Source organism: Micrococcus sp. 093350064-1, assembly GCF_053627955.1.
In genome coordinates this window covers 1-55,011 of the sequence record NZ_JBSEYU010000011.1, presented here as the reverse complement: position 1 = coordinate 55,011, position 55,011 = coordinate 1, and the positions used below count along the sequence as shown (strand labels likewise).

General features: G+C 68.9%; 62 protein-coding genes and 2 pseudogenes (1 of these 64 only partly in view). 30 read left to right on the top strand and 34 right to left on the bottom strand.

What is annotated here, in order from left to right:
- The 14 genes from ACUW6W_RS10685 to ACUW6W_RS10620 all read left to right on the top strand — a co-directional run.
- A protein-coding gene (locus ACUW6W_RS10685) for a hypothetical protein (protein WP_158184976.1) crosses the window boundary here: on the top strand, positions 1-762 show its 3' portion. The gene continues 24 nt to the left of window position 1, outside the view; only the last 762 of its 786 coding nucleotides appear in the window; its start codon lies off the left edge, out of view; it ends in the stop codon at positions 760-762.
- Positions 763-912: 150 nt separating this feature from the next.
- Positions 913-1,170, top strand: a complete 258-nt coding sequence (locus tag ACUW6W_RS10680; protein WP_158184977.1) for a hypothetical protein — start codon at positions 913-915, stop codon at positions 1,168-1,170.
- Positions 1,171-1,272: 102 nt separating this feature from the next.
- The gene (locus ACUW6W_RS10675) at positions 1,273-1,602 is read left to right on the top strand and encodes a hypothetical protein (RefSeq protein WP_354403661.1); all 330 of its coding nucleotides are present in this window, start codon (positions 1,273-1,275) and stop codon (positions 1,600-1,602) included.
- 140 nt (positions 1,603-1,742) lie between these two features.
- Complete coding sequence (locus ACUW6W_RS10670) at positions 1,743-2,072, top strand: DUF3846 domain-containing protein (RefSeq protein WP_158184979.1); 330 nt, start codon at positions 1,743-1,745, stop codon at positions 2,070-2,072.
- A 201-nt stretch (positions 2,073-2,273) separates the two neighbouring features.
- Positions 2,274-3,437, top strand: coding sequence for a hypothetical protein (locus ACUW6W_RS10665; RefSeq protein WP_158184980.1), 1,164 nt, complete (start codon positions 2,274-2,276; stop codon positions 3,435-3,437).
- A gap of 142 nt (positions 3,438-3,579) precedes the next feature.
- The gene (locus ACUW6W_RS10660) at positions 3,580-3,897 is read left to right on the top strand and encodes a hypothetical protein (RefSeq protein ID WP_158184981.1); all 318 of its coding nucleotides are present in this window, start codon (positions 3,580-3,582) and stop codon (positions 3,895-3,897) included.
- 432 nt (positions 3,898-4,329) lie between these two features.
- Positions 4,330-4,986 (top strand): hypothetical protein, encoded by a 657-nt coding sequence (locus ACUW6W_RS10655; protein WP_158184982.1) that lies wholly within the window; start codon positions 4,330-4,332, stop codon positions 4,984-4,986.
- A 129-nt stretch (positions 4,987-5,115) separates the two neighbouring features.
- Positions 5,116-5,370, top strand: a complete 255-nt coding sequence (locus ACUW6W_RS10650; RefSeq protein WP_152743921.1) for a hypothetical protein — start codon at positions 5,116-5,118, stop codon at positions 5,368-5,370.
- Between the two features lie 266 nt (positions 5,371-5,636).
- Complete coding sequence (locus ACUW6W_RS10645) at positions 5,637-6,008, top strand: hypothetical protein (protein WP_158184983.1); 372 nt, start codon at positions 5,637-5,639, stop codon at positions 6,006-6,008.
- Between the two features lie 119 nt (positions 6,009-6,127).
- A complete protein-coding gene (locus ACUW6W_RS10640) occupies positions 6,128-6,418 on the top strand; it encodes a hypothetical protein (RefSeq protein ID WP_158184984.1) in 291 nt (96 codons plus the stop codon).
- Between the two features lie 256 nt (positions 6,419-6,674).
- On the top strand, positions 6,675-6,929 hold the full coding sequence (locus tag ACUW6W_RS10635; protein WP_158184985.1) for a hypothetical protein: 255 nt from the start codon (positions 6,675-6,677) through the stop codon (positions 6,927-6,929).
- An 87-nt stretch (positions 6,930-7,016) separates the two neighbouring features.
- Positions 7,017-8,363 carry a hypothetical protein gene (locus ACUW6W_RS10630; protein ID WP_158184986.1) on the top strand — a complete coding sequence of 449 codons (1,347 nt, stop codon included), beginning with the start codon at positions 7,017-7,019 and terminating at the stop codon, positions 8,361-8,363.
- Between the two features lie 27 nt (positions 8,364-8,390).
- The gene (locus ACUW6W_RS10625) at positions 8,391-8,912 is read left to right on the top strand and encodes a hypothetical protein (protein WP_136941096.1); all 522 of its coding nucleotides are present in this window, start codon (positions 8,391-8,393) and stop codon (positions 8,910-8,912) included.
- Between the two features lie 31 nt (positions 8,913-8,943).
- Positions 8,944-9,963: a hypothetical protein gene (locus ACUW6W_RS10620; RefSeq protein ID WP_136941097.1), complete on the top strand. Its 1,020-nt coding sequence runs from the start codon at positions 8,944-8,946 to the stop codon at positions 9,961-9,963.
- A gap of 258 nt (positions 9,964-10,221) precedes the next feature.
- Here ACUW6W_RS10620 and ACUW6W_RS10615 read toward each other — a convergent pair whose 3' ends face one another.
- The 7 genes and pseudogenes from ACUW6W_RS10615 to ACUW6W_RS10585 all read right to left on the bottom strand — a co-directional run bounded on the left by ACUW6W_RS10615 (position 10,222) and on the right by ACUW6W_RS10585 (position 13,963).
- Positions 10,222-10,920, bottom strand: coding sequence for a hypothetical protein (locus tag ACUW6W_RS10615; protein WP_158184988.1), 699 nt, complete (start codon positions 10,918-10,920; stop codon positions 10,222-10,224).
- Between the two features lie 57 nt (positions 10,921-10,977).
- Positions 10,978-11,117 (bottom strand): annotated as a pseudogene (locus tag ACUW6W_RS10610) (IS5/IS1182 family transposase); the annotation flags it as partial.
- A 95-nt stretch (positions 11,118-11,212) separates the two neighbouring features.
- A complete protein-coding gene (locus ACUW6W_RS10605; protein ID WP_136941099.1) occupies positions 11,213-11,578 on the bottom strand; it encodes a hypothetical protein in 366 nt (121 codons plus the stop codon).
- Between the two features lie 67 nt (positions 11,579-11,645).
- Positions 11,646-12,404: an HNH endonuclease family protein gene (locus ACUW6W_RS10600; protein ID WP_136941100.1), complete on the bottom strand. Its 759-nt coding sequence runs from the start codon at positions 12,402-12,404 to the stop codon at positions 11,646-11,648.
- A gap of 86 nt (positions 12,405-12,490) precedes the next feature.
- Complete coding sequence (locus ACUW6W_RS10595) at positions 12,491-12,922, bottom strand: helix-turn-helix domain-containing protein (protein ID WP_136941101.1); 432 nt, start codon at positions 12,920-12,922, stop codon at positions 12,491-12,493.
- Between the two features lie 3 nt (positions 12,923-12,925).
- Complete coding sequence (locus ACUW6W_RS10590) at positions 12,926-13,195, bottom strand: hypothetical protein (protein ID WP_080572007.1); 270 nt, start codon at positions 13,193-13,195, stop codon at positions 12,926-12,928.
- Between the two features lie 378 nt (positions 13,196-13,573).
- Positions 13,574-13,963 carry a heavy metal-responsive transcriptional regulator gene (locus tag ACUW6W_RS10585; RefSeq protein WP_003859021.1) on the bottom strand — a complete coding sequence of 130 codons (390 nt, stop codon included), beginning with the start codon at positions 13,961-13,963 and terminating at the stop codon, positions 13,574-13,576.
- Positions 13,964-14,061: 98 nt separating this feature from the next.
- On the opposite strand from ACUW6W_RS10585, the gene merA reads away from it, so the two are divergent.
- The 3 genes from merA (at position 14,062) to ACUW6W_RS10570 (ending at position 16,212) form a co-directional block, all read left to right on the top strand.
- Positions 14,062-15,483 carry a mercury(II) reductase gene (gene merA / locus ACUW6W_RS10580; RefSeq protein ID WP_136941102.1) on the top strand — a complete coding sequence of 474 codons (1,422 nt, stop codon included), beginning with the start codon at positions 14,062-14,064 and terminating at the stop codon, positions 15,481-15,483.
- A 49-nt stretch (positions 15,484-15,532) separates the two neighbouring features.
- Positions 15,533-15,853 carry a hypothetical protein gene (locus tag ACUW6W_RS10575; RefSeq protein WP_240755444.1) on the top strand — a complete coding sequence of 107 codons (321 nt, stop codon included), beginning with the start codon at positions 15,533-15,535 and terminating at the stop codon, positions 15,851-15,853.
- Positions 15,854-15,984: 131 nt separating this feature from the next.
- On the top strand, positions 15,985-16,212 hold the full coding sequence (locus ACUW6W_RS10570; protein ID WP_354403652.1) for a hypothetical protein: 228 nt from the start codon (positions 15,985-15,987) through the stop codon (positions 16,210-16,212).
- Here ACUW6W_RS10570 and ACUW6W_RS10565 read toward each other — a convergent pair.
- From ACUW6W_RS10565 to ACUW6W_RS10460, 22 genes are all read right to left on the bottom strand, one after another.
- The gene (locus tag ACUW6W_RS10565; RefSeq protein ID WP_136941104.1) at positions 16,209-16,400 is read right to left on the bottom strand and encodes a hypothetical protein; all 192 of its coding nucleotides are present in this window, start codon (positions 16,398-16,400) and stop codon (positions 16,209-16,211) included. The genes ACUW6W_RS10570 and ACUW6W_RS10565 overlap by 4 nt on opposite strands.
- Positions 16,401-16,495: 95 nt before the next feature.
- Positions 16,496-17,263 carry a hypothetical protein gene (locus tag ACUW6W_RS10560; protein WP_158184991.1) on the bottom strand — a complete coding sequence of 256 codons (768 nt, stop codon included), beginning with the start codon at positions 17,261-17,263 and terminating at the stop codon, positions 16,496-16,498.
- Positions 17,260-17,712 carry a hypothetical protein gene (locus tag ACUW6W_RS10555; protein ID WP_158184992.1) on the bottom strand — a complete coding sequence of 151 codons (453 nt, stop codon included), beginning with the start codon at positions 17,710-17,712 and terminating at the stop codon, positions 17,260-17,262. Before ACUW6W_RS10555 ends, ACUW6W_RS10560 begins: the two co-directional genes overlap by 4 nt.
- Positions 17,703-18,494: a hypothetical protein gene (locus tag ACUW6W_RS10550; RefSeq protein ID WP_136941107.1), complete on the bottom strand. Its 792-nt coding sequence runs from the start codon at positions 18,492-18,494 to the stop codon at positions 17,703-17,705. The genes ACUW6W_RS10555 and ACUW6W_RS10550 overlap by 10 nt, the downstream gene beginning before the upstream one ends.
- Entirely contained in the window at positions 18,487-20,241 is a 1,755-nt protein-coding gene (locus tag ACUW6W_RS10545; RefSeq protein ID WP_158184993.1) for a hypothetical protein, read from the bottom strand. Before ACUW6W_RS10545 ends, ACUW6W_RS10550 begins: the two co-directional genes overlap by 8 nt.
- Before the next feature lie 144 nt (positions 20,242-20,385).
- Positions 20,386-21,249, bottom strand: coding sequence for a glutaredoxin domain-containing protein (locus ACUW6W_RS10540; protein ID WP_354403648.1), 864 nt, complete (start codon positions 21,247-21,249; stop codon positions 20,386-20,388).
- A gap of 81 nt (positions 21,250-21,330) precedes the next feature.
- Positions 21,331-21,978, bottom strand: a complete 648-nt coding sequence (locus tag ACUW6W_RS10535; protein WP_136941110.1) for a hypothetical protein — start codon at positions 21,976-21,978, stop codon at positions 21,331-21,333.
- 14 nt (positions 21,979-21,992) lie between these two features.
- Positions 21,993-22,601 (bottom strand): A24 family peptidase, encoded by a 609-nt coding sequence (locus ACUW6W_RS10530; protein WP_136941111.1) that lies wholly within the window; start codon positions 22,599-22,601, stop codon positions 21,993-21,995.
- On the bottom strand, positions 22,588-25,983 hold the full coding sequence (locus ACUW6W_RS10525; RefSeq protein ID WP_454180174.1) for a BTAD domain-containing putative transcriptional regulator: 3,396 nt from the start codon (positions 25,981-25,983) through the stop codon (positions 22,588-22,590). Before ACUW6W_RS10525 ends, ACUW6W_RS10530 begins: the two co-directional genes overlap by 14 nt.
- A 94-nt stretch (positions 25,984-26,077) precedes the next feature.
- Positions 26,078-27,109, bottom strand: a complete 1,032-nt coding sequence (locus ACUW6W_RS10520; protein ID WP_143739914.1) for a hypothetical protein — start codon at positions 27,107-27,109, stop codon at positions 26,078-26,080.
- Positions 27,110-27,550: 441 nt separating this feature from the next.
- Positions 27,551-27,682: a hypothetical protein gene (locus ACUW6W_RS10515; protein ID WP_256999328.1), complete on the bottom strand. Its 132-nt coding sequence runs from the start codon at positions 27,680-27,682 to the stop codon at positions 27,551-27,553.
- A 194-nt stretch (positions 27,683-27,876) separates the two neighbouring features.
- Positions 27,877-28,590, bottom strand: coding sequence for a hypothetical protein (locus ACUW6W_RS10510; protein WP_158184996.1), 714 nt, complete (start codon positions 28,588-28,590; stop codon positions 27,877-27,879).
- Between the two features lie 212 nt (positions 28,591-28,802).
- On the bottom strand, positions 28,803-29,552 hold the full coding sequence (locus ACUW6W_RS10505; protein ID WP_152743943.1) for a hypothetical protein: 750 nt from the start codon (positions 29,550-29,552) through the stop codon (positions 28,803-28,805).
- 2 nt (positions 29,553-29,554) lie between these two features.
- Positions 29,555-29,983, bottom strand: a complete 429-nt coding sequence (locus ACUW6W_RS10500; protein WP_051995245.1) for a hypothetical protein — start codon at positions 29,981-29,983, stop codon at positions 29,555-29,557.
- A complete protein-coding gene (locus tag ACUW6W_RS10495; protein ID WP_136941116.1) occupies positions 29,983-30,441 on the bottom strand; it encodes a TadE/TadG family type IV pilus assembly protein in 459 nt (152 codons plus the stop codon). The genes ACUW6W_RS10500 and ACUW6W_RS10495 overlap by 1 nt, the downstream gene beginning before the upstream one ends.
- Positions 30,438-30,839 (bottom strand): hypothetical protein, encoded by a 402-nt coding sequence (locus ACUW6W_RS10490; protein WP_152743944.1) that lies wholly within the window; start codon positions 30,837-30,839, stop codon positions 30,438-30,440. Before ACUW6W_RS10490 ends, ACUW6W_RS10495 begins: the two co-directional genes overlap by 4 nt.
- A gap of 35 nt (positions 30,840-30,874) precedes the next feature.
- Positions 30,875-31,057 carry a hypothetical protein gene (locus ACUW6W_RS10485; protein ID WP_136941118.1) on the bottom strand — a complete coding sequence of 61 codons (183 nt, stop codon included), beginning with the start codon at positions 31,055-31,057 and terminating at the stop codon, positions 30,875-30,877.
- Between the two features lie 88 nt (positions 31,058-31,145).
- Positions 31,146-32,015 carry a hypothetical protein gene (locus tag ACUW6W_RS10480; RefSeq protein ID WP_152743945.1) on the bottom strand — a complete coding sequence of 290 codons (870 nt, stop codon included), beginning with the start codon at positions 32,013-32,015 and terminating at the stop codon, positions 31,146-31,148.
- Positions 32,012-32,878, bottom strand: coding sequence for a type II secretion system F family protein (locus ACUW6W_RS10475; protein WP_095347662.1), 867 nt, complete (start codon positions 32,876-32,878; stop codon positions 32,012-32,014). Before ACUW6W_RS10475 ends, ACUW6W_RS10480 begins: the two co-directional genes overlap by 4 nt.
- Positions 32,878-34,461 carry a CpaF family protein gene (locus ACUW6W_RS10470; RefSeq protein WP_152743947.1) on the bottom strand — a complete coding sequence of 528 codons (1,584 nt, stop codon included), beginning with the start codon at positions 34,459-34,461 and terminating at the stop codon, positions 32,878-32,880. Before ACUW6W_RS10470 ends, ACUW6W_RS10475 begins: the two co-directional genes overlap by 1 nt.
- Positions 34,458-35,225, bottom strand: a complete 768-nt coding sequence (locus ACUW6W_RS10465) for a hypothetical protein (protein WP_152743948.1) — start codon at positions 35,223-35,225, stop codon at positions 34,458-34,460. The genes ACUW6W_RS10470 and ACUW6W_RS10465 overlap by 4 nt, the downstream gene beginning before the upstream one ends.
- A 38-nt stretch (positions 35,226-35,263) precedes the next feature.
- On the bottom strand, positions 35,264-35,959 hold the full coding sequence (locus tag ACUW6W_RS10460; protein ID WP_152743949.1) for an SAF domain-containing protein: 696 nt from the start codon (positions 35,957-35,959) through the stop codon (positions 35,264-35,266).
- A 140-nt stretch (positions 35,960-36,099) separates the two neighbouring features.
- Between ACUW6W_RS10460 and ACUW6W_RS10455 the strand changes: the two genes are divergently transcribed.
- The 3 genes from ACUW6W_RS10455 (at position 36,100) to ACUW6W_RS10445 (ending at position 38,080) form a co-directional block, all read left to right on the top strand.
- On the top strand, positions 36,100-36,402 hold the full coding sequence (locus ACUW6W_RS10455; RefSeq protein WP_152743950.1) for a winged helix-turn-helix domain-containing protein: 303 nt from the start codon (positions 36,100-36,102) through the stop codon (positions 36,400-36,402).
- 179 nt (positions 36,403-36,581) lie between these two features.
- Positions 36,582-37,499: a ParA family protein gene (locus ACUW6W_RS10450; RefSeq protein ID WP_152743951.1), complete on the top strand. Its 918-nt coding sequence runs from the start codon at positions 36,582-36,584 to the stop codon at positions 37,497-37,499.
- Positions 37,500-37,705: 206 nt separating this feature from the next.
- Entirely contained in the window at positions 37,706-38,080 is a 375-nt protein-coding gene (locus tag ACUW6W_RS10445; protein WP_158184999.1) for a hypothetical protein, read from the top strand.
- Between the two features lie 55 nt (positions 38,081-38,135).
- Here the strand turns inward: ACUW6W_RS10445 and ACUW6W_RS10440 are convergent, their stop codons facing one another.
- Positions 38,136-39,059, bottom strand: a complete 924-nt coding sequence (locus ACUW6W_RS10440) for a replication protein RepA (protein WP_158185000.1) — start codon at positions 39,057-39,059, stop codon at positions 38,136-38,138.
- A 372-nt stretch (positions 39,060-39,431) separates the two neighbouring features.
- Entirely contained in the window at positions 39,432-40,232 is an 801-nt protein-coding gene (locus ACUW6W_RS10435; RefSeq protein WP_158185001.1) for a hypothetical protein, read from the bottom strand.
- 258 nt (positions 40,233-40,490) lie between these two features.
- On the opposite strand from ACUW6W_RS10435, the gene ACUW6W_RS10430 reads away from it, so the two are divergent.
- From ACUW6W_RS10430 to ACUW6W_RS10395, 8 genes are read left to right on the top strand one after another with little or no spacing between them, the layout of a single operon-like run.
- Complete coding sequence (locus tag ACUW6W_RS10430; RefSeq protein ID WP_042752954.1) at positions 40,491-40,742, top strand: hypothetical protein; 252 nt, start codon at positions 40,491-40,493, stop codon at positions 40,740-40,742.
- Positions 40,739-41,785, top strand: a complete 1,047-nt coding sequence (locus ACUW6W_RS10425) for a conjugal transfer protein (protein ID WP_158185002.1) — start codon at positions 40,739-40,741, stop codon at positions 41,783-41,785. Before ACUW6W_RS10430 ends, ACUW6W_RS10425 begins: the two co-directional genes overlap by 4 nt.
- Before the next feature lie 25 nt (positions 41,786-41,810).
- The gene (locus ACUW6W_RS10420) at positions 41,811-42,104 is read left to right on the top strand and encodes a hypothetical protein (RefSeq protein ID WP_042752928.1); all 294 of its coding nucleotides are present in this window, start codon (positions 41,811-41,813) and stop codon (positions 42,102-42,104) included.
- Between the two features lie 19 nt (positions 42,105-42,123).
- Positions 42,124-42,651, top strand: a complete 528-nt coding sequence (locus ACUW6W_RS10415) for a hypothetical protein (RefSeq protein ID WP_136941126.1) — start codon at positions 42,124-42,126, stop codon at positions 42,649-42,651.
- A complete protein-coding gene (locus ACUW6W_RS10410) occupies positions 42,648-45,212 on the top strand; it encodes an ATP-binding protein (RefSeq protein ID WP_158185003.1) in 2,565 nt (854 codons plus the stop codon). The genes ACUW6W_RS10415 and ACUW6W_RS10410 overlap by 4 nt, the downstream gene beginning before the upstream one ends.
- Positions 45,209-47,080 carry a hypothetical protein gene (locus tag ACUW6W_RS10405; RefSeq protein ID WP_158185004.1) on the top strand — a complete coding sequence of 624 codons (1,872 nt, stop codon included), beginning with the start codon at positions 45,209-45,211 and terminating at the stop codon, positions 47,078-47,080. Before ACUW6W_RS10410 ends, ACUW6W_RS10405 begins: the two co-directional genes overlap by 4 nt.
- On the top strand, positions 47,077-48,843 hold the full coding sequence (locus ACUW6W_RS10400; protein WP_152743955.1) for a peptidoglycan DD-metalloendopeptidase family protein: 1,767 nt from the start codon (positions 47,077-47,079) through the stop codon (positions 48,841-48,843). The genes ACUW6W_RS10405 and ACUW6W_RS10400 overlap by 4 nt, the downstream gene beginning before the upstream one ends.
- Positions 48,840-49,646, top strand: a complete 807-nt coding sequence (locus ACUW6W_RS10395) for a hypothetical protein (protein ID WP_158185005.1) — start codon at positions 48,840-48,842, stop codon at positions 49,644-49,646. Before ACUW6W_RS10400 ends, ACUW6W_RS10395 begins: the two co-directional genes overlap by 4 nt.
- A 411-nt stretch (positions 49,647-50,057) precedes the next feature.
- On the opposite strand, the gene ACUW6W_RS10390 is transcribed toward ACUW6W_RS10395, so the two are convergent.
- Positions 50,058-50,402 carry an HIT family protein gene (locus ACUW6W_RS10390; RefSeq protein ID WP_454180173.1) on the bottom strand — a complete coding sequence of 115 codons (345 nt, stop codon included), beginning with the start codon at positions 50,400-50,402 and terminating at the stop codon, positions 50,058-50,060.
- A 201-nt stretch (positions 50,403-50,603) separates the two neighbouring features.
- On the opposite strand from ACUW6W_RS10390, the gene ACUW6W_RS10385 reads away from it, so the two are divergent.
- Entirely contained in the window at positions 50,604-51,356 is a 753-nt protein-coding gene (locus ACUW6W_RS10385) for a hypothetical protein (protein ID WP_208857728.1), read from the top strand.
- Positions 51,353-53,488: a hypothetical protein gene (locus ACUW6W_RS10380; RefSeq protein ID WP_454180172.1), complete on the top strand. Its 2,136-nt coding sequence runs from the start codon at positions 51,353-51,355 to the stop codon at positions 53,486-53,488. Before ACUW6W_RS10385 ends, ACUW6W_RS10380 begins: the two co-directional genes overlap by 4 nt.
- Positions 53,489-53,561: 73 nt before the next feature.
- Here ACUW6W_RS10380 and ACUW6W_RS10375 read toward each other — a convergent pair whose 3' ends face one another.
- Entirely contained in the window at positions 53,562-54,410 is an 849-nt protein-coding gene (locus ACUW6W_RS10375; RefSeq protein WP_134417098.1) for an adenine nucleotide alpha hydrolase family protein, read from the bottom strand.
- A 325-nt stretch (positions 54,411-54,735) separates the two neighbouring features.
- A pseudogene (locus ACUW6W_RS10370) lies at positions 54,736-54,915 on the bottom strand (IS5/IS1182 family transposase); the annotation flags it as partial.
- Positions 54,916-55,011 lie beyond the last annotated feature (96 nt).

The following is a 55,011-nucleotide window of genomic DNA, read 5'->3' as shown; positions in this document are numbered from 1 at the left end:
CTGTACCGCGCGCTCGACGTGGCCGGCATGCCGGCTCTGAAGGCCACTCACGACGCGCGGCCGGCCTTGCACCACGTGCAGGGGGTGTTCACTGATCAGGGCCTGATCTTCACCGCCACGGACCGGTACCACGCGGTGCGTACCGTGGCCGCGTACGAGGGTGAGGCTCCCACGCACGGCCAGGGGGCCCCGGAGGTGCTGATCCATCGTGAGGGCCTCAAGCGCCTGCTGCCGATGCTCAAGGCGGCCAAGTCCGCCCCGGCGACGGTGGAGGCCGACGCGGACGCGGTGGTCTTCACCGTGGGGGGCCAGAGCATGCGCTTGGAGAACGCCGCCGGGGACGGCATGGACTTTCCCCGCGTGGAGGCGCTGTTCCGCCTGCACCAGAACGCGACCCATCCCCCGCAGGCCGAGCCGTTCGTGTCCCTGAGCCCGGAGAAGCTGCAGCAGATCACCACGGTGGTCAAGCGGCACACCGGGCGCGCGATGCCCCTGCATCTGTCCCTGGACCGGTTCACTGCGGGCAAGCCGATGAGCTGGATGCTCGGGGACTGGGCCGTGGGCATGCTGATGCCGGTGCGCAACGACGGGCCCTGCACGCACGAGAGCGAGGCCCGCCGGGACGATGGCGGCCTGAGCCGCCTGTTCTCGGCCGTGCCGCTGATGGAGGCCCCGGATGCCGCCCCCACCCGGGAGGACTCCGCGGAGGTGGCCGCCGCCCGGGCCACCACGCGCGGGACTCAGGCGTCGGTCCTCGCCTGATCCTCACGGTCCGCGCGGGGCGGGACTGGCCACGGGGCCGGTCCCGCCCCGCGCGGCGTCGCCGGGTTGCACCCTCCCCCCGATATGTGTATGGTTAGACACGTCAGCAGGGGGCGCGAGGCCCCCGGCACCCCCATCAAGGAGAGCCCCGTGGACACCGAGACCATCTGCACCTCCGCCACCGTCACCATTGGCCAGCCGGTCACCTACGTCGATCACCGCCTGGAGGGCGGGTCCATCCGCTTCCACGACGGCGTCGTGACCGCCATCGACCCGGTGGCACAGACCTTCGACATCGCCATCACCACGTTCATGCGCGGCCGCCACACCATCACCGTCTGGGATCAGTGGCACGGGGACGGCCTGCCCTACGCCATGCCGGCCGACGAGGCCCCCGCGGCCGCCTGAGACGCCCGTCGGGGCGGGGGTTGCACCCCCGCCCCGGTAGATGTATAGTTAGACATATCGCAGGGGGCACGAGGCCCCCCGCATCCCCCACTGGAGGTTCACATGTCCCACGCCGCCCGCTCCACCCGCTCCCCCCGCGCCGCCCACCTGGCCCGCACCCTCACCGTCGGCCTGCAACGCGCGGCCCGCACGAGCTCGCAGGTGCTGCTCTACGGCTCCACCCTCCTGTTCGCCGGGATCTTCACCGGCCTGATCCACGTGAACATCTCCCTGCTGCCCCCCTCCGCCCTGTGGGCCCTGGCCGCGTGGTGCCTCATGGTGATCGCCTTCCTGGGGCTGAGCGTTGGCAGCGTCTGCGCCCGCATCATGCTCACCCTGGCCCGCGGCGGCCGAGGCCTCGCCCGCCGCGCCTGGGACGCCTCGCGCGTCTGACCCCCCGCCCTCGCGGCCCGCGCGGGCGGGGTTGCATCCCCCTCCCATACGTATGTAGTTAGACATGTCCAGGGGGATTGCCTCGGACACCACGCAGGGCCCACCAGGGGCCCGGCACCCCGAGAGAAGGGACGCCCATCATGGCGAACGCGATCAAGATCACCACCGACGGCACCACCACCACCGAGACCGTCAACGGCCTGCAGGACTTCCAGAAGCACGTCGAGGGCTGGGTCGAGGCCCTCGGCGCCGACGACGGCCGCCACATCTTCTGGTTCAACGAGGAGGGCAAGGTCAACGGCATGGCCGCCAACGACAAGGCCCACCGCCTGGTCCACGAGCTCGTGACCGGCCTGTCCCCGTGGGACGTGATCGTCGGCCCCGTGCTGATCACCGGCCCGCTGGCCGCCGACGGCGAGCACTACGAGGCCCCGGCCGCGGAGATGCTCGCCCGGTTCGACCTGGCCTGACCGGCCCAGCCTCGGCGGGCGGTCCCGAGAGGGGCCGCCCGCCCCGGCGGCGGCCGCCCGCGCGCTGGCCCGCGAGCGCAGGCCAGCCGGCGCGCCCGGCGGTCCCGGGCGGGGTTGCCCCGCCACCCTGATACGTGTATGGTTAGACACATCGCGGGGATCAAGAGGATCCCAGCACCCCGAGTGAAGGGACGGCCCGTCATGGCCACCATCGAGATCACCCCGGCCGCCGTCGAGGCGGACCTGCTCCTGACCCCGTTCGTCGTCGTCGGACAGCTGCGCGCCCCGGGCCACTGCCAGGCCTGGATGGACTCCACGGACCGGGTCTGCTCCACGGCCACGGACGGCCACCTGTGCCCCCGCCACCGCACCGTGGCCCGCAAGCGCCGCGCCCGGCGCCTGGCCGAGATCGAGGCCGAGCAGACCAAGGACCGGGCCGCCAAGGCCGCCGCGGCCGAGCGCGCTCGCGGACGCCTGGGGGGCAACCGCCGCGAGCTGGCCGCCGTCGAGGCCGAGCTGGCCCACCTGTCGGCCGTGCCCGTGGACGACCGGGCCGCCGCCGGCGGGGCCGTCCATCCCTCCATCGCCCGCCGCATGGACGCCTCCCTCTCCGAGACACGTGTCGCCAAGGGCCAGCGCCTGACCCGCCGCGCCGAGCACCTGCGCCAGCAGATCACCCTCGCCGAGTCCTGCCCCCCACCCCCGGCCCCCGCGCCCGGGGAGCCGGGGGCCGCCCCTACTCCCCCGCGCCGCACCCTCTACCAGCGCCTGCGCACCCTCGCCGAGCGGCTGAACGATCACGCCGGCGCCGAGATGATCACCCCGCGCGCCCTCGCACAGCTCGAGCACCTCCCCGCCCGTGACGCGGCCCTCGGCGGACTTGTCCTGGCTGTGGCCGACCGCAGCGGCGAGCACGACCCCGCACACGTCTACGTCACCACCGATCGCGCGCTCGCGGGCCACTTCGCCGGCCACCACGCCGCCGGGCCCGCCGGCGGGGCCCTCTACGCCGTCCAGCCGGCCGGGCCCCTCACCCCGGACCCCGACTTCCCCACCGTGGGGATGCGCTGCCCGTCCGCGACGATCCTCTCCAGCACGCCTGCCACCCCGTGGCAGAACCCCCATGCGGATAAGCCGTACACCACCTGGCAGGACCGCCGCAGCCCCATCTACGCCCCCGACGGCCACGCACTGCCCTCCCCCTCGGCCGCGCGTCTGGGCGTCACCGCCGAGGACCTGCACCACCTCGGCCCCTGGCCCGAGCTCAACCAGATCAACCGCGCCAGCCACGCCGTCATCCTCACCCTTCGCCCCGGCATGACCCACGAGGACATCGCGCGGATGAACCGCCGTTTCCAGGCCTGACCAGCCGCGAGCGCCGGCCGTCCGAGCATGGGGCGGCAGCGCTCGCGGCCGGCGGTTGCACCCCCTCTCCGATATGTGTATGGTTAGACATATCGCAGGGATCGAAAGGATCCCCGCACCCCCGACCGAAGGGACGGCTCCCATGGCCCAGAACACCACCCCCGCACCGACCTCCGCGAGCGCGCGCGCCGTCGAGGCCCTCCTGGCCGACCCGGAGCACCTGCGCTCCACCCTCACGGCCCTGGTCCAGCGCGCGGCCTACCTCACCGCCGCCATGCACTGGGACGCCCAGGACAACGTCGGCAGCTCCGAGTGGATGGCCGAGTCCCTCGCCCACGTCCTGCCCAGCGCCGAGATCCCCACGATCCTCGCCGAGGGCGGCTTCGACCTCCCCGCGTCTTCCATGGAGCCCTACCTGACCCGCTACATCCCCGCCGCACCCCCCGCCCACGTCTACTGACCCCCACCCGTCCGCGAGCGCCGGCCCCCTCCCGTGCTCGCGGACGGGCACGGAGGCGCAGCCGGTAGCGTGCGGGTGTGCGCCGGCTCTTCTCATGGGGCCACGGGGGCGCGGGCACCCCGTGAGGGGCCACGCCCGCGCCGCCACACCACCCCCACCCCAGACAACGGACCCCCTGGAGGAGACCACCCATGAGCACCCCACCGCGCGCTCGCGGTGAGGCTCCGCCCGCGGCCGGATCTCTCCGCCGAGGGCGTCGGCGGCACCAGCTGATGGCCGCCGGCGCCCGCAGGGTCAAGGGGACGTGTCGCCAAGAGGCCGGGGCTGCCGGCGAGGTCGTCCCGCGTGTTTGACTCAACCCCCTTGTGGTGTATAGTTAGACACGTCGCAGGGGGCATGAGGCCCCCAGCATCCCGAGCCATGGAGGCCCCCATGAACGAGAACGTTCTGACCCGCACCGAGCTGGAGCTCACCCTGACCCTCGGCAGCCTGACCGCCCGCCACGGACGCCCTGGCGCCTTCGTCGAGCTGCAGTCCCTCTCCGATGCCACCGGCGGGATGATCCTGCGCGTCAGCTCCACGGACGGCCTGGAGTGGTCCAGCTCCCACACCAGCCTGGTGAGCATGGGCTCGCCCCTGCCTCGGGTCGCCCTGGACTACCCCGGCCTGACGCGCCTGAGGAACGGCGTGCGCGCCGCGGCCGACCTGTGCGGATGGGTCCGTCTGCGCGCCGACGAGCACACGCTGCAGCTGCTCGCCGACGGAGACCACATCCCGGAGTCCGAGCGCATCCTGGCCACGGCCCCCAACCACGCCAGCGCGCACCCTGCCCCGGCGCAGCCCCGGCCGGTCGCCCCCGTGAACTGCCCTCCCCTGCCGGCGCGCACGTCCCTTCCGGCCGGCCCCCTGGCCGACCTCACCTGCCACGTCTCCGAGCACGCGCTGCTGAACCTGCACGGCACCGGAGACCCCCGCCTGGTCGGCTGGAGCCTCGGCGTCACCAGTCACGGGCAGATGCTCGCCCAGGACCTCACCAGCACCCGCTACCCGGGCGAGGCCGCCCACCTGCGCCGCCTCGAGGCCCTCTGACCCAGCCCCCCTGCCCCCGCGCCGGACGCGCGCGGGGGCGGGGGTTGACCCCTCCCCCATAGGCGTGTATGGTTAGACACATCGCAGGGGGCATGAGGCCCCCGGCACCCCGAGCAAGGGAGAGCCGCCATGGCCACCATCAAGTCCCCCGGCACCTGGGTCGATCTCAACGGGCAGGTCACCTGCCTCACTCACGCCCCCATGTCCTTGACCGCCCGCCTCGAGGAGCGCCCCCGCCTGCGCACGGTCACCACGACCACCACCGTCTGGAGGAAAATCACCGCGACCATGATCACCGCCTGGGCCAACGAAGTCGGGAGCCTGACCCAGGCCTTCGGCCTGGCCACCTGCGAAGTGTGCCGCCGCAAGACCCCGGCACGCTGACCACCCTCGAACCCGCGAGCGCCCCCGAGAGGCGCTCGCGGGCTCGGCCTCCAGCGAAACAGGGGACCCCGACTAGGCCCCTCATCAAGGCTTATCCCAGGGCCACGCCGATCAACGCGGCCCGCTTCGTCCCCTATGGAAGGAGTGCCATGTCCAACCCTCGCCCCAACTCGGAGATGCAGCCGGAGGCGCCTGCGCCGAGAGCGCAGGCCGACTGGGGGCAGTGGGGCCGGCGGGCCACGGCGACGGCCCAGGGGATAGTCGTGGTGGCCACCCTCGTCCTGGGCACCATCGCTGCCTTGCAGACCCATGAGGGAGACACGCAGCTCGCCGACCTGGGGCGGGCAGCCTTCATCACCTTCTACTGTGGCGGGATCAGGGCATTCCTGAGTCTCTATCCCGCAGGTCGTGATCGGCTCCCCTGGTCCCTCCCCGCGCTCCTAGGCGCACCCGCTGGCGGCTGGCTCTTCATGCACCCAGATCTGTACCGCCAGATCCTCCCGGACCCGTTCGTCGGCATCCCCCCGGGGCCCGCCACATGGGCCGCCTTCGGGTTCTCGACCGTACTGTTCATCGGTGTGACCCTCCAGGACCTCCTCACGAGGAGAGGTCAGCCAAAGCCGGAAGCCGGGCGCTGATCTCCACCGGCGGAGACGGTACCTGCGAGCCTGGTTTGACTCCCCACCCTCATACGTGTATAGTTAGACATATCAGCGGGGGGCACCAGGCCCCCGGCACCCCCACCAAGGAGACCCCCATGGACGACTACTGGGAGCAGATCGAGATCACCGAGGCAATGCTGCGCCTCCACGCCCCGACCACCGCCCAGGGCGTGATCGAGATCCTGCGCGCACACGACCCCCAGCAGACCGGCATCGCCGGGGACGCGTTCTACTCCGGCGCCAACGCCGGCCACTCCCTGATCGGCACCCTGGAGCAGTCCGGCTGGGAGATCACCTTCTGGAACGCGCACTACCACTATGGGCTGTCCTATCAGGGCGGCACCGAGCGGCTGCGCTACGTCGAAGGCGACGTCTACACCGGCTGACCCTCAGGGTGCGCCCCACCAGAGGGGCGCACCCCACCGGCCAACGGCCCACGCCCGCGCTCGCGGCCACCACGGCCGCCTCCGCAGAGACCGACCCTCCGCAGCCACCCCCACCATGACGCCGCCCGCACACATAGACCCAGACCGGCACTCGCGGTCCACGGGCAGGGTTGCACCCACACCCCCCGATGTGTATTGTTAGACATGTCAGCAGGGGCCATCAGGGCTCCCGCACCCCCATCCACAGGAGGACACCATGAGCGAGACCCCCGCCACCGCGACCTGCGCCGCCTGGTCCAACCTCAACGGGCAGGTCACCTGCCCCGCCCACGCCCCCACCTCCCTGGCCGCAGCCCTGGAACGCGCCCCCCGCGCCCAGCAGATCCGCACCGACGACGACCTCTGGACCCGCATCACCGCCGAGGACCTCCAGCTCATGGCCGCCTACCTCAACGACCCGGACCAGGCCCGACAGATCTACACCTGCGAGACCTGCCGCCACACCACCTGAGCTCCCCTGCGCACGCCCCGCGCCGCGCTCGCGGCCGGTGGGGGGCACACTGAGACCTGATCTACCCAGACCGCCCAGGAGAGACCCATGGACCAGACACAGGGGCCGGCCCGGTACCACACACACTTCTACGACGTCGCCGGGGCAGATCATGGCGGCGTCGCCCGCCGGCACGGGCTGCTGCCGGCGCCCATGACACCTCAGGAGCTACAGGAGCAGCCGGCCCTGCTGCGTGCACGAGGGCACTCCCACCGGGACTCCGTACTGATGCCTGCCCTGTCGCCCGTCCCCGTTGTCTACTTCCTCGTCGGGGCCGCGCTGTTGGCTTTGGCCCTGCTCTTGGATACCCCGTCCGGGCCTGCCTTCTGGACCGCCTGCGGGCTGGCCGGGGTGATGATGCTGCTGCCGATGCTGATGTGGGCTGCACAGGGGATCTACGCTGCCCGCCAGGCCAGGATTCGGACCCTGATCCGCGCACGTCTGGGCGATGACCACCAGCTCCAGCAGCGCCGCGCCCACGTCCGCTCCCATGGGGCGCTGCCGGCGGCTCTGATCGCCGGAAGGGACCAAGTGCTGCCGGCCAGCGATGACCCCGTGGTGCTCCAGCGCCTGGCCCGCACCAGCGCAGACCTGATGAACACCTCCCCACACCTGCCCGTGCTCGCGGTGCTGGTCTCGGCCGACACCCCCCTGACCCTGCGCCAGGTCCAAAACCGCGCCGAGCACGGCCTGACGGCCACGCCCCGGAAGGCTGTCCGGGCAGCGTTGGAGCAGATGGAGCAGAACCGCTGGGTGCTCACCGACTGGGAATCCAAGCCCCGCACCTACCAGGCCAACCGGGACCGTCCCGGCTTCGTGCAGATGCTCCAGCTGCTGAGCCTGGACACCAACACGGCCGCCTTGCTCCCCCAGGACCAGGCCCCGCTGACCCCAGCCACCACCGCAGGACAGGACCCTGACCTGCTGGCCCGCGCCCAGACCCTGGACCTGCACAACCTCAACGACAGGATGTTCTTCGAGGTCGTCTTCGCCCAGCAGATCCCCCTGCTCGGACTCCACGAGCAGCAGAACGCCCGACAGCTAGCCGCCGCCGTCGCCGCCGTCGAGCAGCTCATCTCCTCCACCGCCCACGCGGACCCTACCGACGAGCTGGCCACCACCCTCCAGCAGCTGCGCTCCCGGCTGCGCATGACCACCGACGAGCCCTCCATGGGCGCTCACCCGATGATCGCGCTCCAGGCCCTCACCGCCGAGCACAACGCCCAAGCGATCGAAGAAGCCATCGCCCAGATCCGCGCCCGCCACCACGACATCGCCGCCACCGTCTGCGCCGACGCACTGCACACCCATGCACGCGCCCTGCGTCAGCTCATCGCGCAGATCCACGACCAGCCCGACATGCAGCCCCTGCTCGCCCAACTGGACACCCCCTGACCGCCCCCCTCTGCCAAGGAGGCCACCATGCGCACCCGCCACCTGCCCCTGATCCCCCTGACCGCCGCCGCGCTCGCGGTCTGCGGCTGCGGGGTCACCGCCACCACCGACCCTGCACCGTCGGAGACGACGGCACCCCCCAGCACCTCAGCAGCCCCCGCCGGCCCCGTCGACCTCGAGATCCTCGTGCAGTGGGACCCTGCCGATAAGAAGAACACCGCGCCGGTCTCCGGCGGGGCCAACCTCTTCGTCGACGGACGCGCCGCCGGCGTCCACACCCGCCAGAGCATCCCCTCCACCATCGGCGGGGCCGACCCCCTGATCCTTCCCACGCAGGCCGACCCGGGAGAGAGCGTGCAGGTGATCGTCAGCACCTCCCAGCTGGACTACCCCGGGGAGCTGACCTGCCAGATCCGCCTGGCCGGCACGGACACCATCCTGGCCGAGCACTCCGGCAACGACGAGGACATGCCCATGACCGAGTGCTCAACCACTGCCCCCGCCACCGTGCCCGCCAGCCTCCCGGCGACCAGTACCCCCCAGCCCTGAACCCGGCACCACCCATCGAAAGGAACCACCCATGAGCCTGAACCCGCACCTGATCACCATTGCCAGCGTCCTGGCCGCCGACGGGCACTCCGCCTCGGCCCAAGACCTGCGGCAGGCGTTGCCGCGGTTCTCCCGCCGGGACGAGATCCTCCAGGAGCTCACGAATCAGCAGTGGATCATCCCCACCGTCGCGGACCGGTACAAGCTCAACGACGCCCGCCCGGGCATGGACGCCCTCAAGGAGCTGCTCGCCACCACCGCCGACACCCCCGCCCCGCCGGCCACCGCAGACCGCCACCTCAGCACCACCGAACAGCAGCAGCAGCACCGTCAGCACTCCGTCATCGCCGCCGCGGACGCCAAGACCCTGCCGTTCATCCCCGAACCCGACGACGCCCCGACACTGCTGACCCAGGAGCTGCGCCAGCGTCGCCGCCGGATCTACCGCAGCATGGCCATCCCCAACCAGCTGGAGCACCAGTACCAGCTCCTCTACAGCGACCTCCGCCACGAGCGCGGCCGCGACTTCATCCACCTGCTCGGACACCTCGAAGAAGAGCTCAGCAGCCTCCCGGCCGAACACCCCGACCCCCTGCGCGAGCTCGTCCGCCTGACCCTGATCGCCGACCACAACGCCGGCGTCTTCGCCCGCTACGGCGCCCGAGTGAGCGAGGCCGCCCGCCTGGGCCGCGAGCGCTCGCGGGTCGACGACGCCCTGGCCCAGTGGGCCACCGCGCAGCTCGATCCCAGCCCCACCCCGGAGATGCTGGGCCTGCACTCGGAGCACGACAAGATCACGGCGGCCCAGCAGCGTCGTAAGGTGCTGGCCACGATCGAGGCGTCCGAGCCGAACCTGATCCACCACGGCGGCATGCCCGCGGACTCAGATCTGGGCCACGGCGGGGACTACCTGCTGGCCCAGCTGCTGCTGGATCACGGGCGCCGGCTGTTCACGGCCCTGGAGGACCTGGCCTACACCAGCGAGCGCGTGCAGCAGTACGTGGACGGGCTGCGCACCCACTCGGATGAGGACTTCAAGCACTCCCGCTGAGTCGTAGCACACACAGAGGCAGGGACACCCGGTAGTGTCCCTGCCTCCGCTTGATGGCTGGAGCGGTCAGGGCTTGCGGCGCAGGCCGGACACGCCCGTACCGTCCTCGGCCAGGCGCTCGGCGTCCTCCTGCTCTCGCACCTAAGCCTGCCAGGACGGGTCAGTGCCCCCGGCACAAGGGCGGGCCCGGCAACCACACAGGAGGAACGCCACAACACACGGCCCATGCCAGCGCCCCAGAGACATCCACGCCGGGTACTACGGCGGCGTCACCTTGCCCCCCGGGGGGCGCGGATGAGCGCGACGGAGGCCGAGGCGGCTGGTGAACCTCTTCCACGCCGGCCTCTCCGCTAGACGCGCCTCAGCAGTATCGATCCGCTCCGCCAGCTCGCTCACCAGCGCATCCAAGTCCGCCGTCGCCTGCTCCACCTGCACGCAGAAATGCTCCACGTCACGCCGGTCCGTTGACATGAGCTGCGCCAAAGAAGCCGCCAACCTGGATGGCGCGAAGGCCAGTTCGAACGCCATGGCCAGCGAGGTCAGGCGCCCGACCTCATGACCATGATTCCCCTTCATCTCCTGGGCCCACCTGTGCATCGACCATGCGTCCTGGTATTTCACCCTCCACTGAGTCAGAACCTCTAGCACCCGTCCCTCGTTCGCGGCGTGGCTCAGCTGCACCGCACTCACGGCGAATCCAGCCATGGGGGACCCCTGGCTCTCGTCGGTAGGGTCTACATCAGGGTCCCTGAGACGGTGTAGTTGCCCGGACATGCCGGCTACGGCTTCTGCTGCCCGCGTGCTCCGCGCCGTCCGGTCTGCCGCCTGCACGGTGAACCTCGCCACCGACCATGCAACAACCCCCGAGCCGAGCGCGCCGATCGCTGCGCCGACGGCCGCCCCGAAGAACCCGTCCCACAGCGCCGGCCCCTCGGCCGCCCACACGATCCAGTCCATGCCGGTGAGCGTACTGGGGTCGGTGTCCGATCGGACGCCCGCTCACGGGGCCGTCACGACCTGTGGCGCGCGGGCCCAGGGGAGGCCCGAAGCCCTCCCCAGGCACATCGTGCGGGGATCGGCGAATGGCCGGCCCTGCCGGCCCGTGTGGTCTGGAGCAGCGGGGCGATCAACTCCCACTGGGTGTCGGAGAGCATCTGGAACCGGGGCGTGTCTTCGAGGGTGTCAGCCGACCCCTGGATTCATTGTCAGACACGCCCTAGCGCGCGACCTGCACCATGTCTTTGTTCTCCTAGACCTCCAGCGCCTCCTCCACCAGCCGCACCGACTCCCGCTCCGCGTTCTCGTACCGTCCGAAACCGATGGCGTCCGGGTCCAGCCGGCCGGCCTTACCATTGGGACCCAACAGCGCCTCAGTCAGCTCCACAACCCGCTCGACGCCATCGTGGAAGAACACCCGGAAGCGGGCATCGTAGGGCCGACCGTTCTTGAGCATCTTCCAGCCGCCGTCCAACACCAGCGCGATCTCGTGCCCGGTGGCCAGGTCGAACCACCAGCGCCCGACCCGGTCTTCATCCAACATCTGGAACTGTCTCTGCGCATCGGCCTTGACCCAGGCCCGGTTCCATCCCTCGCTGCCGCCCCTGATCCACTTCACCTACTGCTCCCTTCCTCACGCGCACACAGGTCTTCCCTGCAACAGGCCAGTATCCCCGCCGCCATCCTCACGCACACGACGCCAGGACCTGCTGCATCGCCGCCCGCTCAGACACGCTCACGCTCAACCCCCACTTCGCCTTCACCTTCACCTGCCGGCCGACCAGATCGCACCTGGCGGCCGCGCTCGCGGGCAGCCATTCGTCGGCGGAGTGGTCGGACTTGGCCTGGTTGGTGGGTCCGTCGACGGCGAGCAGGTTGTCCGTGTCGTTGGCGAACTGCTCGCGGCGCTCGGGGCTCCACTGGTCGGCGCCGGAGTCCCAGGCTTGGGAGAGGGAGACGATGTGGTCGATCTGCACAGCGGTGGGGTCCGCGGAACTGAACGCGATGATCCCTCCGGTGTAGGGGTCCTCGAGGGTGCCCTCGAGCACCTTGCAACCGTGGGTGCCCGGCTTGATCACCGTCTCGCGCAGGTCCCGGCGCAGGACATCGTTGCGCTGATCACAGCCGTTGCGATCCGTGTCCGCCCAGCGTTGTCCGAAGGCCTCGCGGGCGTAGGCGGTGGAGGGTCGGTACTCGGTGATGGGCAGCAGCTCAAGCTGTTCGGCAGCGGGGCCAGCCGCAGGCGCCGCGCCTGCCTGACGGTCTCCGGCCGGCGACGGCGTGGTGCCCACCAGATCGTTGAGCACCTCGGCACCGGGGATCTTCCCTCCGACCGTGACCCGGTCCAGACTCAAGTCCTCCAGCTGGCCGGCGCCGAGGGCGCCGAGCAGGCCCACCCCTGCCAGGGCAACGGCAGCTCCTGAGATCCACCTCTTGATGCTCATCGTCTCCTCCTCATCTTCCAGGCCCTCACCTGGTCTGCCGCGACGTCGAGCCCGCGGTGGTCCTCTCCGAGCCGGCGCGTCGGTGCTCAGTGCTCGGGCTTGGGCACAGCCTCGATGCGGGCTTGCACCCCGTGCTCCACGCGCAGTCGGCGGGCAGCCTCGGCGGTGGCCGAGCGGTGCAGCTCGACGGGGATCTGGGCGACGCCGTCGCCCAGATCCGGCTCGGCCATCTCCGGCAGCCAGTGGTAGAACGAGCCGCGGTCGGAGTAGGTGAGCATCAGCGCTGCGCCGCTGGCCCCATGGACCTGCAGGGTCTCAGCGACCAGACCGGCGACGAGCTCCTCGCGGTAGTCCTCGAGGCGGGTCAAAGCGGTGTCGATCCACCCCCAGTCCCGCGGCGGGTTCTTCCCGAACTCCCACCGCGTGATGTTCTGCTCCCGGACGTCCAGGGTGTCCGCGAGCGCATCGCGGGAGAGTCCGAGGGCTTCTCGGCGGCACTTCATCTCGATCGCGTTCATCGCTCAGCCTTCCGTGGACATGTAGGAGCGCAGCAGCTCGACCTCGCGGTCGCGCAGCCGGCTGATGGCTTCGCGGAGCGGCTCTTGGCGGGCGGGGACCTGCTTGTGGAGGTTCGCTTCCCAGGTGTTCAGGGTCCAGCCGGCTGCCGGGGCCTTGCTGACCATGACGCAGTCGGGGGTGGGCATGGCCTCTCGCATGCGGGTCCAGCTGGCCGGGGATGGGAATCCGGCTTGGCGGCCCATCTCGGTGGCCGAGTAGTAGAACTCAGGCATGGTGGTCTCCTTCGTCTGTGGGTCGGGGTACGCCACCCCGTTATGTCTAACCTTACATGTCTGGATGCACATATTTCAAGTCGTGTCACGCCGTCGGCCTCGACGGGTGGACAGCAGTGGCCCTCACCCCTCGAGGTGCCTGGCTCGGGATGGCTATGCACAGGGGCGCCCCGGCCGCTGTGGTGCGTTGATACGGTGAGGGTACGGCCGGTTGAGCGAATCCCGTTGATCTCCTGGCCCAGAGGCCCCCAGGTCATCCCCCCTCCGACCTGGGGGCTTCGCCCTACCCGGAACCCGGCTAGGGACACAGGGGGGCGCAGGCGGCCTTCTGATAGCGCATATCGGGGTTGTAGCGTTGGAGTCATTGACTCCCGTCGTCTACAAGTACCTACACACTTGATCGGTGCTGCACGTTTCAGGGTCCGGGTGCGCGGCGTCCTGTCTGAGGTCCGCGATAGTGTCGCGCAGCACGGAGAGCTGCGCGATCTGCTGCTCGATCTCAGCGAGGCGCACGTCAAGCAGGTCGCGCACGTGCTCGCAGGGCGCATGGCCGCCGTCGCGGATGTCGAGGATCTGGCGGATCTGGGCGAGGGTGAGGCCCGCGGCCTGGCCGCGGTGGACGAAGTCGATCCGAGCGACCGTCTCGGGCGCGTAGTCGCGGTATCCGGACGGCGTGCGCTCGGTCGGGGGCAGAAGGCCCTGTTCCTCGTAGAAGCGAAGGGTCTTCGCGGTAGTGCCCGCCCTCTCGGCGAGTTCTCCGATCCGCATTGCTGTCTCCCTCCGTGGCCGCGCTTGACCTTCCCCTGCACTGGAAGGTCCAGCATGGCTGAGACAGAGCAGAAAGCCAAGAGTTGACAGGAGCAGCGATGCCTACGAAGTACGATCTCGCCATCATCGGATCGGGAGGCGGCGCGTTCGCCGCTGCGATCCGCGCCAGCACGCTCGGGAAGTCGGTGGTGATGATCGAGCGCGGGACGCTCGGCGGCACCTGCGTGAACACGGGCTGCGTCCCGTCGAAGGCGCTCATCGCCGCGGCCGGCGCGCGGCACGTCGCCGTCGACGCCGCAACCCGGTTCCCCGGGATCGCGACGACGGCGGATCCCGTCGACATGCCCGCGCTGATCGCTGGGAAGCAAGCGTTGGTGGAGTCGCTGCGCGGCGAGAAGTACGCCGACGTCGCCGACTCCTACGGCTGGCAGGTCCTCCGCGGCGACGCCTCGTTCGTGGGCACCCCTGATGCGCCGGTTCTCGATGTTGCCGGAGCCGACGGAAGCGTCGAGACCATCGAGGCCCACCACTACCTGGTCGCGACTGGTTCTCGCCCGTGGGCACCGCCGATCGACGGCCTGGAGGAGACCGGATACCTGACCTCGACCACGGCGATGGAGCTGACGGAGGTCCCCGAGTCGCTGCTGGTGCTCGGCGGCGGCTACGTCGCCCTGGAGCAGGCGCAGCTGTTCGCCCGCCTCGGCTCGCAGGTCACGCTGCTCGTGCGGTCCCGGCTCGCCTCGAAGGAGGAGCCGGAGGTGTCGAAGGCGCTCCAGGAGGTGTTCGCCGACGAGGGCATCCGCGTCGTCAGCCGCGCAGTGCCCACCCGGGTCTCCCGCGGCACGGGAGGCGAGGCCGTCGTGACCGCCGCCGTGTCCGGCGGCTCGCAGGAGTTCCGCGCCGACCAGGTCCTGGTCGCCCTCGGACGCCGTCCCGTCACCGATGGCCTGAACCTCGATGCGGTCGGGGTGAAGACCGGAGGTTCCGGCGAGGTGGTCGTCTCCGACCGGCTGCAGTCCTCGAACCCGCGGATCTGGGCCGCGGGCGACGTGACCGGGCACCCCGAGTTCGTCTACGTCGCCGCCCACCACGGCACCCTCGTCGCCGAGAACGCGTTCGCCGACGCCGACCGGTCCGTCGACTACGCCCGCCTGCCGCGGGTGACGTTCACCGGGCCCGCGATCGGCGCGGTCGGGATGACCGAGAAGGACGTCCTCGCCGCGGGGATCCGCTGCGACTGCCGCGTCCTGCCCCTGCACCACGTGCCCCGCGCCTTGGTGAACCGCGACACCCGCGGGTTCATCAAGATCGTCGTGAACGCCGAGACGAACGAGATCCTCGGCCTGACCGCCGTCGCCAAGGACGCCGGGGAGCTCGCCGCCGCAGGCGTCCACGTGCTCGGCAGGACCGTCGCCGAGGTCGCCGACGCCTGGGCCCCCTACCTGACCATGGCCGAGGGCATCCGGATCGCCGCGAAGGCCTTCACCACCGACCCGTCGCTGCTGTCGTGCTGCGCATGACCGGCAACGCAGGCAATCGGGGAGATCTCATCCTGAAGAGGTGCAGACGATGAGCGCCGATCAGGACCGCGACGAACGGCGCGCCGGTCCCGTCGTCGCTGCAGGGACCGGGCTGCTCTTGCTGGCATGCTGCGCGCTTCCGTTGCTGCTCTGCTGCGGCCTGCCGCTCATCGCGGCGGGCGGAGCACTCGCAGGCGTCGGTGGGCTCCTCGGTAATCCCTGGATCATCGGTGCCGGGACCGCCGTCGTGATGGCCGTCATGGCGGGGATGCTCGTCAGGCTACGGCGGCGGCACCGACGCCTTCCCGACCGCTCCGTCTGTGCATTAGGCTGGAGTGCAGTAGCGCCCCGCACCTCCTGGTTGATCTGACAGTCGCCGGATACCGCGGGGCGCTTCTTCGCGTCCAAGACATTGCAGGCCCCTCCCCCACGCACCTACTATGTTTAGGTCAGATCAACATAGGAGGGCCCGTCATGGTCCAGGTGTCTTGGTGGGGACGGATGAGCACGTCCCTGCCCATCACGGATGAGGACGTCGCCGCATGGGCGGCAGCACGCCCCGATCTTCTTCTCGCTCGCAGGGCTGACGGCGCCACCGAACGCCCGGACGTCGAGCGTGTGGTGGCCTTCATGGCCGCTCAGCCGCACTTCGCCCAGGCGATGCGCTTCCAGTTCGCCCAGGCCCACGGGCTCGTGCCGGCCGCGGCTCGGCAGGTGATGGCCGCCTAGTCGTCCCAGGGGCCGCGCTGGTGGTAGGGGTCCTTCCAGGTCGACTCCTCGAACGGGATGCGCTGGACCCACTCGGCCGGCACCCATGCGTTGATCCGTGCAGCCCCTGGAGCCGGCTCCCAGACGATCAGGACGTGGGTCGGGGACCAGCGTTGGACCATGGCGTCCACCTGCCCCAGATCGGGCACCTGGACCCTCACGTAGGGCTCCCGGTTGTAGGGCGCCGAGTGGACCTGGGTCGGGCTCGTGAAGGCCGGCCCCTCATAGACCAGGATCGCCGCGGTCAGGACTTCCCCTTCTCTGCCTTGCGCGCCTGCTGGCGTAGCTCAGCGGCATGGATCCGTTGCGCCTGACGTTGGCGGCGGCGCTGACGCTGGGCCGGCTGTGCGAACACAGCCTCGGCAGCGTCGCAGAGCAGTTCCGCGAGCTCGCCGATCTCCTGTGCGGAGTAGTCCACCCCGTGATGCAGCGCTTCACGCCCCACCAGTCGCGCGTCGGTGAACGTCGCTTTGAGTTCCTCCACCAGGCTCGGGTCCACCTCCGCCAGGTTCGGGTCCTCCTCCAGCCACTGGACGAACTGGTTGACCTTCGCCGGAATGTCCCGGCCCGTCACCCTGGAATCCAGCATCGCCTCGGCGGCGGAGCGATAGAGGCCCCCCGCGGCGCGAAGTGCTCCCACCGATTCGCAGACCCCGGCTTCCTGGAAGAACGAGGCCATGAGCTCTGGTGCTTCATCCGGCAGTCTTCGGGCAGAGCCTGGCGGGTCGATCACCCTGCGCTCCACCACCCCCACTCCCGGCGCTTCCTCTCCTGTGGAGGTCATGCCGAAGGTGTCCATGAGGATCACCAGGCCAGCGCACGCGCGGCACCGGATCGCAATGATCTCCTTGGTGTCTGGATCGACCTCCCGAGTCGAAGTGATGCGTTCCCAGTCGGTATCCGTGAAGTCCACGACCTCCGGTTCCAGTTGAATCCGCCCGTCGACATCGAAGGTCGAGACTTCCCCGCAGTAGGGGCAGGCTGCCACGTCATGCTTGAAGACAGAGCTCATGGACGGGGTCCCTCCTGAATCTTCTCGCGGCGGGCGACGCGGGCACTGCGCAACGCCCCGGGACGGGGAGAGGTCTCTTGGCGGTGCTCGAGGTAGTCGATGACGTCCGGCTCGCACCACAGGCGCCCGCGCACGACGGCGCGGGGGAAGGCCTTGTCACGCTGGCGGGTGGAGCGGCCGGTGGTCTCGGACACGCCCATCAACTCGGTGATCCGCGGTTCGGCGACCAGGCCGATCACGCGCGGGTCCAGGCCGGCGGAGCGGATCTGTTCGGCGGCCGCGCGGATGCGTCGGCGCCGGGGCTCGTCGGCGGCCGCGTAGGACTCGGCCCCCAGCAAGCGGGCCAGCAGGTCCAGCAGCACCACGGGGGGCTGGTAGGGGCCGAGCTGAGCGGCCGGGTCGAGCTCCTCCTGCCATCGCCTGACCGGTGGGTGGGGCGTCACTTCCATCTACTGGTGCCTCCTCGGCGTCCCCACCGGCGGGTGCCGGCGGCGTCCTGGGCCACGCGTTCCTCCTTGGATCGGGTGGCGTTGAAGGTGGTCAGGGACAACCCAACCAGCTGTCCTTGGGCCACGGAGTCCTGGGCGTAGCGGTCTCCGACCTGGGAGGAGACCCAGGCCTTCACGCTGCCTCCGCTGCGGGAGCGGATGTCCGCGACGATGTCGTTGGAGAGGTACCCGCCCTTGGAGCCGACGTCGAAGGTGCGGGTCTGACCGCCTCCGATGTCGACGGTGGCCCGCACGCGCACGCGCTTGTCCGCCCATCGGGTGCCGCGGGCAATGTTGGTCAGCTTGGTGCGCATCTCCCGGTCCGCAGCATCCCGGGCAGCCGGGCCGCGGCCCTTGGGCACCACGATGTGGTGGATGCGGTTGCCGTCGGGCAGGTGGACGGTCTCGGAGCGGTAGGCGCCCACGGAGCGCCCGGTGCCGCCCGGGCGGGTGTCCCTGGGGGTGATCGTGGGCTTCTTGGCCCCTGCCTTGGCTCGCACGGGCACCAGCTTGCCGGCGGCGTTGCGGCGGCGGGGCGGGGCTGCCGAGACGGTGCCTCGCTCGTAGAGCTCGGTCAGCGCCCCGCGGTAGGACTCCCCGGAGCTCTCCCCGCGGGCGATCTTCTGGATCATGCGAGGGGAGCGGTTCATGGCCGCGCCCATCTCCTTCCAGGTCAGCCCGTAGGCTTCGCGGGAGCGCTGGACTAGCTCTGCAGGGCTGAGCTGCTCGGTGGGCTCACTCACCGGCGTCCTCCTCCCCCGGCAGGTAGCCGGCGCCGTCGTCGTCGGGGCGACTCTGCAGCTCGAACTCGGAGTAGGCGGCGTCCACGCCGGTGGCCGCGGCCTTGCGGCGCAGCTTGTTGCGTTCGGCTTCGTTGGTGGGGATCTTCATCGGACCCTCAAGGTAGCCCTGCAGGCGCATCCGCCCCACCCGGCCGTCGTCGGCGCCGCCGCGCTCCACGGGCAGGGACCACTGCGGGATCTGCGTGGTGTAGATCGCGTCTCCGCGCACCCCGAGCAGGGTCTGGGGCGGCACGTGCAGGGCACCGCCGTACTGCCCGTCGGCCATGGGCCCGGAGAGCATGCGCGCCCGGGCCCGGCCCCAGACCTGCATGGCCAGCTCGGGGTGGTAGTAGCGCTCGGCCTGGGAGTTCCAACGGGCCTTCTCCGTCCAGATGAAGGCCTTGCCGCGCTGGTTGACGTCGGCGGCGTCGGCGGGGATCTCCTTGGGGTCAAAGGTGACATGGGTCTGATCGCGGCCTCGGGAGGCGAAGTTGCCGACGGTGTTGATCAGGATTGAACGCAGCGCCGCGGTGACGGCGGCCTTGATGGTCTCGGACATCATCGCGTCGGCCGCGACCGCGGCACGGGCCTCGGTCAGGCGCGCCTGCCAGGTGTCCAGGGGGCGGGCAGCGGTGAGGCGGTTGCGATCGCGTGCGGCCGGGGTACGGGTGTTGAACACCACCGACTCGATCGGGTCGACCTGCCAGCCGAAGCGCTGGGCCACGTGCCACTCGGCCGCGTCGATCCAGGTGTGTCCGGTGGCTCCGGGGCGGTTGGGCCAGTACCAGCCCTCGCGCACGCTCTCGTGACGGACCCCGAAGATCCCGATGTGGTTCCAGTCCTGGGGGACGGTGAAGCTCACGTGGATGCGGGCGCGGGCGTAGGGGTTCTCCCGCAGCAGGTCCGCGGTGGCGGCCCGGTTCAGCCGTTCCCCGGGGCCCACGCCGAGCTCGGAGCAGACGGCGGCGTACATGAACCTGCCGTCGACGTAGGCGAACCCGTCGATCTTGGGGGTCGTGTCCGGGTTGAGCAGGGGGATGCAGTCCTCGTGAGGGTCGGAGGACTCCCCGGCCACGAGGTGCTCGACGTGGTGCTGCCCGGAGGTACGGTGCATCTCCTCTGCGATGTCCGGGGCCAGCGGATAGGGCTCGAGGTTCTTGGGCAGGGACAGGGCCCAGAGGTTGCTGCCGGTGGCTGTGGGGGTGTCCATCAGCTTCCCGTCCCGGAACTTGGCCTCGATGATGTTCCCGAGCGCCTGCCAGGCCAGACGGGCCTGCTCAGGCGTCACGGGGGTGTCGCCGAACCAGGTGCTGGCCGCGGCGACTTGGATGCGCTTGCCGGTCTGGCGATGCTCGAACCGGCCCACCGGCGGCGAGCCCATGAAGTGGCCCGCGTCGATCCAACCGGGAGTCTGCACGAGCAGCCAGTGGCGCTGACCGCGGTCGATCATGGGGACCTTGCCGGTGAACATGATCCGGTCCACCCCGACGGCCGCGGCGGTGTCGAGCATGTCGGTCAGGTTCGGATTCTTCCGGCGCGGGCCGATCTTGGGAGGCACGGTGGTGCCGTTGTCGAGCACACCGCGGCCAGTGACGTAGTCCGCCCAGAGGTTCTTCCGCTCGCCCAGATGACGGTACGGCGCCGGGCGGAAGGTGGGGCGGCGCTCCTGCTCGCGCATCGCGCCGCCCTGGAACTTGCGGTAGGCCATGGGGAACCTCCTCGGCGATCTGACAGTTAGAACAACTCTACATTGTCCTAATGCCAGTCGGGTAGTAGTTCCAGGGCATCGAGCTGGCCGGCGAGCACCGGGGTGGGCTCGCCGGCCGGCTGCTGTTCGGTCTCGGGGTGTTTCTCAGTGCGCATGGGCCAGGTCTGCGAGCGGGACGGTGCCCCACAGGGAGGTGTGGACCACCGTGGAGCCGCAGTCGACCATAGTCGGGCCGAGGTGGTGGGCGATGCCCCGGCAGGCGACGGCCAAGTGCAGGCCCGCGGCCCGTCCCAGTCGGGCGATGCTGATCAGAGCAGCTTCGGCCTGGTCAGCCCCGGGATGGCCCTGAGCGCCCAGATCGGCCCAGCGCTGGCGCAGGTCCTCGTAGTCGTCCAGGACCAGGACGATCGGCTGCACCTGCTGCGGACACTCCTGGGCCAGCTGAGCCTGCTCCATCAGCTGGTAGCGCTGCTCCATCAGCTGGTAGCGCTGCTCCATCAGCTCGTAGGCGCTGGTGATCCGCTCGAGCTGGTCTTCGACGTCGGCGGTGCACACCTGCACGCGGTGATCTCCCGGGGCGCAGCAGCGGGCGTCGACTCCGACGGCCCACCCCTGCCAACCGGCGCCGGCGACTGCCTGCAGGACCCGGCCGAGCATGGCTGACTTGCCACTGCCCCGGTCACCGACCACCAGCAGGTTGCCGCTGGTCGGAGTCCACTGCAGGGGCTCGTCAGCCTCGATCTGACCGAGCTCGAAGCAGGGGTTCACGGCCTGGGCACGGTCGTGGCGCCGCTTGGCCTCGGTGAGCTTCTCGGTGTCCACTCCCGGCCACATCTGCCCGGTGGCGGTGTCCTCCAGGACCGGGACGGTGGTGAACCCTGCCTCCTTGAGCCGGGCGGCGGCGGCCGGGTCCTGGGTGATGTCCACCTCGGTGAAGGGCAGGTCCATGGTGGTCAGGCGGCGCTTGAGGCCGGCGCAGGGGCCGCAGCCGGGGCGGGTGTAGAGCATCAGCATGATCGTGCCTTTCGGTGGGGCAGGCGTCGGGGGTCGGGGCCTGCTGATGGCGGGCGCCTCGTCCGGGGCGCCTCATCATGCAGAAGGCCCGTCGGGGGCGCGGATGTCCCTTCCTGGGCGGTGGTGTTCTTCGGCAGGGGGTGTCGCCGAGAGCACCAGGTGCCCGGCTGGGGCCTGATCGGTGCTGGGGAGCACCTGCACGCCAGCGTCCACGAGGATGGCCACGATGGGGTGGTCCATCTCAAGGCCATCCAGCGTGAGCACCGGCAACGCCGAGCGCTCCTGGGGCTCGATCTCCGCGGCAGGGGTGTCGCCGAGCTCGACGGCGGGGGTGTCGTCGAGGTGGGGTGTCGGATCGGGGTCCGGGTCGGCGGCTGGCGTGGGACCGGGGGCGCCGGGCGGGGTGGGGGTCTCGGCGGCGGGGGCGAGGAGCTCTCCGGCCTTGGTGCGCAGTCGTTGCAGGGAGGGCCCGTGGCCGGCGGAGATGACCTTGGTGGTGTCGGCCATGGTCAGGGCTTGGGCCAGTCCGGTGTGGTCGCTCCTGGCCAGCAGCGTGGCGGTGAGCAGTCCGACGCGGCCGGCCTTGCCGGCGTCGTGCCCGGGGTCCCCCGGCACGGGGTGAGAGTGGATGATCGTGTCGATGTCGGTGTGGCGCAGCCCGGCCGTGAGCACCGCGGTCAGTGCGCGTCGGTCGCGGACGGTGAAGATCCGGGTCCGAGGCATGGGCTGATCGTAGGTCAGGCGGTCAGCAGCAGCACGAGCAGAACGATCAGGTGCCCGCCGACCAGGTAGGGGCCCAGGGGGATCTTCTCGTGGCGGCGGCCGGTGAGCAGCCGCGGGATGGCCGCGAGTGTCGCGGCGAGCAGGTAGGACAGGGTCACGGCCAGCACCCACGCTCCGGGACCATGGACGCCCAGGCCGACAGCGGCTGCGGTGACGAACTTGACGTCGCCCATGCCGGTGCCCCCGAGCAGGTGCAGGGAGGTGAAGATGACCGCTGCTGCCCCGGTCAGCGCCAGGGCCGTGAGCGCGGCGGCCTGCCCGCCGGCGGCGGCCACGCCCGCCGCGGCGCCGAGGTGGATCAGGGCCAGGGCGGCGACGGCCCAGTTCGGTATCCGGTGCACGGCCCGGTCGACCCGCCCGATGTAGATGCCCAGTGGGACCAAGGCGATCAGGCAGATGAGCAGGTGTGACTGGGCGAGACTGAGCTGCTCGGTCGCGGCGAGGGCGGGCACGCCGGCCGCGGCCGTCAACGCCCCGCCGGCACCGATCCCGCGCCGTACGGCCGTGGGGGGCAGCGGGTACGGCGCCGGGCCGGTGGCGGCGGGGGCCTCAGGATGCGACACGGTAGCCGTGGTTCCTGAGCTGCTCGATGAGCTCGGCGGTCTCTTCCTCCGGCTCCAGCCCGTCCTCGAAGTCCTCGAGGTAGGCGTGGAGCCCCTCGACCAGGCGGGCGACCTCGTCGCGGCGGCCGGCGGCGGCCTCGGCGAGCATCGCATCGCGCCAGGCGGCCTCGTTGGCCGGGTCCACGGCGCGCGCGGCGCGCGCGGCCAGGCGGGCATGCTCGGTGTTGCCGGAGGCCAGGGAGCGGGCGACGAGCTCGTGAGCGGCGTCGCAGATGCGCTGGGTCATCTGCTGCACCAACTCGTCCGCCCAGGCGATGTTCCTGGGCTTGGCGTGAGCGAAGGGCTCTCCGCGGACCAGCTGCATCGCTGCCAGCAGCGAGGGCGTGGAGGCGGTGACCGGGTCGGCGCCGACGAGCTCCTGGAAGACCTGCCAGTCAGTCAGCACGGACTCGTCCAGCCGGTAGCCCTCGGTGGTGGTCACGGCCGGGAAGTACACGGTCCCGTCCTCGGCCTGGCCCAGCAGGCGCCGGGTGTGCGTGGCCAGCTTGTTCCGGTTCGAGGAGGCTGCACTGCCCTCGGGGCGGGCGTTGGGCCAGAACGCGGCGTGGACCTGCTCAGCGGTGGCCCCGGGGTGCAGCGACAAGAACGCGGCCAGCGCCACACACCGGGCTTCCTGGGCCTGGGAGACCTTGCCGTTGGACGCGCTGATCGGCGCGGTGCCGCGGGCGCCGATGACCTTCATCTCGCCCAGCAGCCGGATCATCGGCGCGCCGGAGTGCTTCTGCTCGAGCATCTGGGCGGCGTCCCGTTCGAGGTCGTCCTTGGGGCTCTGGGCAGAGAGCTGGCTGACCGTGGCCGCAGGAGCACGCTGTTCCTGGTCGGCAGTGTCCAGCTGACCCGCCGGCGCCTGGTCCTGGTCCTGGGCGTCTTCCTCGGCCGACTCGCGGGTGGCCTGCTCGGGCTCCTGCTGATGGTCTGCGGCATCCGGGGCTGCGTCGTCTTCAGGCTCGGCGGCTCCTTCAGTCGGCGCCTGCTCGGCAGGGGTGTCGCCGAGCTCGGCGGGGTCCTGGGTGGGGGTGTCGCCGAGCTCGTCCTGGGCTGGCTGCTCCGCGGTGGTCTCGAGCTGGGGGGCAGTCTCCTCAGGGGTCTGCTCCTCGACCACGGGCTGCAGGTCCTGGTCGTCGAGCTCGCCGGCCGGGTCCTGGGCGTCTTCTGTCTGCTCAGCGGGGATCAGGTACTGATCCAGGGTGCGCTCTTCGGCGGCACTGATGCTCACCTGCGGGATCTGCTCGGTCCGCTCTTCGTCCTGGTCAGCTGCGGGCTCGTGCGGGTCAGGAACCGCCGTCAGGTGCTTGCTCGGGTTCAGCACCTCGGCCGGGTCGATGCGTGTGGAGGTCTTCCCGGTGTCCTGGGGCTGCTGCAGGGCGGTGGCCAACACCTGAGTGATCTGGTCGGTCTCCTCGGGAGTGACCAGCTGCGGGCGCAGGTGCTGGCCGGTGGGCTGCAGGTCAGCGTTGCGCTCGTCCTCCAGGGTCAGCACCCACTGTGCGTCCAGGGGGTTCGAGGTCGTCACCGCCGCGATGCCCAGATGCGGGATCGCCGCGGCCAGCTCGTTGATCTGTCGGGCCTGGTCCTGGTCCGGGTGCAGTCCCAGCAACACGATCTCGGGGGCCCAATCGCCCTCAGCGCTCATGGACTTGGCCTCGTCCAGGTTCGCGGCGCCCTGCTCGGTGAGCGCGGCACGGGTGTCCTCGGCCTTGCCCTGGAGCAGGCGGATCAGGTGGTCCAGGTCGTCGATCTGACGCACCCGGTCTCCGCCGACGACCGAGGCCAAGCCCGGGGCGACGCCGACCAGCGTGACCTGCACGTTCTCGCTCCAGGCTGCCGTGGCCAGCTCCACGGCCATGGCATCGAGCACCTGCGGCGCCAGCTGCGGGTCGCCCTCGATGCCCAGCGTGCCCAGCCGCTCCAGGTCCAGCAGGACCTGAGCGTCCGTGTCGTCCTGGCCCACGGTGACCAGGCCCGGCCAGGGGGCGCTGGGCAGATCCGCATCCAACTCGATCGCCCCGGACTGCAGGGTCCACACCGTGCCGTCCTCAGCGGCGGCCACGAACGGGGCCGGCAGCTGCGCCGGACCCATCAGGTACAGCGCGATCTCCTGGGCCGAGACGCGTACCAGAAACAGCTCCGGCAAGGTCGTGCCGGACTGCTGGGCCCAGCGGGCCAGCCATCTCTGCACGACGTCGAGCTCGTCTGCCTGCTCAGCTTCGGCGACGACCTTCAGCTGCGCCTCGATCTGGGCATGCTCTGCCTCGGGCATCGGCACCTGCTGGCCCGGACGCCGGCGCCGGCGCTGCATCGCCCGACGTGCGCCCAGCACACCAAGCAGTCCCGCAGCGGCGAAGGCGCCGATCCCGCCCAGGGTGGACCACTCCACCTGTTCGGGCTGCGCGGTCTCTGCCTCGGCCCGATCTGAGCCCGGCTGATCCGGGGCGACCGCGAACGCTGCCCCGGGCACCGGCGAGGCCTCCTGGTCCGGGGCCGGGGACTGTTCGCGCTCGCTCTGCGGGACGACTTCGCCGGGGACACTCGCCGGCGGCGTTGCCGGTGCCTGCTCGGATGCAGGAGCCTGCTCTGTGGCCGGGGCCGACTCGCTGGCCGTGGCCTCGGATGCGACGTCGGGCTGGTCCGTGGCCTGATCGGTGGGAGCCGTCCTCTGCCCACTGGATGCGGTCTGATCGCCGGGCAGTTCCACGGTCCATCCGACGTAAATGAGGTTGGGGTCGCTCATCGTTGTCCCGTCAGCCTGGGGGCGGTTCTTGAGCCCTTCGGCCAACTCGCTCCACCGTGAACCGTCGCCAAGCTTCTGCTCGGCCACGCCCCAGAGGGTGTCTCCGGTCTGGATGGTGTACTGCCGCGCGTCGGCCTGGTCGGTGGGCTGTGACGGGGTGTCCTCGAGCTGGGTGTCTTCGAGCTGGGTGTCTTCGAGCTGGGTGGAGATCGAGGACCCGTTGGTGCTCGGCTGGGCAGTCATGGCCGTGGCCGGGGTACCTGCTCCGATGGCCAGCACGGCCGCCACGAGGGCGCCAGCTAGGGCCTGCTGCGGGCGGAGCCCCGCCAGCTGCGGGGCCGTGACGTTGTTCAGGGCTGCACGGGCCTCCACGAGCACGGAGAACACGAACGAAGCCCAGAAGCCCCAGCCGATCAGCGGCAGGATGGTGCCGAGCAGGAAGGTGCCGCCGAAGTCGACGCCGGTCAGTGCCTGCTGCAGCTCGGGCATGGTGGGGATCGGGTTGCCGGCGAACAGGATCAGGGCTGCTGGGATGCCGACCATGAGCAGCAGCAGCACCAGCAGTGCTCCCAGGCCTTTGAGAGTGCGCATCGTCGTGTCTCCGCCTCAAGATGGTGGTTTCAGGGGTCTCATCAGGCAGTAGGCACAGCCTGCTCCCCCATGTCCCTCTTGTGTTTATCTCACCTCAGTTTAGGGGAGGTGGGGTGGCGCGGGCCAGACGTGACTCCCGCTCCAGCCGACGTCGGGCGAAATCCGCCCGGATCTTCTTCAACGCGGCCTGCCTGAGCGCCGATGACGGGGACGCCGCCGCCGCTCGAGCATGTGCTGCCGCCTCGCGCTGGGCCTTCTGCTCGAGGAGATCGCGCTGACGACGTCGCTGCAGCCGCTGAGAGATCGAGGTACTCACCTGGCCGTCTGCCTCCAGCCAGTGTCCCAGGCGCCATCGAACATGCCCGCGCACACGCGAGGTGTCCTGCCCGACTCCCAAGCTGTCCAGGTGGTGGGCACCGGCAGGTGCATGCTCGAGCCCGTGCAGCACATCAGCGACCGTCCAGCCCGCCTCGAAGAACCCCCGGACCAGGGAACGAACATCCCGGGCCGACAGCACACGCAGGCTCAGGACCCGATCCTGCAATGCTCTGGCTGCTGCGAGCTGCTGACGACGAGTGCGCACCGATGCATGCACCGGCCAGAGCTCCGTCTGCGGCCTTTCCCGCGCGTGCGTGGTTTGTTCTAGCACTACTGGTGTGTCCTCTAACGAGGTAGGGGTCCAACTTCTCTCCACACCCAGCGCCACGTCGATGAACCGCCGCACCCGCACCTGCTGATCCGTTACCACTCCCCCACTGCTCTGGGACCGCCGCATCAGCCGAGCCACCTGCAGCGCCACCGTCTTGCACAGCACATAGACCGCGGCCTCGTTGATCCGCTTCCCGTCTGGCCCCGGGGCCGCGTACCGGGCAGAGCGCCCGCCTGCGACCAGGCCCAGCACACCCTGCTCACGCAGCCACCGGATCGCCGCGGACACGGTGCTGCTCTTGCGCCCCACCATCACCTCTAGGCGGGCATGCCCGGGCCGGGATGTCATGGACCTGACATCCGCGGTGGCCACCAGGGCGGCCATCAGCCGGCGCATCAGCTGACGACGTCGCGGGCCCAGCTGATCAAACGCCGGCAGGGCCTCGAGCGCGGGGATGGCCTCGTCCAGGGCGGCCACGCGTTGGGAGCCGGCCGGCACGCGGGAGAGCACCACGGCCGGGTCGGTCTCACGGGCCCGGTTCACCCGCCGCCAGTCCGCGCGGTTCGGGTTCGTGATCCTCCCCCTGCGGCGCCGACGAGCGCCGCGGGATGGCCGTGCTGGTGAGGGCGCGGGGTGCCGCGGAGTCGGCCCGCCCCCCAGGGGGGACGTGCCATGGAGAAACAGATTCGATAGACTGGGGCACGTCAAGATCGACGTACCTCCTTTCGGGGATACGACGCAGCCCTCCCTTGGGAGGGTCCGGGTCCCTTGGCGGGGACACGGGCAAGCAGGTCGAGAGCTGGTGAATGGCTAGTTCTGGGGCTCTCGAATCAACTGAAAACTTCGACTAGATGCCTGTGGGTAGCAGATCTAGTCCTAAGAAGCGGACTCGTTGGCGCGGGTCCGCTTCTTGCATGTTCAGGCGCTCTTCAAGTCGAAGACCTCCTGACCGTTCGACGTAGGCACTTCGCGGGAATCGAGGTCCCGCATGATGAGAGTTGCGACGTAGTCAGTCACGCTCTCCCCGGTGTGGTCCAGCAGGGCGCGCATCTTCGGCTCGTAGGACCGCGGAAGTTTGGTCGTCAAGGTGACTCGGTCACCTCGAGACCGACGACCCCCGCGGGGTCGCGGGGACTGGGACATCGTTGCGCTCATGCGGGTGAGCATACGCTAATCGGATTGACATCCTAGGGTTCTCCTACGCAACGCGCCGGGGCGAACTTCAGACCCACCTCGGCGCAGACTTACGGCTTCACGTTCAGGGCGTGGAACTCGCCGATCTTCACCGGCTGAGAGCTCCGCGTGAGGGTCTCGATCACACCCGACTCCCCTTCGGCCTCCCACTCCACGGACCACGTTGTGATCGCCGCGACCGTGTAGTCGCCCATCTCCATGTAGGTGTGCCCGCAGGTCGGGGACTCCTTCTTCCCGAACGACCTCTCGTACGGGGTGCCAGGGCCCTCGCAGACCACCTGCGTGCCATCACCCATGTCCCAGGTCACGAACTTCGGTCGGGCCGTGGCCGTCACCTGCACCCCGTCCACCTCTTCCGTGACCGTGTACGGCCCCCAGGCCAGCGGGTCGCCCGTGTTGCCCACCCACATCCATGCCGGCAGGCCCACAGCGCCCACACCGCGCTCGTCGGCGCCCTTCGGGGTCATGCCGATCTCGATGCCCTGAAGCTGCATTCGCGCCACCACCTCGGTCGCGGCCGCAGACGGGGATAGCTGACCCCCCACCACCGTGGAGGGCATCCAGCGCACCTCGTTCGGCACCCCAAGGGTCGGGGCTGCCGGTACGCATTCCTCCCAGGCACCCACCGGGTGCGGCGCGTCCGGCGGGGGCGGCGGCTGATCCGCGGTGTTCTGCCACACGCAGTCGCGGGCCTTGTCGTAGTTCACGTCGCACCGGTACGGCACCGAGCCGCCGTTGTTGATGTCGCAGAAGTCGCGCTCCACCGGCTGCGCCGGAACGAGCCCGCCGTTCCCGGGCCCGCCCTGTCCCGGCGTCCCAGGCTCCGTGACGGAGAACTCGCAGTCGCCACGCTTGCAGCCCGCACCTTGGACCCCAGGCTCAACCCCGAAGGCGGCTGCCGGTGCACTGGCTGTCGCAATGGCCACCGCGACTGCGCCCAGCAGACTTCCCACCTGATGCTTCCTATGACGCCGCATCAGCACGTCTGCACCCCCGGGTCATCCTCCGAGGGCTCCGAGGAGCCCGTGACCGTCCACCTCTTGTTCTGCTCGTCCCAGCGCGTCGAGAAGTCGAGCACGTACCGGTCTGCACCGGTCGGCAGCTCGTTCCCGGCCTCGTCTGTCACCGTGACGCCGGAGTTGTCCTCGCAGACGCGCACCACCACGGACGAGTAGTCCGTCCGCGAGCCATCAGGCCAGATCAACGGCCCGGCCGTGGCCTGAATCAGCTCCGGCTCCGATGCGCCCTCGTAGGTGCGCTTCTTGCCCTCGAACGCATTGGTCAGCGCTGCCTTCTCCTGCTCGAGGTAGGGGCCCGAGACGATGGAAGACAGCTCGTCCACCTGCTCCGGGTCCCGATCCTGCAGCAGCTTCGTTTGCGCCTCGTAGTACCGCTGCACGGCCTTCCACCCCATCTCCTTCCCCTCCTCGTACGTCTTCGGGGCCTCCTCCGCCTTCACGGGCTCGAACGCTTCCACGCGGTCCGACTCCGACGCCGATCCCGACCCGGCCGACGACGACCCACTCGAACCCGCAGCAGGCGACGACGACAAGGGGTTCTCCGGGATCGGTGCCGGCGACGACTCCGACGCGCTCGCGGGCGTCGTCTCGCTGGTGGGGCTCTCCTGTCCCCCGTCGGTGCAGCCGGTCAGGAGCAGAGCAGCAGACAGGGCCGCGCCTGCGGTGGCGGTGAGCTTCTTCTGACGGATCATGGTGGTCTCCTTCATGGTCAGATCGTGTTCTGGCTGATGCTTGAGGTCCCGGTTCCCTGTCCGGTGAGGACGCCGACGGGAATGAACTTGGGGTGGTACTCGACGGTGACGTCGACGGTCACCTTCGTGTTCGTGGTCCTGACGGTGCCGGTGGCCCCTGACTGGGCGAGGAACTGCTGGGCGGCCCGGGCCGCTTCTGCGCGGTCCAGCTGCACCTCTTCCCCCTCGGCGGCCGCGGCCTGCACGCCGGCGTTGGCGCCGGAGCGGGCGGCCTGCAGCGCGATGGTCACGGCCTCCTCGGACGCTCGGACCTTGCCGGCCCAGTCGACGCTGAGGCCGAAGCCGACGAGCACGATCACGGGCACCAGCAGCAGGACCAGGAAGGAGCTCTCGCCGTCCTCGCGGCGCAGCCAGTCTCTGATCGAGGTCAGGGTCGTGGTGCTCATCAGCGCCTCTCTCGGTAGGTGTCCACGGGGGACGCGGCTTCGGCGGTCAGAGTCCAGGAGCCGGGGACGCCGGGGACGGCGAGGTCGGCCAGCGGAACGGAGCACTCGATGGTGGCGGTGACCTCTCCCGGGACCCCGGGGGCGTTGTTGAGCGCGGAGGTGTCCATGACCAGGCTCTGACCGCCGCAGGTGAAGTCGGCCTGGTCCAGGGTCATCCGCGCGGAAGACTGAGCGTTGGACTGGGCCTGCCCCGGGGTGCCGGCCAAGGTGGCCTCGCGGACGGCGACGCCCACAGCAGCCTCCAGTGAGGTCTGGGCCGCGCCCAGGCGGCCGGCGACCAGGGCCATGAGGATCAGCATGCCGATGGCCGGGGCGATGTAGAGCAGCCCGATGCCGGACTCCCCTCGCTCCTGACGGACCAGAGCACGCAGCGAACAGAGCAGACCGGTCATAGTCATCTCACCACCTTCTCGACGGGGCCGGTGATGGATCGGGTGACCGGGGGGCTGAGCCACTCCCCGGTGAACGTGGGGGCGGTGCCCGAGACGGTGACCGTCATGCGGTCCCCGCTGGCGGAGATGCTCACCTCGGCTCCTCGCAGGCTGCCTTCGTGCTGGGCCAGGACCTGCTGGGCAGCCTGGCGGCCTTCGGCGGCAGAGCCCTCCATCAGGCGGGAGGCGCTGTAGGCGGCGTTGGCCGCCGCCTGGGCCACCGTGGAGGCCTGGTAGTAGGCCCCCGCCTGCGGGACGGCGAGCACGAGCAGGAGGGCGACGGGGGTGATCAGCGCGCTGGCAATGCTCGAGGCACCGGCCTCGTTCTCGCGCAGGCGCTGGATCAGTGTTGCGGGGTGGATCATCTGCCCTCCTGCTCGTGTCGTTCTCGGGCCCGGGATCAGCCGAGCTCCCCGATCTTTCCCTGGCCGAAGGCGTTGATGCCGGCCCAGATTGCCGCGGCCAGCGCGACGGCGCCGATGACGCCCAGGATGATCTCGATGGTCTCGGCCCCGGTCTCGTCCTCGGCCTTCTCGGTGAGCATGGAGCGCAGGATCAGGTACTGCTGCATCAGGGTGTTCATGGTGGGTCCTCATTTCCTTTCATCGGCACCGAGTCGGTCTCGGTGCTCTCCTGTCGGGCTCTTCTGCCTCGAGTGAGGCGGAGGCGTCTCACGCTGAGATCAACGTCAACATCATCGGCGTGAGGACGATCACGGTGAACATCAAAGCGATGAGCATGATGATGTTCTTCATGCGGCCAGAGGCCTCGTGTTCTCGGGCGGCTTCCTCGTTGAGCATGCGCACCCGCAGGTTCCGGCCCAGGGCTCGAAGCGGTTCGTAGACGCTGGCTCCATTGTCTCCTGACAGGCGCATCACACGGGCCGCTTCGGCGAGGTCTGGGACCTGGAGCTGCACGGAGAGCTCTTCGAGCGCGACCCAGGGCTGGACCTTGGAGAAGCGGGCCCGGACGAGTTCCTGGCGGATGCGCTGGAAGGCCCAGGAGTCCCCGATGGCGGCCGCGTTCTCCAGCGCCACCGTGGGCTGGGCGTTGCGGCTGCGCTCGGCCGCCATCAGCTCCACGTACACGGCGACCGCACGGGCGAACTCGCGCCGGGCCTTGGTTGCCTGCTTGCGGGCCTCTGCGTCCGGGGCGAGCCACACGACGGCGACGAGCAGGCCCACCAGCACCAGCGACAGCCACAGGGGCATGGAGTAGAACACCTGCGCACCCACGCTCAGGGACAGGCCGACCACCAGCATCAGGGCCGCGCCGTAGATCTTGGCCCAGGTGTGCCGTGACCGGGTGGTCCCCAGCACATCCAGGTCGGCGTCGCTGAGGCCGTGGATCATGCTGGCGGGCAGATGCGCCATGGCCCACTGGGAAGCCCTCTCCTTCCACGAGAGCGCGGCGCTGGGGGTGATCTCCTGCCCGGGGGCCCCGGGCAGGGCGGCCAGGGACAGGCGCGGGCGCTCCGGCAACAGAGGCCAGAGCAGGGCGGTCAGGGCCAGCCCGAAGAGCATGCCGGCGATGATCATCATGCGGAGCTCCTTGCGGTGAGCAGCCGGATTTGGGGCTGGGGGGCGACCACGCGGGTCATCCAGAAGATCAGCAGCGCGGTGATCGAGGCCAGGGCAATGAAGATGATCTGCCCGGCCGGGCTCTGGTAGGCGGCCATCGGTCCTCCCATCATCGGTGTCACGCACAGGGCGCCGACCACGAACAGGATCACGATCCGCGCTTCGCGGCGTGCGCCGGCGCGGTCCGAGACGATCGAGCGGCGCTTGGCCACCTCTTCCTCGACCGCGGCGGCCAGGTCCTCCAGGGCGTTGACCAGGCCGCGGCCGCGCTGCATGGCGGCCAGGTTCAGGTGCATGACGATCAGGTCTCCGGTCTGGTCGGCCAGGTCGTAGCCGAGGTGGCGCAGCGCGTCCGTGGTGCTCCAGCTGGCCCGGATGCGCGCCACGAGGCGGCCGATGTCCTCCCGGATCAGGGGGCCGGCGTTGGGCAGGGAGGCGATCAGGGCGGTCTCCAGGCCGGCGCCGGAGGTGAGCAGGCCGGACAGGGAGCGGGTCCACATCTCCATCTGGGCGAGCTTGTCGATCTGGTTGGTGGTCGAGACGGCACTGAACCCCAAGCGGACCAGGATCACGCAGGCCGGGAGGATCAGCAGGTACACCAGCAGGTGCGTGAACAGCGCGAGGAAGAAGCCGGCGGCGGCAGCGATGCCGACCGCGATCCAGGTCTTGCGGTCGAATCGGGCGGCCAAGCGCTTGGCCATGGCGGTCAGACGGGAGTCCGGGGCGGCCGCCTTCGGCTCCGCCGGCCACCGCCAGTTGACCACGGCCAGGCCGAGTCCGAGCACGGCCAGTGCAGTGCCCAGGGTGATGAGCAGGGTGTGCATCAGGCGCCTCCTGCCACTCGGGTCAGGTCGAAGCCCACACGCTCGAGGTCAGCGCGCAGCCGGGTGTCCCCGGGGGGCTGCACAGGCTGGGCGTGGTCGTCGCCCGGGCGCATCTCGAACAGCGGTGCGACGGAGATGCCATCGGCGCTGTCTCCAGGCATGACCTCAGCGATGGTCACGACCTTGCGGCGCCACAGCCCCTGGGCGTCCTGGATCTTGCGCATCTGCAGGACGATGTCAAGGTGGTGGCCCAGCTGCCGGGTCATGAAGGCCTCGGAGAACTCATTCATGCCCAGACCCACCAGACGGTGGACCGCTTCCTGGGCACTGTAGGAGTGGACGGTGCAGAACGTGCCGGCGCCGGTCTGCATGGCTTGGATCATCGCGGTGATCTCGGTGCCGCGGACCTCGCCGACGAGGATGCGACGGCTGTTCAGTCGCAGGGCCTTCTCCATGGCCTGGGCCAGGGTGTACTCCCCGATCCGAGAGCCGTCCGCGGTGCGCTCCCCCACCCCCGGTCGGTACTGCAGCTCGATCGGGGGGACCATCAGCGAGTCCAGGCGGTCCAGGTGCAGCTCGCGCTCTTTCTCGATGGTCACGATCTGCTCCATGGGAGGGATGCGCCCGGCCAGGGAGCGCATCAGGGTCGTCTTGCCGTCACCGCCGAAGCCTGAGATCACGATGGTCTTCTGCGCCTTCACGCAGGCGGTGAGGAAGTCGCACGCCAACGGGGAGATCACGCCGGTCTCGACCATCTGGTCCAGAGTCACGTTCACGAAGCGGTGGACGCGGAAGACCGCGGTCGGACGCTTGGAGATCGGGGGGGCGGTAGCGGCCAGACGAACCGCGCCGCGCAGGTCCATGTCCAGGTCCGGGGAGGCGGCGCTGAAGGATCGGGACTCCTCCCCCGCGTGGGATGCCAGGTACTGCAGATCGGCCATCAGCTGCTCGTCGCTGTCGGCCACCGGGGGGCGAGGTTCCATGCGTCCGCCGGCGAGCTCGACCCAGACGCGGTCGCAGCCGTTGATGTGCACGTTCTCGACCTCGGGCTCGTCCAGAAGGGCCTGGAACCGGCCCAGGCCGAACATGTCGTCTCGCAGGGCCTGGCGCAGCGCCTGGCGCTCCTGGGAGCTCCAGGCGGCGGCCTGACCGCCGGTCTGCATGTTCTCCCGGTCCATCTCGTCGATGACGGAGTCGATGTGCTTCCAGCCCATGGACTGCCGCTCGTCCTCGGAGATGCCCTCCCGGCCGGCCAGCTCATCGGCGTAGCGATCCGAGGCCCGGTCGCGCAGGGTCTTGACGATCGACCAGAACGCGCGCATCTCGGTGTCCGGGGAGGTCCGGGCGGCCTCTGGTGCCGGCGAGGCCTCCAGAGACGGCTCCTGCACGGCGGAGGGCGCCGGGATGGTGCGTTCCGTGACGGGCGTGACCGAGTTCAGCTGCGATCCGAGCGGGCGGCTCAGATGGGCCCCCGCCGCTGCCGGGATCAGCGAGACCCGATCGGTCTTCTGCGCCGGCGCCCCGGTCAGGTACGGGCTGTTGAGCAGGTCCAGGGAGGTGTCGTCGCGGCCGGTGTTGCTCATCGTTCCCCCTGCATGGGCTCGGTCTTCTCGATGATCTCTCGCCGGCTCAGCAACGCGTCCCCGAGCGAGGCGTTCAGGGCCTGGACCGCGCGGGTGTAGGGGCGCAGGCGCAGGTGGGACACCCGGGCCCCCCCGCCGAAGTGTGCTGCGGCCTCAGCTGCATGGGGCAGTCGCCCACGCACCGGGGCGCCCAGGACGGTGGCAACGTCCTTGGAGGGCAGTCGCTGGGCTCGATCCTCCACGAGCGTCAGCGACAACGAGTCCCCGATCCCTCGCTCAGCGCGGGCAGTGACCAGCTCAGGCAGGTAGGAGCGTGTGGCGGCCACGGAGACCAGATCGCTGCGCAGCACCACGTTCAGGTGATCGGCTTCGGTCCACAGGCTCTCTCGCCCGTAGGGGGCCTCGGCGCGGCCGGCGTCGATGATCACGTCGACGTCCTGTTCGGAGATCCGGCGCAGCACGGCGAACAAGTCGGCCCAGAACGAGCGCATCCCGCGCGCGGCACGGGGCTCGGCGATCGCCGGCAGCAACCAGCGGGCGGTGGCCGCCTCGGACCCGGAGAGCTCCACCGCTTGGTCCCAGACGTCCTGCTCCGAGATCGTGCGGTGGAACGATGCCTGGGCCACACCGATCAGCCCACTGTCCGCGGGGATCGACCCCTGCAGCCAGCCGGCCAACACCGACGAGGGCTTGGAGGCGTCAGCCTCGACCAGCAACACCGGGCGTGGCCAGGACAGGGTCATGGCCACGGCAGCGGTCGTCACGCCGGGACTGGTCCCGAAGGATGCCAGGGTCAACACGCTCACTTCTTCGCTCCCTGCATGACAACGCTCGCAGAGTCCGTGGCGGCCCACGAGGCGACAGTGGGGGCGTCCTTGGTGCTGAGGCGCACATCCACGGTGATCTTGCCGCTGGCTTCATCGACGCCACTGGCCTCCACGACGGCGGCGACCGACTCCCCCCGCTTGTCCCTGTCGGCGTTGTCATTGCCCGGCGTGAACACGACCAGGACCGGATCGCCCGCATTCAAGTCGCGGGAGGGAGTGCGTCCGGCCTCGAGGGCCAGACCCACCAGGGCCTGCCCGTCGTCGACACCGACACGGGCAGCCGTGGAGGTCCGGGTGATGGTGCTGCCCGGCTCCAGGTCAGTCACGGCCACCTGGCCGATCACGGTTCCCGACTCGTCGGAGGGCACCAAGGACCCGGGGTCTCCGGCCACGTCCACCGTGGTCAACATCGAGGACTCAATGCGGTCGCCTCGTTCGATCGCCTGGTTGGCCACCAGGTAGGGGCGCGCGTCATTGGTCAAGGAGGCCGAGTACGCGACCACTCCGCCCACCACGGCCAGCGCAGCAGCGACAGCCACTCCCCCGACCCGGCGCTTGGCAACCGGTGTGGCCGCAGTCCGACCGCGGCGGGCAGTGCCACCTGCCTCCGGGCCCTCTTGGGGGGCGTCCTCAGCCGTTGCGACCGAGGTAGCGCGCTTCTTCAATGCCACCGTGGGCGTCCTTTCCGAATGTGTTCCTACGCCGTGAAGGCTACCTCACCTACCATGATCCATGTCAGGTTGGCGCCTCTTCACTCTGGATAAGGCCGCTGCGGAAGGGTGGTGTCCCTTCCAGGGGGTAGAAAAGTTCCATGACCAGCCCGCCTGCCCCCATGGACCCCCTGGATGTCGCCGCTACGGCGTTCAGCTCCCGCCTCCGACTCGACATCCTGTCCACCCTCGCCCGCTCGCCCGGCTCCACGGCCCAGCAGCTCGCGGCGGAGCTCGGGGTCATCCGCTCCACGCTCGGGGTGAACCTGCGCGCGCTGGAGGCGGCTGGAGTGGTCCTGGCTGATGATCCCTCAACTGACCGCAGTGGGCGTCGGCTCCGCTATCGCCTGAACCTGGCGGTCTACGAGGGCGCTGTGGCCGCCATTCGCCGTCTCATCGCCTGACTCGATGCCATAACGCATGCCAGTCTCCCCGCCATGCCAGCAGGAGCTCGTCCAGGCCTTGTCATGCCATAAATAAGGCCATACAGGGGCCACAACGCACTCGGTAAATCTCTCGTGTTTTCCCGATGGATGCAGTAGGCTGATCACACTGTCAGATCACCGAGTGCAGGAGGTCCCTCGTGTCCACCCCTACCCCCACACCCCTTGGCCTTGAAGGCGTCATCGCCGTCGCCAACAACAAGGGCGGCTGCGGCAAGACATCCGTCTGCGCGAACCTCGCCGGGCTGACCGCCGCTGCCGGCATTCGCACCCTCGTCGTCGACTTCGACCCCCAGGGCAACCTGGGGCGAGACCTTGGTCTCGAGTCGCAGGATGGCCTGCAGCTCCGCCGGGCACTCGAGGATGGGGCTCCGTTGCCTGTCACTCTGGACCCGCGGAGAGAGAACCTGGGGGTCGTGCAGAGCGGACCCCGCCTGGAGGAGATCATCAGCCTCCAGGTCGCCCGCGGATACGGCGCCCCCAGCCTCGCTGAGCTGCTGCACCAGAGCCTGTCAGCCGTCCTGCCGGACTGGGACCTGATCATCTTCGACACTTCCCCGGGACACCGTCCCCTGGTGGAGGCCGTGTTCAGCAATGCCCAGGCCGTCGTGCTGGTATCCAAGGCCGATGAGCGCAACTACGACGGCGTCGCCCAGACGGGTCAGTGGTTCCACAACGTCCACGAGACGACCAACCCTGGTGTGCAGCTGCTGGGCGTGGCCCTGTTCGACATCGACTCCCAGGCTGTGAAGATCGAGGCCGGCGCGCGGCAGGTCCTGAACGAGATGCTCGCCGGCCTGGCCTTCGACCCGGCCGTCTTCACGGCCCGCATCCGCCACTCCTCGGCGGCGGCCGTGGATACCCGCCAGCGCGGCAAGCTCATCCACGAGCTCGAAGGCGACGTCGCCCAGGCCTACCAGGAGCGGTTCGCCGCGATCCGCGACGGGCGCCGACCGGCGTTCCACTCCAGGAGCCTGGACGGTGTGGCCGGTGACTACGCGGCTCTGGCCGAGGAGATCCTTGGCCGGCTCCAGTCTCTGGAAGGAGGGCAGCGCTGATGTCCACCCACCGCGCCAGCAACCTCGGCAACCTCTTCAACGCCCGCCGCGCGGCAGACCGCCCTGCCCAGGCGCCAGAAGCAACGCCATACACTGTGCGTCACTCCATGCCAGAATCTGCACCATCAACCACGCCAGAGTTCACGCGGGAAACTGCACGGGAATCTACGGTGGAACCCACGCAGGATCTCACGCACGTCACTGTCTTGGCTGCCACGACCGCCGACCCGCAGGAGGACGAGCTGGTCGTCTCCAACGTCGCTATCTACCTTCCCGCGCCCGTGCTGGACCGTCTCAAGCGCGAGCGTGGTCGTCGGAAGATGACCTACACCGACCTGCTGGTCATGGCGTTCGACGAGCTCTCCCAGGAGCAGCTGCTGGAGGCGCTGGGGTACAAGCCGCAGGGCTCTGGGATGCCGCGGCGTCGTGGCGCCGGCCGCGGGCAGGGGGGTATCCAGGTGCAGTTGCGCCTGGATCAGCTGCAGCGCTCATGGCTGGATCAGCAGGTCCAGGCCTTGGGGGCGCCCTCGCGCAGCGCCTTGGTGGCCGCGGTGTTCGACTTCTGGCTCCCCAAGCGCTGACGGACCACACCTGAGGGGCCCTCGAACCACTGGTTCGAGGGCCCCTCGAGTGTGTTCAGCCGAGCGAGCGCAGAGGGACAGCCCGGTGTGCCGGCTTGGGGACGTGGGTGGGGGAGGGGTGCAGGCGTAGGCCCTTGTCGAGCACGGCCACCCGCGCCTTCGGGTAGATCACCTTCACCTGCTCGAGATTCTTGAGGAAGGCGGCCTTGAACTGGCGTCGCTGGCGGTACTCGGCCCCGAACTGCGCCTCCAGCTGGGCCCAGGAGACGGTCGTGGCCCGATCGAGCGTGGCCATTCGGTAGCACAGCCACACATAGAGGTCCTGTCGCATGGGGCTGCCGCCGAGGGCGCCCAGCGCGGAAGTGAGCACGGGGACGGGAGAGTGGAGGATCTCGCGGAAGTAGTCCTCGCTGAGTTCGATCACCGCATGGTTATGGCCCGTTTTATGGCCTGGCTTCTGGTATGTGAGCTGGTAGCGGGAGGAGACCAGGAAGCTCTGCCCGTTGATCGTCTGCGCAGTGCCCTGGTCGCGGATGGTCTCGATCAGAATCGAGGTCGTGCTCAGGCGGTGCAGCTGGTCCATCACGCGGCGCTGGTTCGCTCCTGAGGGCGCGTAGGTGCCCAAGCTGGACATGAACGAGCGCAGGGAGGGGCCGGGGTCCAGATGGCGGGAGCGGGTGCGCACCGCCTGGGTCGACATCCAGGTCAGCAGACTCCGAGCCACCACTCCGTAGGGGTAGCCGGCCGGGCCGGGGGAGAGCGTGACCGTGGTGTTCCCGTTGCGACGTGTCCAGTGCCGGACCTGCTCGCCTGGGTCCTTGTAGGGCAAGGAGAGCTGAGCCCAGATCCGGGTGGAGAAGGCCAGCTGCCCCGGGGTCTGTTCGATCTCACTGCTGGCCTCGAGCAGACGCAGTCGCCTCTGGCTGACCTGGGGCAGGCCAGCGGTGCTGAACTCGGTGAGGTCGGGGGTGTGAACCATGGGGGAGAGGTCTTTCGAGGTGACGGCCGCGGAGACGGCAGGGGTGGGGAAAACCGGCTGCGGGCCGGAGTTATCCACGTGCATCTTGTGACACCCGGGGGTGAGAGCCGACGAGGGCGTCGGTGGGGGACGAAAAGGGCGTAATCATGCGGATCGAGCATGTGCATCTTGTGACGCCCACCCGGTGAGGGCCGGAGTTATCCACGTGCATCTTGTGACGGTGGGCGTGTGCATCTTGTGACGCCCACCCCCTCAGATTCCGCGCCAGCACTGGGATCGGAGAGGGCCCCCATATAGGAAAACCCATGTAGTTCTCTCCTGTAGTAGGCCCGCTTGTGGTTGGGGATTGGTGGAGAACTCGACGAATGGGGGTCATGCGGCGCCCTGCTGCATGAGCGACTCCCAGTCGACGGTGAGATCAGAGCGCTGCAGGGCGTAGTCCTTCAGGGCCTTGGTCAGCCGACTGCGCAGGACCGAGACGCGCTTGCACAGGGCGCGACCGTTGTAGCCGCACTCCTGGCTCAGTGCAGCGCGCTCCTGGTCGTCGGCCAGCTGGTAGCGCAGGAACACCGACGCGTCTCGACTGGAGAACACGGCCGTGTCGCGGGCCCAGGCGACCAGAGCACACAGCTCCAGCGTTGCCCGGTCGCCGTCCTGTTCGTCGCCGGAGGTGGTGGCGAGCTCGGGCAGCCAATCAGGCAGGGTGTCGTTGCCGTCGTGGATGTCGTAGATCCGGCGCTCCAGCAGGGAGTCCTTCATCACGTCCATGGCCAGGTTGCCGATGCACGAGCCGGGCCGGTGCAGGGAGGGCTTACGCACCCAGCGCCACGCGGCGGCGATCACCGCGGCCGCCACCTCCTCCTGAGCGCTTGAGTCTCCGTGGACGGTGGCCAAGCGCATGCGTGTGTGGCGGGCGGCGATCAGGGTGAACCGCGGGAGCATGAGCTGCAGTACCGCGCGCCCGCAGTGCTCATCGCCCTGCGCTGCCTGTTCCAGCAGCCCGCGCATCAGCTGCTCGCGCTCCTCCCGAGGTGCTTCGCTCACGCTCTGGCGCAGCTGGTCGCCGGTCTGCTCCCCGTGCGGCCAAGCGTGCGGGACATCGGCGTAGCGCACAGCCCACTCGGCGTTGAGTCGGTCGATCACGGTGGGGGCATAGGCCTGGGTGATGGTCATGGGGTTACCTCCTGAAGCGGTGGCCCCGGGCAGGGCCGGGCGGATCAGAATCCAGTCCACTCAGGGGGTCGGGATACGAGTCTGGACATGAGCCAGCGCAGCGAAGATCAGCAGATTTCCAGAAGCGATGGGTCTGGAAATCCCCGGATTCATGCGGATCTGAGGGCGCATCCGAAAATCTTGGTCACGCGGGAGGGACACCTGTGCTGCAAGGGGGGCCTTTAGGGCAGTGAGAGACCCCCCGCTAGGAGAGCCGTCATGCCCGAGCAGTGCCCCCACTCCGTGTCCGACCAGGACCAGATCCCGACGCTGACCGATCAGCAGTGGACGGAGTTCGTCAGCGACGCGCACGCGATGCGTCAGGCCGAGACCACCTTGGAGGCCGGCATGGCCGATCTGCTGGCGCGCCCGTTCGACGAGAGCGCTCAGCTCCAGCTGCGCCAGGTGCTCGACTCGGACCAGCTGCGCCGGGCCACCCAGATCGCGCGGAGCATGCAGGAGGGCCGATGATGGCGTGGGCACGGAAGAAGCGGCCTCGGCAGGAACCGGGTGAGCTGGCGCAGGAGCAGATTCCGACGCCGGCCCGAACCAAGGTCAACGACCTGGGGTCCAAGCTTCTGGTGGGGGGCGTCTATGGCGCCATCGCGCTGGGGCTGCTGTCCGGGTGCGGCGCCCTGGGGATGTCCGTGATGTCCTCCGGCGCTGAGAAGGCTCCGGTGGTGGAGACGATGAACACGGCCACCGCCGAGGGCACCGCGGTCTCCTACGTGACGGCGTGGCTCACGGCCTCCCGGCAGGACCAGAGCCTGCTGAGCGCATACGTCAAGGAGGACTCCCGGAAGGTACCCGAGACGCCGTTGGCCGTGCGCGACGTCGCCGTGGCCGGTGTGGAGAAGACCGAGGACCCGGACGTGATCTCTGTGCTCGTCGCCGCTCACGTCGAACAGCGCACCGAGCTCGAGCAGGACGGGCAGACGCCCAAGAACACGACGAGCTCGGCTCCAGCCTCCGCCAGCACGGAGGCCAAGACCAGCGCCAAACCGGCTCCCACCACGTACGCGCTGCGCTACTACCAGGTGGCGGTCAAGCAGACAGAGGGCACGGTCCAGGTAATCGGATACCCCACACCTGCGCCTGGGCCACGTCAGGGCGAGGCGGTCTCGTTGGGATACCCGCACCGGATCTCCACGACCACCGATCTGGGGACCACGCTGGAGGGCTTCCTACAGTCCTACGGCGCCGGCAAGGGGGACGTCACCCGGTACCTGGCTGCCACCGACACGCTCCAGGCGATCACCCCGGCCCCCTACACCGAACTGGTGATCGAAGACCTGCGCACGAGCACGAAGCTCGAGGAACTTCCCGACGGCGAAGCCGTCCGGGTGCTCATCCAGGCCGAGGGGGTGCTGCCGGATGCGAACCAGTCACGCATGGGCGCCACCTTCCCGGTCACGGTCGCTCGGCGAGACGGCCGATGGGAGGTGATCTCTCTGGACCCTGCTCCTCTGCTGGCCCCTGAATCCGAGTCCCGCTCAGCTACCCCCACCTCTTGAACCCCCTGTCTGAAAGGAACACCCCATGAACACCTCCCTCACCTCCATCACCCAGACCGCCCTGGACGGCATGGTCGTCGGCAACATCTTCGACACCGTCAACGACCTCACCTCCGAGGCGATGATCGCGCTGAAGGCCGTCATCGTCCTGTTCGGCGTCGTGGTCTTCCTCATCGGTGCCGTCGCCGCCAAGGGCAAGACCGCCGGCACGATCATGGCCGGCATCGGCGGCGGCTTCTTCATCTGGCTGGGCCTGTTCGGTGTCCAGTGGCTGGCCGAAGAGTTCGGCTCCACCGTCGCCGGCGTGCTGCTGGTCTGAGCCAGGAAGGACACGACCGATGGCCGAGACCGGACGGTTCTACAGCAGCATCCGCCGCATCCCCACCACCTTGCACCGACTGCCCGACGGCACTCGGATCTGGGGTGGGCCCTACACGCTCGTGCAGGGCGCCGGAGCGGCGGCGGTCCTTGCTCTGCTGTGGTCCTTCCGCGGTGTCTGGGGCACCCAGACACTGATCGTCGACGTCGTCATCTCGCTGGGCTGGGCCGCCGCCGCGGTCTGGGCCCTGCGGTACGCCCCGGACAACATCCACGAACTGATCATGCTCTTCACCGGCGCGATCAACGCCTGGTCCAAGCCCAAGAACGGGCAGTACGAGGGCGTGAAGTTCGAGCTGACCCGACCGCCGAGGCACCCGCAGGACGACACCTCAGAGACCACGCCCACCGCGGCGGCGCCCCCCTCCCAGGGAGCCACTCCTGACGAGACACCCCAGCGCCCCACCTACCGGCCCCTGGGCACCTCCTCGGTAACCCGCCTCCTCCACCAGGCCACCGCCCCCACAGACCGCAAGGACCACGCATGAAGAACCCGATCCTGTACATGACACAGAACCTGGTCTGGACCACCTCCGGCACGGTCTGGGCGATGTGGCGTCTGCGCGGTCTGCCCTACGGCTTCGGCAAGGGCGACCACAAGGAGCGGGCAATGCTCGCCCATCAGGCGCTGTTCCAGGGTCTGCGCGGGGAGGCACTGCTGATGGGCCTGTGCGCCGAGATCGAGCCGGCCTCCGTCGTCGAGCGCATGCTCGAGGGACTGGACCTGAGCGAGTGCGAGCACTACCTGCACGAGGCCGAGCTCGTCCTGGACGAACTGGAGCAGATCCCCGTCGGGGAACGCGCCTACTGGCTGGCCGTCCCGCTGCCGGCCCGCTCGGTCATGGACCGGGTTCGGACCCTCGCCAAGGCCGCGGACGGCAAGCTGCGCGAACAGCTGGCCCTGCCCTCCCGCCGCCCCGACGCCAACGAGATCGACGCGCTGCTCAAGGCCGCCCACCAGATCGCCCGCAACATCCCCGAGGCCTTCCACGCCAAACCCTCCAGCCCCGCGGAGGTCCTGTGGATCTACTCCCACTCCCACAACCGCGGGCTGGGCTCTGACCCCACGGCACCGGCCGGGGAATCCTCAGCACAGCACCTCACCGGCCGCGGGGTGATCCCCGAACCCTGGATCGACGAGGGCGGCCAGTCCGAGGTCAGCGCCAAGGAGAGGCTCAACCCCTTCCGGCGCCGCTACCTCAAGGTCCGCTCCGATGCCACCGCCGGAGAGGCCAGCTACCAGGTGCTGTTGGCGCTGACCGGCGGACCGGCTGAGGGCTTCAACTTCCCAGACGATGAGTTCATCAGCTACCTGGACAGCCTGAACGTCAACGCGGACTGGGTCATGCGGATGAACATCCTGCCGGCCAAGAAGGCCGCCTCCAGGAACAAGCGCGCTGAAGAGAAGCTCAACGACGAGTACAACCAGCAGTCCGGGGACTCCCACGCCATCACCGGCGGCTCCACCCGACTGGACCGGATCGCTGAGGACCTCACCGCCTACCACGCGGCCCTGAACAGCTCAGAGTCCGAGGTCTCCGTCGACGCCGCGGTGATCTTCGCTGTCGGCGCGCCCACGGCAGAGATCGCCCAGGACCATGCCAACGCCATCGTGCGCGCCTACGAGTCCCGCGAGTTCAAGGTCACCACCCCCCTTGGATACCAGGAGGAGCTGTGGTGGGCCGCTCTGCCTGGCACCCCGAGCTCGGCGACGGTGAAGAAGCTGGAGCTGCTGGCCACCGGGCGGCACCTGGCCTTCGGGGTCCCGCTGGTCACCGACGCGCTGGGCACCCGCAAGGGTTTCCGCCTGGGAGTGAACATCTCCAGCTCGCGCCGCTCACCGGTCTTCATGGACATCGGCGGCCTGATGGAGGCCGACATGTCCGGCTCCTTCGCCGTCACCGGGGAGAACGGCTCCGGCAAGTCCACCCTGCTCAAGATCGTCGCCGGCAACGTCTTCGACCGTGGCGGTCAGGTGGTGGCCATCGACCGCTCGGACAACACGGAATGGGCAGAGCTAGGAACACTGCTCACCGAGGCCACCGGCATCGAACCGACCGTGGTAGAGCTGAGCAACACCCACTGGTCCCTGGACCCCCTGCGTCTGTTCCCACCGGCTAACGCCGCACGCGTGACCCGGTCCCTGTGCTCGGTCCTGCTGGGCTTCGAGGCCAACTCCCCCGAGGGCCGCCTTCTCGGCCAGGTGCTGCACCCCGACTACGCGGCCACCCATCAGATCACCTCCATGGGCGCCCTGGTGGCACACCTGCATTCCGGTCAGGGGCTGGCCGGCACCGACCCGCAGCAGGCCCGCGACATCGCCTTCGGCCTGCAGAACGTCGAATCCACAGAGTTCGGCCCCCTGCTGTTCGACGAGCAGCTTCCGACCCTGGATCTGGCCTCCCGCTTCCTGACCTTCTGCACCCGCGGGGTGGAGCTGCCCCGACGCGAGGAGCTCGAGTCCGCCGCCCTCAAAGCGGAGCTGCCGGTGGAGAAGGTCATCGGCCGCGCCCTGTACTCCCTGATCGTGGCCATCAGCCGTCTGGTGCTCTACGCCGACGACGCCATCGAGTCCCTGATGATCGTGGACGAGGCCCACCACGCCACCGGCTCGCCCGAGACCGAGCTGGAGCTGTCGAACGTCGTGCGCTACGGCCGCAAGCACAAGGCCGCGGTCGCCCTGGGCTCGCATGACGCCTCCACCGACTTCGGTTCCGAGACCCTGCGCGGGCTGATCCCGGTGCGCATCGTCTGCCGGGCCCGGGACGCCGCCATGGCACGGCGGAACCTGGAGTGGCTGGGCGACATGGGCCAGGAGCAGTGGGTGGAGCTGGTCACCTCCGGGCTCTCGCCCATGGGCTCGGACGACAAGGTCCCTGTGGAGCGCCGCGGTGAGGCCCTGATGCGAGACGCCCACGGCAACATCGCCAAGATCAAGGTGCTGCCCCCGCTGACCCCCGAGCGAGCCAAGGCCGTGATGACGACCCCGCCCAAGCGAGGGACCCCCGCAGCCTCCGCGGCACAGGATCGAGAGCTGGTGCAGGCATGATCCACGCCCGCACACTGACGTTGGCCGCCGGGGTCACCGTCCTGGCCGCCCAGCTCTGGGCCGCTCCGGCCGCCCTCGCAGCCCCCAGGGACGGGGCGCCCGCGCAGGGCTCGGGGGTGATGGGCCTGGACGAGTGGCGCGCGCAGGTCACGGACACCGCCGGCGTGCCCATCGAGAAGTACCGTGCTCTGCCTCTGGACCACGGAACCGCGATCGAGCTCGACATCGAGCACTCCATGAAGCGCTCGGCTCTGGTCTCCATCCTGGACCTGCTGTGGGGGATCCACTACGAGATCGTCACCACCGTGATGTGGCTGTTGCACACCCTGCTCTCCTTCGAGTGGGTCGGCTGGTTCGCCGCCCCCATGGAGTCCTTCGGGGCTGCGGTGGGCCAGATGGTCGCACAGATCCACTGGATTCCCCTGGCCTCGATGATCAGCGGTCTGGCGATTGCGTTGCTCTTCGCTGCCCGCAAGCGCGGAGCGGCATGGGGAGAGCTGGCTCTGAGCGTGACGATGGTCATCGTGGCCACCAACATGGCATTGAACCCGGTGGCCTACGTCACCGGCGACAACGGCGTGCTCACCAAGGCCGAGGAGGCCGCCGGCCAGATCAGCGTCGAGATCGCCGGCGGCGCCGACCAGCTGGATTCCGGGGCCAGCGCCTCGGAGGTCATGGGGCAGACGCTCACCGCGGATCTGACCGACATGCTCATGCGCGGACCCTCGCAAGCAGTGGCGTTCGGTGAGTCCCTCACCGGGGAATGTGACGCCGTCTTCACCCAGACCATGAGCGAGTCCGACCCGATGAAGGTCGAGGAGAAGACGGTGATGGACCCGATCAAGGACTGCAGCGAGTCCGCGGCCAGCTGGTCCGAGTCCATCTCCTTCACTCGCATCGCCCCGATGGTGATGATCAACCTGGGGTCCCTGGCGTTCAGTGCCATGGCCTTCGTGCTCGGTCTCGTACTGATCGTGGCTGTGCTGATGGCCCTGTTCTACGCGCTCTACCAAGGGTTGGCGGTGCTGGTGGCAATCCTGCCCCTCCGCAGCCGACTGGGCTTCTTCAACGCCTTCATCGGCGTGCTGGCCTGCGCGGTGGGCATCGTGGCCGCGATCGTCACCGTGAGCCTGTGCCTGCAGCTGCTCAAGGAGCTCCTGGCGGTCACCGCGGGGCTGGGCGTGACGGTGCAGATGCTGCTGATGGTCATCGTGCTCGTCGTGCTGTGCTTCCTGATCTTCCGCGCCTATGGGGCATCCCGGGCCAAGGGGCGCGCTCTGGCCCGGTGGCTGTCGGGGCTGGGCCTGTCCAAGCAGGGCGGCAGCAACAAGGTCAAGGCACTGGCCGGCGCCGGCGGCGCCGCTGCGGCCGGATACAAGGCCCGCAAGTGGATCGAGCAGCGCAGAGGCAAGACCGAGACCGAGGAGACCGGCCGACCTCGGGCGGGCCTGCGCACGGCCGGCGGAGGACCAGATGCCGCAGCCCAGCCTGGCGCCGGACCACGGCGTCCAGGGCCTGGGCCCACCCGTCCGGGGCTGCCGACAGCCCCGGTGCTGCGGGCCGTCGGCACGGGCGCGGCCGGCGTGGGCGGCCCCTGGGGAGCGGCCGCCGGCGCAGCCGCTCACCTTGCAGCGTCTCGCCTCGAGAGGGGGGCGCACCGTCGTGAGCTGGCGGCCCCGCGGCCGCGCAAGGTCGAGCGCTTCTCCCGCATCCAGATCGACAAGAACGGGCAGGCGGTCGTGAACCCTCCTCGCCGCGAGGTCGTCGAAGGCACTGTCGTGCCCCCGCATCAGGGACCGCGGCCTCGGCAGCAGTCCTCCGAGGCGACTCGGCGCATGCGTGAGCGGCTGCACCAGGAGCATCCGTGAGCACGGGTAAGCAGGAAGAGCACCACGAGCCAACCGGTGCCGCAGGGGCACGAGCGCGCCGGGCGGTGATCATGGTCGCCGCCTCGATCGTCCTCTGCATCGGACTGCTCATCGTGCTGGTGCTGGGCCTGGTCATGTTCACCGGCGCCGGCCTGGAGAAGAAGCGACAGCAGGATCTGGCCGCGAGCACCTGTCTGGCCCCGGAGGTGGCAGCAGGGGTCGCCGGCGACGGCTCGGTCGCGGTGCCCGTGGCGGGGATCGTCACCAGCATGTTCGGCCCCCGAGACAACCCGTTCGGCCCGGGCGGCGGTGGAGGCGGCTCCGGGCTGACCAACCACGTCGCCGTGGACATCGGGGCGCCGGAAGGCACCCCGATCTACGCGGCCATGGACGGCACCGTGGACGTGGTCTCTCTCGGCGGGCAGGAGGACGGCAACGGCGTTCTCATCGACAGCGGGGGAGGGGTGAAGATCCTGTACTGGCACGCAGCCAACAACACGATCCGGGTCAAGGAAGGCGACGTCGTCAAGGTCGGTCAGCACATCGCCGGAGTCGGAGACACCGGCGTCGCCACCGGCTACCACCTGCACATGGAGGTGCGAGTCAATGGGGAGAAGATCGACCCGGCGGCCTTCTTCCGGGAGCGCGGTCTGATCTTCGAGCTGCGCAAGCCTCCCCGGCTGGTGGAGACCGCACGCAAGACGGGCGCCAGCGCCTCATCCTCGGCCACGTCCGCCTCGGCTGAACCCTCTCAGGGGCAGAACGATCCCACCCAGCTGCAGACCGAGCAGGTGAAGGTGATGTTGCCCGAGGGCATCGAGTACGAGCTCAAGCCCGAGCAGATCCGCAACGCCGCGGCCATCATCGGCGCCGGCCAGGCCGCGGAGGTCTCCGACCAGGCGATCATCGTGGCGCTGATGACGGCGCTGCAGGAGAGCATGCTCTACAACCTCGCCTCCCCTGCGGTCCCGGAGTCGCTGGCCTACCCTCACGACCGGCAAGCGGTGAACAAGGCCTCGGTCGGGTTGTTCCAGCAGCAGTACACGATGGGGTGGGGTCCGGTGGCGGACCTGATGCAGCCGTCGATCTCAGCGCGGACCTTCTACCTAGGGAGGGAGAACCCGAATGATGCGCCAGCGCTGGGGCTGCTGGACTACCCCGGATGGGAGAGCATGCACCCGGGAGTGGCCGCGCAGGTCGTGCAGAAGAGCGCCCACCCCGACGCCTACATCAAGTGGGAGCAGACCGCCACGCAGATCCTCTCGCAGGTGACCGGAACCGCGCCGGTGCCCTCGGCCTGTTCAGGTCCGGCGGTGCCTGCAGGCGAACAGCCCGGCCCAGCCGATGGAGCTCGCGCCCGGGACGAGAGCACCCTGGACCTGCAGATCCCTGCTGGTCTCAGCCGTGAGGACATCGTCGCGGCCGCGGAGTCCGGTGTGGGCGGGGCCTTCACGTACGGCGCCGCCGACTTCCAGTCCTGGGACTCCAGCGGGTTCGTCTACTGGGTCTACCGGGATCAGGGAATCGAGATGCCGCGCACCTCCCCGTGGGCGGCCGGTGAGCGCACGCAGACGCCCCAGCCCGGCGACCTGGTCGCTCAGCAGTGGAACGCCCAGCGCCAGCGGTGGGACCACGTCGGGATCTACGTGGGCGACGGGATGATGATCTCCGCCATCAACGAGGACGCCGGTACCCGCAAGCACCCGGTCACCCAGACCGGTGAGTCTCCCGTCTACTTCACCATCCTCAAGGAGCAGCAGTGACCACTCAGAGCCCCGCCCCCCAGGAGCCTGCTGGCCATGGCCGCGTGTGGCCCTACCTCGCCGGTGCCGCCGCCGCGGCAGCCCTCGGGGTCAGCCTGTTCGCCATGGGATCAGACCCGGAGCCCTCACCGACCCCAGCGGCCTCCGCGGGGTCAGCGCAGGCGCGCGTCAGCGAGGCGCCCACGGCGCCGGTCACCTCCCCGGCGACCTCGGCTGCCCCGTCCAGTTCCCCCTCCCCGGCCTCGAGCAGTCGGGACACGGGTCGGGAAAAAAGCTCGCAGACCCCGATCGACCTGTCTGGAAAAGGCCAGGTCAGCGAGGAATCGGTCAGTCCTGAGCGGGAGGCGCAGATGCAGGTGGAACAGCAGGCTCAGGCCCGGGCCGTAGCGGGCGCAGACGCCTCGAGCCGGCAGCGGGCGGAGCAGGTGGCCGAGGCCTTCGTGCTCGCCTCGAATGAGCGCACCTGGCAGACCGGGCGGCAGCAGTGGGTGCAGCGACTGCAGCAGCTGGCGACCCCTGGGGTGGTGGAGAGCGTGAACGTGGACCAGGACTGGGAGTCGGACAGCCAGCGCCGCTACGTCGAAGCCAAGGCCGAGACCACCACGCAGATCCAGCAAGTCCAGGCGCAGACGCTCACCAACGATGGGCAGATCGAGGTGGAGGTCGAGTTCGTCACCGAGACCGACAGCGAGGACCCCTGGGTGAGCAACCCTCCGGTGCGCAAGTCCTTGGTTCTGGTGGTCGATCCAGCCCAGGGCATGGTCGTCGACCAGCTGGACATGACCCCCAGAGGCGGTTTGTGAGCGCCGACTGAGGCCCCTCGTCTAGGGCGTCCACTCGCACAGGGTGGGCGCCCTTGATGCTGTCCGGGCTGTGGCGATGGGGGACGGCGTAGACGGCCAGGAGCGCCAGGGGTCCTGGGGCCGGGCGAAGCGGGGCACGGGGGAAGGCGCGCCGGTTGTCGAGATGCAGCGAAGAGTTCACACGACGCGCGGTGAACTCTTCGCATATCAGGCGGGATCCGGTCGGCGTGAAATCTGGGTGTCCCGGTGGGCGCTCCCGCGCGCCCCAGGGCCCGCCAGAAACGTACGGGCGGCTGCCGCTCTGGCGGGTCGGTTGTGGCGAGTCATGTGGCGGGCGGACAGGGTCGGATGTGGCGCGCACGGCGCATGGCGGGGTCCCTCGCCACAAACGACCGGTTGTGCCGCATCTGCCTAGCTGCCCTGTATGTGCATCCCAATCCGTAGCGCCGTTACGGTTGCTTCCGGGCTTGTCGGGGTCGAGGACGGGGGCAGGTGGATCGACACCTGATCGTCGCGGTGGCGAGGGATCACGTGCAGGTGAACATGGGGCACGTCCTGTTCGGCTTCAACGCCGTCTGATAGGTGCAGGTTCACCGCGGGAGCCAGGGTCCTACGGATGACGCCAGTTACTCGCGTGGCGAGGGTGAACATCTCGGCGCCTTCCTCGGGTCGGAGGTCGGAGAGTGTGGGGACATGGCGCCGAGGGGTGATGAGGCAGTGACCGTCTGCGACCGCGGGCAACAGGACGACTCTCATAACGACTGGACCTACGAAACGGGGTCAGCCCAGCTGTGGTGAATTTGCCGTGCGAGCTCTTGGAACTGCTGTAGGCATACTTTTCCGCCCAGGCGGAGCCCGCTCGTCGATAGCATGGTGGCGAGTGACCACTAGCCGGAACGAGCGGAGGACCCGATGAAGGCCGTAGAGCAGATGTACCTAGAATGTGAGCGTGCCCGAGTGCAGGGCACCCTCATCAAGCGAGTTAGCCGCAGTGACAAGGAGTATCACTTCCAGAACTGGGTCGGTGACCGGCTCAACGATTGTGGTCTCAACCACGACGAGCCTGGCCGCAATACCTATCCCGACTTCCGACTTGTCGACTACCCCGTGGGATTCGAGGTCAAGGGCCTGGCTTGGCCTGGACGAGAGGCTGACTACGACGCGAATAGCCAGGTGCCTACGCCGCGTCATAACGGGCGAGAGGTCTACTACGTCTTCGGGCGCTACCCGAAAGCCACGGATGAGGGTAACGAGTACCCGGTCGTAGACCTAGTGGTGTGCCACGCTTCCTTCCTGAATGCTGACGACGATTACACGCATAAGAACAAGTCGTTCCGCGGGTTCGGTTCTTATGGCGACATCCTCGTTAGAGACCGGAAGATGTACGTGGTTCCGACTCCATTTGCTCTAGCACAAAATACCACCGGGGTAAGCACCCTCATCATGCCGGAAGGCTACGTTCCTGAGAGTGACGAACTGGTGCAGGTCGGGTCACTGTCGCGCACCGAGGTAGACGAAGTCGTGTGTGCTTATGAGTTCAATCTTGAAACCAACGAGATGACGACAACGAAGCGGCCGAACCCAAATGCGGGCCGCGTGCACAACTTCACCGCATTCCGAATGCGCGGCCTGGGAGATGACAAGACCGTCTCCATGGTTGAGGCCACCAGTGAGACAACGACCGTCGGCGGAGTCGAGGGCGCTCAGTGACTACGAGCCAGCGCGAGACGCTGGACCTGGAACTGCCAACTCGCAAAGGGCCGACCGAGGTGCCTGCGAGAAGTGCACTGGAAGAGGGCTTCCCGGGGCTCATGCTCAGCCATGTTGGCACTAAGGAATCCTGGCGCAAAGAGGTGCACCGACCCGCGACGTCGACGCACAAATGGTGGGCCAAACGGCTTGGCACGGTCTTTCGTGGAATCATCGCCTCCGCGTCCGCCTCAAGTACGGCCGAGGCCCTGGATGCCTATAACTCGCGCACATCGTTGAACGGTTTGACGATTTTCGATCCCTTCGCTGGTTCGGGCACCACAGTCGTGGAATCGCTCAAGTTCGGCGCGACCGCTGTCGGTTTCGACATCAACCCAGTCGCCACCCTGGTTCAGCGCCAGGCAATCCAGCGTTGGGACTGGGAAACCTTGGAGAAGCTCTACTCGACTGTAGAGGCCCAGGTCCGTGAAGAAATCGACCGAGTCCATCGTGACCAGGAGGGGCGCACTGTCCTCTACTACTTCTGGGCCACGAAAGTTGATTGCCTAACGTGCAACGAGCCGACCCACCTTTTCGACTCACCCGTGTATTCCAAGCATGTCAGCGGAGGAGCCGGACGGGCACTGCGTGTTGTTTGTCCCCATTGTCTTTCTCTGTCCGAGCAACGAGGCGCATTCGAGGCATTCAGGTGCACGTGCGGAGAGTGGGTGGACAAACGAGGCCCGGTGCATGGCCCGAAGGTCAGGTGCCGACATGGTCACGAGAACAAGGTGATCGACTCCCTTGGAGGTAACCTCCCCGAGCGCGTCATGTACGCGAAGATGGTGGTCGACAGCGCCGGAGCCAAGGCATACGAGCCCATCACGGATTGGGATCGCAACCTGTATGGGGAGTGCGAGGAACGGCTGGCGTCACTGCCTGATGGGTCGATCTTGCCGCAGGGAAGTCTTGAACCTGGCAACAACACCGTCCAGGCCATGCGCTGGAACTACAGGCGGTGGGCCGACTTTTTCAACGCGCGCCAGTTGTATTCACTGTCGCTCTTGGCCACGGCATTGCGTGATCTTCCAGAGTGCCCTGAGCGCGAGGCTCTGGTAGCTCTTTTCTCAGGCACGCTTGAGTTCAATAACATTTTCACCTCCTTCAAGGGGGAAGGAACCGGCGCAGTTCGACACATGTTCTCGCACCACATTTTGAAGCCTCAACGAACGCCGCTTGAGGCTCACCCATGGGGACATCCGAAGAGTTCGGGCTCGTTCTCCACTCTCAAGAAGTCTCGACTGAGCCGAGCCCATGACTACAAGAATGAACCTGCTGATCTGGTTGAACGGCGCGGCAAGGTAGAGCGCACAGTTGGCATTTCTTGTCCTATTTCTGGCCCGGTGGCAATGTCTTGGACTGAGCTCGAGTCGACAGACGCGCGAGCCTACGTGCGGACTGGGAACTCGGTGGCGACCGATCTGCCTTCCGCTTCGGTCGACATGGTCATCACAGACCCGCCGTACATGGACAACGTGCACTATGCAGAGTTGGCCGACTTCTTCCACGCATGGTTGCGACAGATGGACCCGTTCGACGGCTATTCGGCGGCCGAATCTACTCGATCTGACGGTGAGGTTCAGGACGCTGATCCCGCCGCTTTCGGAAAGGCCATTTCAGGGGTCTGGAAGGAGTGCTCCCGAGTACTCAAGCCGGAAGGGATTGTTGCTTTCACTTTCCACCAGGCCAGGGTGGCCGGTTGGGTGGAACTGATTGAGGCCCTAAAGGCGGCCGGACTGACCGTCACGGCGGTCCAGCCTGTGACGGGTGAGATGTCTACGAGCGTGGTGAAAGCCGGAGCCCGAGAACCATCAAGCCTCGACAGCGTTGTCGTATGCCGGAAGACCAGTCACGTCGGGGCGAAGTATCACGCATCAGCGGAGGAGGCCCTCAGTGCGGCGTCCGCGCGACTCTCCAACCTCATCGAAGGAGGGGTGACCGTCGGGGCCGGTGATGTCAGGTCCGTGGTGCGCGGGACGATGCTGTCCTACTTCTCTGCGAGCGAAGGCCCCCTGTCCTCCTACGTGGAGATGGTTGATGGGATGGCCGACGACGTCATCAGGGAAACACTCTTCTCGAAGACGACTGTCTGAGTCTCAGCATCGACACGTGCACGGGAACGACGCGGTCCCCCTGCACCGCCGCGGCTGACGTCGAAGGTGACCGCTAGCTGTCCAGCCGTCGAATGATGTTGGCGATGAGGATGACGGAGTCGGCGGCGATGCCTGCTGACCGACGGTCCGCGTTGGGTGAGTGCTTGACCTTGTGCGCGAGGGCCGACGCTTTCTTGACCAGGCCGCGGAGTTCTTCGTTGGCGTTCCCTGGCAGGGTGGCGTTGATGTATGCCTCGAGCCGGATGTTCGTCTTGTCCACGGGTGGCTCGGACTGACCGGGTGTGCCGTGTTGGGCGTGGTCGTACACCTGTCGGCTGAGCGCTTCGAGGACAGCCACGCACCTGTTTCCGGTGTCCCGGTAGTCCTGCATACCGCTAGCGGTGCGGAACCGTGTGCGGAGCTGGGCGATCTCGTCGTCCACCTGGGTCCAGCCAGTATTCGGGTGAGGGGAGACACCCGAGGCAAGGGCGCCGCGGGACTGTTCCTCTTCCCTTGCATGGAGGGTCTGGAATACCGGGTCGAAGTGTTTGGCCAGCATCTCTCGGCGCATCTGCCACGAACCTCCGCCCGAGGCTCCCTCTGCGATCCAGTAGGTACGGAACGAGGAGAAGTCTCTCCACGGCAGGTCCAAGGGGATGCCGTAGCGGTGGAGAACGAGTCGGAGCGCACGCAGGATTGCGTAGCCTTCCTCGTCGGTGCGTCCGTGGTCGTTGTGCGTGGCGTGGTTCTCGTATGTCTCGTGCACCAGCTTCGCCAGGTTCACGGCGGACTCGAGGTCGTCGTCACCGGGAATCGGTCCATCGGCGAGGCGTTTGATCTGCTCCAAGTTGAGCTTCCGGTGCGGCAGGCCCCAGGGGTTCCCTGGGGCGGGTTCTTCGATCCATAGGTCCTTGCTGTCCACGGCTTCTAGTGTCCCAGAGGAGTTGCGTCCCTGCGGTGTCAGTCATGCCTCGGGACAGCCACCGCGACGGGACTGGACCGCGATACCGACAACCCCCTCGGCCTGAACGAGGCGGTGATCCCAGGCAGGGCATACCTGCGATTGCGTCTTCGAGGTGAGGTGCCAGCGGTCTACGGGCAGATCGGTGAAGCCTTGGATGTCCTCTTCGCTCACGCGGAGCACGACTCCACGCGTCCCCAAATCGAGAGCTACCGGCGCGAAGGTGAGATTGACTGTCTCGTGCCGATCCTCATGTAGCACAAACGACCGGTTGTGCCGCATCTGCCTAGGGCATGTCTGACAATCGTTTTGACCATGCGAGCACCGCGTTCAACACCACGGCGGCCCGGTAGACGATCGCGTACTTGTCGTACCGGGTCGCCAGGCCTCGCCATTGCTTCAGGTGCGCGTACTGGCGCTCGATGACGTTCCGGCCCTTGTAGGCTGCGGCGTCGAGTCCGACGGGCAGTTGAGTCCCTGATAGTGGTGTAACCCTCCCCGGTCGCCAACACCGTCCCCTTCACGGACGCGGTCACCGTGGGAGCCTTCGAGTGAACCTTCC

Coding starts and splice junctions, on each gene's coding strand:
- ACUW6W_RS10675 (WP_354403661.1), top strand. CDS start 1,273: ATGTCCCACGCCGCCCGCTCCACCCGCTCCCCCCGCGCCGCCCACCTG.
- ACUW6W_RS10670 (WP_158184979.1), top strand. CDS start 1,743: ATGGCGAACGCGATCAAGATCACCACCGACGGCACCACCACCACCGAG.
- ACUW6W_RS10665 (WP_158184980.1), top strand. CDS start 2,274: ATGGCCACCATCGAGATCACCCCGGCCGCCGTCGAGGCGGACCTGCTC.
- ACUW6W_RS10660 (WP_158184981.1), top strand. CDS start 3,580: ATGGCCCAGAACACCACCCCCGCACCGACCTCCGCGAGCGCGCGCGCC.
- ACUW6W_RS10655 (WP_158184982.1), top strand. CDS start 4,330: ATGAACGAGAACGTTCTGACCCGCACCGAGCTGGAGCTCACCCTGACC.
- ACUW6W_RS10650 (WP_152743921.1), top strand. CDS start 5,116: ATGGCCACCATCAAGTCCCCCGGCACCTGGGTCGATCTCAACGGGCAG.
- ACUW6W_RS10640 (WP_158184984.1), top strand. CDS start 6,128: ATGGACGACTACTGGGAGCAGATCGAGATCACCGAGGCAATGCTGCGC.
- ACUW6W_RS10635 (WP_158184985.1), top strand. CDS start 6,675: ATGAGCGAGACCCCCGCCACCGCGACCTGCGCCGCCTGGTCCAACCTC.
- ACUW6W_RS10630 (WP_158184986.1), top strand. CDS start 7,017: ATGGACCAGACACAGGGGCCGGCCCGGTACCACACACACTTCTACGAC.
- ACUW6W_RS10625 (WP_136941096.1), top strand. CDS start 8,391: ATGCGCACCCGCCACCTGCCCCTGATCCCCCTGACCGCCGCCGCGCTC.
- ACUW6W_RS10620 (WP_136941097.1), top strand. CDS start 8,944: ATGAGCCTGAACCCGCACCTGATCACCATTGCCAGCGTCCTGGCCGCC.
- ACUW6W_RS10615 (WP_158184988.1), bottom strand. CDS start 10,920: ATGGACTGGATCGTGTGGGCGGCCGAGGGGCCGGCGCTGTGGGACGGG.
- ACUW6W_RS10600 (WP_136941100.1), bottom strand. CDS start 12,404: ATGAGCATCAAGAGGTGGATCTCAGGAGCTGCCGTTGCCCTGGCAGGG.
- ACUW6W_RS10595 (WP_136941101.1), bottom strand. CDS start 12,922: ATGAACGCGATCGAGATGAAGTGCCGCCGAGAAGCCCTCGGACTCTCC.
- ACUW6W_RS10590 (WP_080572007.1), bottom strand. CDS start 13,195: ATGCCTGAGTTCTACTACTCGGCCACCGAGATGGGCCGCCAAGCCGGA.
- ACUW6W_RS10585 (WP_003859021.1), bottom strand. CDS start 13,963: ATGCGGATCGGAGAACTCGCCGAGAGGGCGGGCACTACCGCGAAGACC.
- merA (WP_136941102.1), top strand. CDS start 14,062: ATGCCTACGAAGTACGATCTCGCCATCATCGGATCGGGAGGCGGCGCG.
- ACUW6W_RS10575 (WP_240755444.1), top strand. CDS start 15,533: ATGAGCGCCGATCAGGACCGCGACGAACGGCGCGCCGGTCCCGTCGTC.
- ACUW6W_RS10570 (WP_354403652.1), top strand. CDS start 15,985: ATGAGCACGTCCCTGCCCATCACGGATGAGGACGTCGCCGCATGGGCG.
- ACUW6W_RS10560 (WP_158184991.1), bottom strand. CDS start 17,263: ATGAGCTCTGTCTTCAAGCATGACGTGGCAGCCTGCCCCTACTGCGGG.
- ACUW6W_RS10555 (WP_158184992.1), bottom strand. CDS start 17,712: ATGGAAGTGACGCCCCACCCACCGGTCAGGCGATGGCAGGAGGAGCTC.
- ACUW6W_RS10545 (WP_158184993.1), bottom strand. CDS start 20,241: ATGGCCTACCGCAAGTTCCAGGGCGGCGCGATGCGCGAGCAGGAGCGC.
- ACUW6W_RS10540 (WP_354403648.1), bottom strand. CDS start 21,249: ATGCTCTACACCCGCCCCGGCTGCGGCCCCTGCGCCGGCCTCAAGCGC.
- ACUW6W_RS10535 (WP_136941110.1), bottom strand. CDS start 21,978: ATGCCTCGGACCCGGATCTTCACCGTCCGCGACCGACGCGCACTGACC.
- ACUW6W_RS10525 (WP_454180174.1), bottom strand. CDS start 25,983: ATGCGCACTCTCAAAGGCCTGGGAGCACTGCTGGTGCTGCTGCTGCTC.
- ACUW6W_RS10515 (WP_256999328.1), bottom strand. CDS start 27,682: ATGCGCGCCCTGCTGGACCACACCGGGGAGAGCGTGACTGACTACGTC.
- ACUW6W_RS10505 (WP_152743943.1), bottom strand. CDS start 29,552: ATGAAGGAGACCACCATGATCCGTCAGAAGAAGCTCACCGCCACCGCA.
- ACUW6W_RS10500 (WP_051995245.1), bottom strand. CDS start 29,983: ATGAGCACCACGACCCTGACCTCGATCAGAGACTGGCTGCGCCGCGAG.
- ACUW6W_RS10495 (WP_136941116.1), bottom strand. CDS start 30,441: ATGACTATGACCGGTCTGCTCTGTTCGCTGCGTGCTCTGGTCCGTCAG.
- ACUW6W_RS10490 (WP_152743944.1), bottom strand. CDS start 30,839: ATGATCCACCCCGCAACACTGATCCAGCGCCTGCGCGAGAACGAGGCC.
- ACUW6W_RS10485 (WP_136941118.1), bottom strand. CDS start 31,057: ATGAACACCCTGATGCAGCAGTACCTGATCCTGCGCTCCATGCTCACC.
- ACUW6W_RS10480 (WP_152743945.1), bottom strand. CDS start 32,015: ATGATGATCATCGCCGGCATGCTCTTCGGGCTGGCCCTGACCGCCCTG.
- ACUW6W_RS10475 (WP_095347662.1), bottom strand. CDS start 32,878: ATGCACACCCTGCTCATCACCCTGGGCACTGCACTGGCCGTGCTCGGA.
- ACUW6W_RS10470 (WP_152743947.1), bottom strand. CDS start 34,461: ATGAGCAACACCGGCCGCGACGACACCTCCCTGGACCTGCTCAACAGC.
- ACUW6W_RS10455 (WP_152743950.1), top strand. CDS start 36,100: ATGACCAGCCCGCCTGCCCCCATGGACCCCCTGGATGTCGCCGCTACG.
- ACUW6W_RS10440 (WP_158185000.1), bottom strand. CDS start 39,059: ATGGTTCACACCCCCGACCTCACCGAGTTCAGCACCGCTGGCCTGCCC.
- ACUW6W_RS10435 (WP_158185001.1), bottom strand. CDS start 40,232: ATGACCATCACCCAGGCCTATGCCCCCACCGTGATCGACCGACTCAAC.
- ACUW6W_RS10430 (WP_042752954.1), top strand. CDS start 40,491: ATGCCCGAGCAGTGCCCCCACTCCGTGTCCGACCAGGACCAGATCCCG.
- ACUW6W_RS10425 (WP_158185002.1), top strand. CDS start 40,739: ATGATGGCGTGGGCACGGAAGAAGCGGCCTCGGCAGGAACCGGGTGAG.
- ACUW6W_RS10420 (WP_042752928.1), top strand. CDS start 41,811: ATGAACACCTCCCTCACCTCCATCACCCAGACCGCCCTGGACGGCATG.
- ACUW6W_RS10415 (WP_136941126.1), top strand. CDS start 42,124: ATGGCCGAGACCGGACGGTTCTACAGCAGCATCCGCCGCATCCCCACC.
- ACUW6W_RS10410 (WP_158185003.1), top strand. CDS start 42,648: ATGAAGAACCCGATCCTGTACATGACACAGAACCTGGTCTGGACCACC.
- ACUW6W_RS10405 (WP_158185004.1), top strand. CDS start 45,209: ATGATCCACGCCCGCACACTGACGTTGGCCGCCGGGGTCACCGTCCTG.
- ACUW6W_RS10390 (WP_454180173.1), bottom strand. CDS start 50,402: ATGAGAGTCGTCCTGTTGCCCGCGGTCGCAGACGGTCACTGCCTCATC.